General features: G+C 71.7%; 46 protein-coding genes and 2 pseudogenes (2 of these 48 running past the window's edge). 32 read left to right on the top strand and 16 right to left on the bottom strand.

Features of this window, described 5'->3' with window-relative positions:
- A pseudogene (gene nth, locus E6A26_RS10755) lies at positions 1-751 on the top strand (endonuclease III) (its annotated part extends 68 nt beyond the left edge of the window); the annotation flags it as partial.
- Between the two features lie 158 nt (positions 752-909).
- Positions 910-1,587 carry an NUDIX hydrolase gene (locus tag E6A26_RS10750; protein WP_136611198.1) on the top strand — a complete coding sequence of 226 codons (678 nt, stop codon included), beginning with the start codon at positions 910-912 and terminating at the stop codon, positions 1,585-1,587.
- 36 nt (positions 1,588-1,623) lie between these two features.
- Here E6A26_RS10750 and E6A26_RS10745 read toward each other — a convergent pair whose 3' ends face one another.
- Complete coding sequence (locus E6A26_RS10745; protein ID WP_136611197.1) at positions 1,624-3,288, bottom strand: bifunctional 3'-5' exonuclease/DNA polymerase; 1,665 nt, start codon at positions 3,286-3,288, stop codon at positions 1,624-1,626.
- Positions 3,289-3,415: 127 nt separating this feature from the next.
- Between E6A26_RS10745 and ssd the strand changes: the two genes are divergently transcribed.
- From ssd to E6A26_RS10710, 7 genes are all read left to right on the top strand, one after another.
- On the top strand, positions 3,416-4,591 hold the full coding sequence (gene ssd / locus E6A26_RS10740) for a septum site-determining protein Ssd (protein ID WP_136611196.1): 1,176 nt from the start codon (positions 3,416-3,418) through the stop codon (positions 4,589-4,591).
- Positions 4,588-5,787 (top strand): TadA family conjugal transfer-associated ATPase, encoded by a 1,200-nt coding sequence (locus E6A26_RS10735; RefSeq protein WP_136611195.1) that lies wholly within the window; start codon positions 4,588-4,590, stop codon positions 5,785-5,787. The genes ssd and E6A26_RS10735 overlap by 4 nt, the downstream gene beginning before the upstream one ends.
- The gene (locus tag E6A26_RS10730) at positions 5,784-6,542 is read left to right on the top strand and encodes a type II secretion system F family protein (protein WP_234865361.1); all 759 of its coding nucleotides are present in this window, start codon (positions 5,784-5,786) and stop codon (positions 6,540-6,542) included. Before E6A26_RS10735 ends, E6A26_RS10730 begins: the two co-directional genes overlap by 4 nt.
- Before the next feature lie 194 nt (positions 6,543-6,736).
- Positions 6,737-7,180: a type II secretion system F family protein gene (locus E6A26_RS10725; RefSeq protein ID WP_234865359.1), complete on the top strand. Its 444-nt coding sequence runs from the start codon at positions 6,737-6,739 to the stop codon at positions 7,178-7,180.
- A gap of 244 nt (positions 7,181-7,424) precedes the next feature.
- Positions 7,425-7,709 carry a DUF4244 domain-containing protein gene (locus tag E6A26_RS18145; protein ID WP_407695377.1) on the top strand — a complete coding sequence of 95 codons (285 nt, stop codon included), beginning with the start codon at positions 7,425-7,427 and terminating at the stop codon, positions 7,707-7,709.
- 92 nt (positions 7,710-7,801) lie between these two features.
- A complete protein-coding gene (locus E6A26_RS10715; protein ID WP_234865357.1) occupies positions 7,802-8,122 on the top strand; it encodes a TadE family type IV pilus minor pilin in 321 nt (106 codons plus the stop codon).
- A gap of 107 nt (positions 8,123-8,229) precedes the next feature.
- Complete coding sequence (locus E6A26_RS10710; protein ID WP_136611192.1) at positions 8,230-8,601, top strand: Rv3654c family TadE-like protein; 372 nt, start codon at positions 8,230-8,232, stop codon at positions 8,599-8,601.
- Between the two features lie 96 nt (positions 8,602-8,697).
- Here the strand turns inward: E6A26_RS10710 and E6A26_RS10705 are convergent, their stop codons facing one another.
- Complete coding sequence (locus E6A26_RS10705; RefSeq protein WP_136611191.1) at positions 8,698-11,058, bottom strand: DEAD/DEAH box helicase; 2,361 nt, start codon at positions 11,056-11,058, stop codon at positions 8,698-8,700.
- A gap of 149 nt (positions 11,059-11,207) precedes the next feature.
- Positions 11,208-11,894 carry a GNAT family N-acetyltransferase gene (locus E6A26_RS10700; protein WP_234865355.1) on the bottom strand — a complete coding sequence of 229 codons (687 nt, stop codon included), beginning with the start codon at positions 11,892-11,894 and terminating at the stop codon, positions 11,208-11,210.
- A 115-nt stretch (positions 11,895-12,009) separates the two neighbouring features.
- On the opposite strand from E6A26_RS10700, the pseudogene trhO reads away from it, so the two are divergent.
- Positions 12,010-12,900: pseudogene (trhO, locus tag E6A26_RS10695) on the top strand (oxygen-dependent tRNA uridine(34) hydroxylase TrhO); the annotation flags it as partial.
- Between the two features lie 142 nt (positions 12,901-13,042).
- On the opposite strand, the gene E6A26_RS10690 reads toward trhO, so the two are convergent.
- Both E6A26_RS10690 and E6A26_RS10685 read right to left on the bottom strand, forming a co-directional pair.
- A complete protein-coding gene (locus E6A26_RS10690; RefSeq protein WP_136611188.1) occupies positions 13,043-13,372 on the bottom strand; it encodes a hypothetical protein in 330 nt (109 codons plus the stop codon).
- A gap of 332 nt (positions 13,373-13,704) precedes the next feature.
- Complete coding sequence (locus E6A26_RS10685) at positions 13,705-14,250, bottom strand: hypothetical protein (RefSeq protein WP_136611187.1); 546 nt, start codon at positions 14,248-14,250, stop codon at positions 13,705-13,707.
- Between the two features lie 138 nt (positions 14,251-14,388).
- Between E6A26_RS10685 and E6A26_RS10680 the strand changes: the two genes are divergently transcribed.
- From E6A26_RS10680 to proC, 7 genes are all read left to right on the top strand, one after another.
- A complete protein-coding gene (locus E6A26_RS10680; RefSeq protein WP_234865353.1) occupies positions 14,389-16,128 on the top strand; it encodes a DUF7059 domain-containing protein in 1,740 nt (579 codons plus the stop codon).
- A gap of 61 nt (positions 16,129-16,189) precedes the next feature.
- Positions 16,190-16,963: an ArsR/SmtB family transcription factor gene (locus E6A26_RS10675; protein ID WP_136611186.1), complete on the top strand. Its 774-nt coding sequence runs from the start codon at positions 16,190-16,192 to the stop codon at positions 16,961-16,963.
- Between the two features lie 217 nt (positions 16,964-17,180).
- Positions 17,181-19,964: a type I DNA topoisomerase gene (gene topA, locus E6A26_RS10670; RefSeq protein ID WP_136611185.1), complete on the top strand. Its 2,784-nt coding sequence runs from the start codon at positions 17,181-17,183 to the stop codon at positions 19,962-19,964.
- A complete protein-coding gene (locus E6A26_RS10665; protein ID WP_136611184.1) occupies positions 19,961-20,464 on the top strand; it encodes an SseB family protein in 504 nt (167 codons plus the stop codon). Before topA ends, E6A26_RS10665 begins: the two co-directional genes overlap by 4 nt.
- Positions 20,465-20,471: 7 nt before the next feature.
- On the top strand, positions 20,472-21,491 hold the full coding sequence (locus tag E6A26_RS10660) for a Ppx/GppA phosphatase family protein (protein WP_136611183.1): 1,020 nt from the start codon (positions 20,472-20,474) through the stop codon (positions 21,489-21,491).
- The gene (locus E6A26_RS10655; RefSeq protein WP_136611182.1) at positions 21,488-22,375 is read left to right on the top strand and encodes a sugar phosphate isomerase/epimerase family protein; all 888 of its coding nucleotides are present in this window, start codon (positions 21,488-21,490) and stop codon (positions 22,373-22,375) included. The genes E6A26_RS10660 and E6A26_RS10655 overlap by 4 nt, the downstream gene beginning before the upstream one ends.
- Before the next feature lie 354 nt (positions 22,376-22,729).
- Positions 22,730-23,560 (top strand): pyrroline-5-carboxylate reductase, encoded by an 831-nt coding sequence (gene proC, locus E6A26_RS10650; RefSeq protein ID WP_136611181.1) that lies wholly within the window; start codon positions 22,730-22,732, stop codon positions 23,558-23,560.
- A 42-nt stretch (positions 23,561-23,602) separates the two neighbouring features.
- On the opposite strand, the gene E6A26_RS10645 is transcribed toward proC, so the two are convergent.
- Positions 23,603-25,120 carry an HD domain-containing phosphohydrolase gene (locus E6A26_RS10645; protein WP_136611180.1) on the bottom strand — a complete coding sequence of 506 codons (1,518 nt, stop codon included), beginning with the start codon at positions 25,118-25,120 and terminating at the stop codon, positions 23,603-23,605.
- A 101-nt stretch (positions 25,121-25,221) separates the two neighbouring features.
- Between E6A26_RS10645 and E6A26_RS10640 the strand changes: the two genes are divergently transcribed.
- Both E6A26_RS10640 and E6A26_RS10635 read left to right on the top strand, forming a co-directional pair.
- Entirely contained in the window at positions 25,222-26,031 is an 810-nt protein-coding gene (locus E6A26_RS10640; RefSeq protein ID WP_136611179.1) for an alpha/beta fold hydrolase, read from the top strand.
- Between the two features lie 2 nt (positions 26,032-26,033).
- The gene (locus E6A26_RS10635; protein ID WP_136611178.1) at positions 26,034-26,831 is read left to right on the top strand and encodes an alpha/beta fold hydrolase; all 798 of its coding nucleotides are present in this window, start codon (positions 26,034-26,036) and stop codon (positions 26,829-26,831) included.
- A 159-nt stretch (positions 26,832-26,990) separates the two neighbouring features.
- On the opposite strand, the gene E6A26_RS10630 is transcribed toward E6A26_RS10635, so the two are convergent.
- Together E6A26_RS10630 and E6A26_RS10625 are read right to left on the bottom strand one after the other, a co-directional pair.
- Positions 26,991-27,629, bottom strand: coding sequence for a potassium channel family protein (locus E6A26_RS10630; RefSeq protein ID WP_136611267.1), 639 nt, complete (start codon positions 27,627-27,629; stop codon positions 26,991-26,993).
- Between the two features lie 37 nt (positions 27,630-27,666).
- Positions 27,667-29,079, bottom strand: coding sequence for a TrkH family potassium uptake protein (locus E6A26_RS10625; protein WP_407695376.1), 1,413 nt, complete (start codon positions 29,077-29,079; stop codon positions 27,667-27,669).
- Positions 29,080-29,279: 200 nt separating this feature from the next.
- On the opposite strand from E6A26_RS10625, the gene E6A26_RS10620 reads away from it, so the two are divergent.
- Entirely contained in the window at positions 29,280-30,446 is a 1,167-nt protein-coding gene (locus E6A26_RS10620; protein WP_136611266.1) for an acetoin utilization protein AcuC, read from the top strand.
- A gap of 85 nt (positions 30,447-30,531) precedes the next feature.
- Positions 30,532-31,044, top strand: a complete 513-nt coding sequence (locus E6A26_RS10615) for an ArsR/SmtB family transcription factor (protein WP_136611176.1) — start codon at positions 30,532-30,534, stop codon at positions 31,042-31,044.
- Positions 31,045-31,163: 119 nt separating this feature from the next.
- On the opposite strand, the gene E6A26_RS10610 is transcribed toward E6A26_RS10615, so the two are convergent.
- The 5 genes from E6A26_RS10610 to E6A26_RS10595 form a co-directional block, all read right to left on the bottom strand.
- Complete coding sequence (locus tag E6A26_RS10610) at positions 31,164-32,210, bottom strand: LacI family DNA-binding transcriptional regulator (protein ID WP_136611175.1); 1,047 nt, start codon at positions 32,208-32,210, stop codon at positions 31,164-31,166.
- A gap of 52 nt (positions 32,211-32,262) precedes the next feature.
- Positions 32,263-32,475 carry a DUF4287 domain-containing protein gene (locus E6A26_RS10605; RefSeq protein WP_136611174.1) on the bottom strand — a complete coding sequence of 71 codons (213 nt, stop codon included), beginning with the start codon at positions 32,473-32,475 and terminating at the stop codon, positions 32,263-32,265.
- Between the two features lie 27 nt (positions 32,476-32,502).
- On the bottom strand, positions 32,503-32,646 hold the full coding sequence (locus E6A26_RS17615) for a hypothetical protein (RefSeq protein WP_168928730.1): 144 nt from the start codon (positions 32,644-32,646) through the stop codon (positions 32,503-32,505).
- Positions 32,647-32,743: 97 nt separating this feature from the next.
- Complete coding sequence (locus E6A26_RS10600; protein WP_136611173.1) at positions 32,744-36,199, bottom strand: alpha-L-rhamnosidase-related protein; 3,456 nt, start codon at positions 36,197-36,199, stop codon at positions 32,744-32,746.
- The gene (locus E6A26_RS10595) at positions 36,199-38,472 is read right to left on the bottom strand and encodes a DUF6807 family protein (RefSeq protein ID WP_136611172.1); all 2,274 of its coding nucleotides are present in this window, start codon (positions 38,470-38,472) and stop codon (positions 36,199-36,201) included. Before E6A26_RS10595 ends, E6A26_RS10600 begins: the two co-directional genes overlap by 1 nt.
- A 615-nt stretch (positions 38,473-39,087) precedes the next feature.
- Between E6A26_RS10595 and E6A26_RS10590 the strand changes: the two genes are divergently transcribed.
- The 11 genes from E6A26_RS10590 to E6A26_RS10540 all read left to right on the top strand — a co-directional run bounded on the left by E6A26_RS10590 (position 39,088) and on the right by E6A26_RS10540 (position 54,877).
- The gene (locus E6A26_RS10590) at positions 39,088-39,546 is read left to right on the top strand and encodes an L-rhamnose mutarotase (RefSeq protein WP_136611171.1); all 459 of its coding nucleotides are present in this window, start codon (positions 39,088-39,090) and stop codon (positions 39,544-39,546) included.
- The gene (gene rhaI / locus E6A26_RS10585; RefSeq protein WP_136611170.1) at positions 39,543-40,712 is read left to right on the top strand and encodes an L-rhamnose isomerase; all 1,170 of its coding nucleotides are present in this window, start codon (positions 39,543-39,545) and stop codon (positions 40,710-40,712) included. Before E6A26_RS10590 ends, rhaI begins: the two co-directional genes overlap by 4 nt.
- 142 nt (positions 40,713-40,854) lie before the next feature.
- Positions 40,855-42,900, top strand: a complete 2,046-nt coding sequence (locus E6A26_RS10580) for a bifunctional aldolase/short-chain dehydrogenase (protein ID WP_136611169.1) — start codon at positions 40,855-40,857, stop codon at positions 42,898-42,900.
- Entirely contained in the window at positions 42,897-44,432 is a 1,536-nt protein-coding gene (locus tag E6A26_RS10575) for a rhamnulokinase (protein WP_234865351.1), read from the top strand. The genes E6A26_RS10580 and E6A26_RS10575 overlap by 4 nt, the downstream gene beginning before the upstream one ends.
- A 170-nt stretch (positions 44,433-44,602) precedes the next feature.
- Positions 44,603-47,272, top strand: a complete 2,670-nt coding sequence (locus E6A26_RS10570) for a trehalase-like domain-containing protein (protein ID WP_136611168.1) — start codon at positions 44,603-44,605, stop codon at positions 47,270-47,272.
- 60 nt (positions 47,273-47,332) lie between these two features.
- Positions 47,333-48,355: an NAD(P)-dependent alcohol dehydrogenase gene (locus E6A26_RS10565; RefSeq protein WP_136611167.1), complete on the top strand. Its 1,023-nt coding sequence runs from the start codon at positions 47,333-47,335 to the stop codon at positions 48,353-48,355.
- 327 nt (positions 48,356-48,682) lie between these two features.
- Positions 48,683-50,161: a Gfo/Idh/MocA family protein gene (locus E6A26_RS10560; protein WP_136611166.1), complete on the top strand. Its 1,479-nt coding sequence runs from the start codon at positions 48,683-48,685 to the stop codon at positions 50,159-50,161.
- Positions 50,158-51,090, top strand: coding sequence for an NAD-dependent epimerase/dehydratase family protein (locus E6A26_RS10555; RefSeq protein ID WP_136611165.1), 933 nt, complete (start codon positions 50,158-50,160; stop codon positions 51,088-51,090). The genes E6A26_RS10560 and E6A26_RS10555 overlap by 4 nt, the downstream gene beginning before the upstream one ends.
- A gap of 13 nt (positions 51,091-51,103) precedes the next feature.
- Positions 51,104-52,051 (top strand): 5-dehydro-4-deoxyglucarate dehydratase, encoded by a 948-nt coding sequence (locus tag E6A26_RS10550; RefSeq protein WP_136611164.1) that lies wholly within the window; start codon positions 51,104-51,106, stop codon positions 52,049-52,051.
- Positions 52,048-53,157, top strand: a complete 1,110-nt coding sequence (locus E6A26_RS10545) for a mandelate racemase/muconate lactonizing enzyme family protein (protein ID WP_136611163.1) — start codon at positions 52,048-52,050, stop codon at positions 53,155-53,157. The genes E6A26_RS10550 and E6A26_RS10545 overlap by 4 nt, the downstream gene beginning before the upstream one ends.
- Before the next feature lie 217 nt (positions 53,158-53,374).
- A complete protein-coding gene (locus tag E6A26_RS10540) occupies positions 53,375-54,877 on the top strand; it encodes an aldehyde dehydrogenase (NADP(+)) (protein ID WP_136611162.1) in 1,503 nt (500 codons plus the stop codon).
- 207 nt (positions 54,878-55,084) lie between these two features.
- Here E6A26_RS10540 and E6A26_RS10535 read toward each other — a convergent pair whose 3' ends face one another.
- From E6A26_RS10535 to E6A26_RS10525, 3 genes are all read right to left on the bottom strand, one after another.
- On the bottom strand, positions 55,085-56,194 hold the full coding sequence (locus tag E6A26_RS10535) for a M24 family metallopeptidase (RefSeq protein ID WP_136611161.1): 1,110 nt from the start codon (positions 56,192-56,194) through the stop codon (positions 55,085-55,087).
- A gap of 183 nt (positions 56,195-56,377) precedes the next feature.
- Positions 56,378-57,556: a dienelactone hydrolase family protein gene (locus tag E6A26_RS10530; protein WP_136611160.1), complete on the bottom strand. Its 1,179-nt coding sequence runs from the start codon at positions 57,554-57,556 to the stop codon at positions 56,378-56,380.
- Positions 57,553-57,671, bottom strand: partial view of a LacI family DNA-binding transcriptional regulator gene (locus E6A26_RS10525; protein ID WP_136611159.1) — the end only. The gene runs 901 nt beyond the window's last position; 119 of the gene's 1,020 nt are visible here — the last part of the coding sequence; the start codon falls outside the window, past its right edge — the gene reads right to left on this strand; the stop codon is at positions 57,553-57,555. Before E6A26_RS10525 ends, E6A26_RS10530 begins: the two co-directional genes overlap by 4 nt.

Genomic DNA, 57,671 nt, shown 5'->3' with positions numbered 1-57,671 from the left:
CGCCCTCAAGCGACGCGCTCGCAAGATCGACCGCGTCCTCGGTGACTTCTACCCCTACGCGCATGCAGAGCTCGACTTCCGCTCGCCGTTCGAACTGCTCGTCGCGACCGTGCTCAGCGCGCAGACCACGGACGTGCGCGTCAATCAGGTCACGCCGCTCCTGTTCGCCCGGTATCCCGACGCTCGCGCCCTCAGCGAGGCCGACTCGGAGACCCTCGAGGAGCTCATCAGGCCCACGGGCTTCTTCCGCGCCAAGGCGAGGAGCCTGCAGGTCCTCTCCCAGAGAATCGTCGACGAGTTCGACGGCGTGGTCCCGGGCCGGCTCGAAGACCTCGTCACGCTGCCCGGCGTGGGCCGCAAGACGGCGAACGTGGTGCTCGGAAACGCGTTCGGCGTCCCCGGGATCACGGTCGACACGCATTTCGGCCGGCTCGCGAAGCGCTTCGGCTGGACCGCATCGGAGGATCCGGTCAAGGTCGAGCAGGACGTCATGGAGCTGTTCCCGCCGCGCGACTGGACCATGCTCTCGCACCACGTGGTCTTCCACGGCCGGCGAGTGTGCCACGCGCGCCGTCCGGCGTGCGGCGCCTGCCCGGTCGCGGCCCTGTGCCCCGCGTACGGCGACGGCGAGACGGACCCCGAGAAGGCCCGCAAGCTGCTCAAGTACGAGCTCGCCCCCGGCCAGGAGGAGCTGCGCGCCGAGATGATCGAGAACGTGCACCGCGCCGCCGAGATCCGGATGCGAACGCAGGGCCACGCCGTCGCCGGACTAGCCGACCCCACGCCGGGCGAGCCCGTCTCGGGTACAGCCATCTCGGGTACAGATGTTCCGGGTACAGGTCAGCTGTTCCCAGACCGGCCCAGCGGCGAGGCGGTCGCGGGCCTCGGAGATCCCGCGGACGGCGAAGTGTGAGCGCGAGGCGAGACCTCGAAGCCCTCGCCGACGGCATCCGTGCCGGCCGGATCGACCCGTTCGACAGCCGCTGGCATCCGAAGCTCGTGGGGAACGCGGCGCGCGAAGCGGCGGTCCTCGTGCTCTTCGGCGCTCTTGACAGCTTTTCCCCGGCCTCGGGCGAGCCGCTCTCGCCCGCCGACCTCGACGTGCTCCTGCTCAAGCGCGCCCAGACCCTTGGCTCACATCCCGGGCAGGTCGCATTTCCCGGCGGCGGGCGCGATCCGGGGGATGCGAGCCTCGTGGAGTGCGCGCTGCGCGAGGCCGTCGAGGAGACCGGGCTCGACCCGCTCGGGGTCGACGTCCTCGCCGAACTGCCGGCATTGGGCCTCGGGGCGAGCGGCTTCCTCGTGACGCCTGTCCTCGCGTGGTGGGCGTCGCCGTCGCCCGTCGACGTCGTGGACTACGCCGAGTCCGCGCAGGTCTTCCGCACGCCCGTACGCGAGCTCATCGACCCTGCCAACCGCGTGACTGGCGTGATTCGGCGGCGCGGGGTGACGTTCTCGAGCCCCGCATTCCTCGTGAGCGACGTCCTCGTGTGGGGGTTCACTGCCATGGTGCTCGACGCCCTGTTCGAGGGTCTCCGATGGTCCGTCCCGTGGGACCGCGAGCGGAAGCACTACATCTCCCCCTGAGCGGCCTGGCACTGCCGGACCGGGAAGCCGTCTGGGCTATTTGGCCTGGTCGTACGAGTCGACGATCGCGATGCTCACCGGGAACTCGACGGGTGCGTCGCCGAAGAGCAGTCGCTTGGCTGCTGCCGCGGCGTCCCGGACGGCTTCGGCGCAGGCCTGCGCAGCGCCCTCCTCGGCGTGCACCATGACTTCGTCGTGCAAGAAGTACACGAGCTCGGCGCGCAGGCCCTGCGCCGCGAGGCGACGGAGCCGGAGCCGGAGCTCGGCCATCCAGCACTCGGCCCACTCCGCGGCCGTGCCCTGAACCACGAAGTTGCGCGTGAAGCGTCCGCGATCGCGGGCCGCGGCGTCCGCGCGGCGCTGCTCCTCCGCCGTCGTCGAACGCTGGAGCCGCTGCCAGCGCTCCGACGGCGGAGGCGAGGAGCGCCCAAGGTGGGTCGTCACCGTGAGCCCGCGTTCGCCGTCGCGCGCGGCCTGTTCGACGAGGCCGACGGCGCGCGGATAGAGCCGCGTGAGCTGCGGCATGAGCCTCCCGGACTCTCCCGTGGTCGCGCCATAGAGCGCGCCGAGGAGCGCCACTTTGGCCTTCGCGCGGTCGCCTCCGAAGCCGGCCGCGGCGATGCCGGCGTAGAGGTCCGCGTCCCGGGCGGCAGCGGCCATGGCGTCGTCGCGGGCCAGTGCGGCCAGGACGCGGGGCTCGAGCTGCGACGCATCCGCGACCACCAGCTTGTGCCCCGGGAGGGCACGGGCGGCGCCGCGGACTTGCTTGGGGATCTGCAGCGCGCCGCCGCCACGCGAGGCCCAGCGTCCCGTTACGACGCCGGCCACGACGTACTCGGGCCGGAAGCGGCCCTCGCGAACCCATGCGTCGAGCCACGCCCAGCCGTTTGCCGCGAGCAGCCGGGCGAGCTTCTTGTACTCGAGGAGCGGCTGGATCGCGGGGTGGCGGAACTCGCGGAGCTCCCAGGCGCGCGTGGTCTGGGCCTCGATTCCCGCGCGGTGGAGCGCTCGCATGAGCTCCTGCGGAGAATCCGGGTTGAGCCGCGGGGCGCCGAGGTGCTCCCGCAGTTCGTTCGCCTTGCGCTCCACGAGCTCGGGGCGCTCGTGGGCCCGGGGTCGCGGGCCGAGCTGCTCGGCGAGCCGGGCTTCGTGGGTCGCAGCATCCCAAGGTATCCCCGCGGCCTGCATCTCGGCGGCGACGAGCGCGCCGGCCGAATCGGCGGCGCAGAGCAGGCGGAGGCGGCCGGGACGCTCCGAGGACGCAATGGTGCGGAGCTGGGCGACGAGATCCGCTTCGAGCTCGTCGGGCCCTGGGCCGGGGGAGTCGGCCGCCTCGAAGAGGAGGCCTTGGCCCGCCGACGGCGCCATGGCGGGAAGCGAGCCGCTTGGCTCGAGGGCGACCTCGCGCGCGGCGAACGGGCTCGCGTAGTGGGCCGAGGCGGCGAAGGCGGAGCCCTCGAGAACTGTGCCGCAGAGGGCGAGATCGTGGCAGCGTTCGACCCGGACTCCGGCCGCGAGCAGCCGCGGGTACCAGTCCGCGGCGCGGCGCCAGACCCAGCGCGGCCTCAGGGCGGATTCGAGGTCGAGGACGGTGCGGGCGAGCGCTTCGGGGCTCACCGTCTGGTCCGGCCCATCCCGCTGCGCGCGGGCGTCGAGCGGCCTGAGCACGGCCCCGCCGTCGCTCGAGGAGGCCAGGATCATATGCACACCACATTGTCGCGTGTCATCAGGACAGGAGTTGTCCTCCACAGATTTCACCCGCGGGGTGTCGCCCACATGCGCGCCGGGCCGCCTGCTGTCCGCGTCTCTCTGACGGCAGGGTGGAGGCATGGTCACGGCACAGGAACCTCTCGGCGCTGCTCCCGCATGGACCCCGGACCACGAGGTCGTCGCCTGCGTCACGGGGGATCGGACGCTGCTCGAGGACTGCGCACGCATCGCCGCCGTCGCGGGTGCGCGGCTCGAGGGATCGGGAGCATTCGGGGACGGTAGAACGGCGTGGGGCGGTGGCCCGCTCCTGCCCGGGGCCGACGTGGACGACGTACCCCCGCGCCTGCGCCGCGACCTCGTGCTCGTGGGGCGCTCCTCCGAACGCGAGCGGCTGTGGAGGCGCGCGGCCGAACTCGGCGTCGAGCACGTCGCCGAGCTGCCCGAGGCATCCGGCTGGCTCGTGGAGTTCCTCGGGAGGCGACGCGTGGGGGCTCCGGAAGGGGCGGTGCTGGGCGTGGTCGGCGGGTGCGGCGGCGCTGGAGCAAGCACGACGGCGACGCTCCTCGCCGCTGTCTCCGCTGCGCGCCGGCGTACGACCGTGCTCATCGACGGTGATCGCCTGGGCGGCGGGCTCGAACTGTGTCTCGCGCCCGAGCGTGCGCCCGGACTCGCGTGGCCCGATCTCGCAGCCGTGAGCGGAAGCACCAATCCGGACCAACTCGCGGCGTCGCTGCCGAGGGCGGGCGATCTCGCCTACCTGTCCTGGCCGGCTGGGAATGCTCCGGCCGCACCGATCGCGTCGGCGGCGTGCTCAGGTGTTGTCGACGGTGCGCGGCGGGCGTTCGAGCGCGTCATCGTGGATGTCGGGCGGGGACGCGAGGGGGTTGAGGAGTTCGGCTGGGCCTGCGAGCAGATCCTCGTCGTGGTTCCGGGGCGGCTTCGGGCAGCCCTCGCGGCGGCGCGAATCATCCACGAGCTTCCGCCTGTGCCGGTGGGAGTGGTAGTGCGTGGGCGGCTGGCCGAGGGGATCGACGCCGAGCGCCTGGCCGAGGTAGTCGGGGCGCCGATGGCCGCGCGACTCCCGGATCTTCGGCCACTTCCTGGCGCGGCGGAGTCGGGCCGTCTGCCAGACCTGGCTGGCGACCGCCGCGTGAGAAGGATGGCGGACCACGTACTGGGCGGGCTGATCGAGCCGGCCATGGGTGATGGGACGCCGCCGGTGCGCCGGACGGAACTGCGATCGCCCTCAGCACGGCGTACTCGGCGGACGCAGCCTGCGGTCGGTGCGGCATGAGATCCGCGCGGCTCGTCGACGCAGAGCTTCTCGACTCCGTCCGAACACAGGTGCTCGCGCAGCCGGGAGAGGTGACGCCCGCGCGCATCGCGGCCGCCGTCCACCAGAGCGGGAGGGTCCTCGGAACGGCCGGTGCGCTCGCCGCCGTCGAACTCATCACCGCTGAGTTGAACGGCCTCGGGCCGCTGCAGTCCCTCGCGAAGGACTCCGATGTGACCGACATCTTCGTCAACGGGCCGGGCGAGGTGTGGCTTGACCGGGGCCACGGCCTTGAGGGCTCGGGCGTGGAGTTCGCGTCAGAGGAGGCCGTGCGGTCTCTCGCAGTGAGGCTCGTGGCCGCGGGCGGCCGTCGCCTCGACGACAGCAATCCGTGCGTCGACGTGCGATTGACGGGAGGTTACCGGGTCCACGCGGTCCTTCCACCCGTCTCGGCTCGCGGAACGCTGCTCTCGGTGCGGATTCGTCGAGAGCGCGTCTTCGAACTGGGCGAGTTCGAGCATCTGGGGATGGTGTTGCCCGAGCAACGGGAGGTTCTCGAGGCATTGGTGGATCGCCGGGTCAGCTACCTCGTGAGTGGCGCGACGGGCTCGGGGAAGACGACCCTGCTGAGCACGCTCCTGGGACTTTCGCGGCCCTCCGAGCGCATCGTTCTCGTCGAGGATGCCGCGGAGCTCAATCCCGCCCACGGGCACGTGGTCGGACTCGAGGCACGGCACAGCAACGTCGAGGGGAGCGGGGCCGTTGATCTCGCGGATCTGGTGCGGCAAGCCCTCCGCATGCGGCCGGACCGGCTCGTGGTGGGCGAATGCCGCGGGGCTGAGGTCCGGGAACTCCTCGCGGCACTCAATACCGGGCACAGCGGTGCCGGGACGATTCACGCCAACTCCGCCGAGTCCGTCTCGGCGCGGCTCGCGGCGCTCGGCGCCCTCGCAGGCCTCTCGCCCGAAGCTACTGCCCTGCAGGCCGCCAGCGCCCTCGGCGCTGTCATTCATCTTGATCGTGCAGGCGGAGAGCGGAGGCTACGAACGGTCGCCGCGGTGAGCGAGCGGGGTGGGACGCTCAGAATCGAGCCGGCGCTGACTCGCTGTCCGCGGACCGACCGGCTCGAGCAGGGTCCGGGCTGGCTCTCGCTCGGACGGCAGCTCTGGGGCGTCGGCACAGACGCCATGGGGTCCCGTGCCCGGGATGCGGCATGATCGGCGCGGCCGTTGTCTTCGTGCTCGCGCTCGCAGGCGTCCTGCTGATCCAGCGGCCGGCTGCCGGCTTGGCCCGGGGGAGGGTGCGGCACCTGTGGGCGCGGCGGCGGGGGCAGCTCGTTGGGAGACGCTCATTCACCTCGGCAAATGAGGCTCTGCAGGAAGCGTCGATTATGGTCGCTCAGCTCGCAGCCCTCCTGCGCGCGGGCCGATCTCCCCACCAGATGTGGGCCCAAGCGGCCCAGACCAGTACTGAGCAGGCCGCCGCTGTCTTAGCGGCCGCCGCCCGCGCCTCGGTGGCTGGTTCGCCGGTGTCGGGTGCGATTCGCGAGGCCGCCGGGCTGGCCGATGAGCGCGACGCACGTCCGCGAGGCCCGTGGAATTCGCGTCACTCGGGTTCCGTGGAGGTCCTCCGCTCCGTGTGGAGCGACGTGGCAGTGTGCATCGAGGCCGCCGAGGCCTCGGGGTGCCCACTCGCGGGCGTCCTCGAACGACTCGCGGTGCAGCTCGAGGCGGACGCCGACGCCGCTGCGGCGAGGGCCACGGCACTCGCCGGACCGAAGGCCACCACACGCATCCTCAGCGTGCTCCCGCTCGTCGGCCTCGCGATGGGCGCCCTCCTGGGAGTCGATCCGTCGCGGGTGCTCGTGGGGACACCGTGGGGCGCTCTGTGCCTCGTGGTGGGTGTCGCCCTCACGATCGTCGGCCGAGTGTGGTCATCCCGGCTCGTTGCCTTCGCGGGAGCTGTGCGATGAGTGGCCTGTGGGGAGTAGTCGCGGCGGTGGCCCTTTTCGGGGCGTGGTGGGTGGTGGCCGCTCGCCCGGCGGGCTTGCGATGGAGCGGGGGTGGCGGTTCGCTCCACGCTCGGCGCCGGCCCGGGTCGGTTCCCGGATCTAATCGCGAACCCGCGGCGGTTCGGGGCTTTGGTCGCCAGCCATCGGGAATCCGGGTGGCGGGATCCCTCGATAGCCCATTGGCGCTCGAGCTCGTGGCCGCGATGCTCGACGCGGGGTCTCCCGTATCGAGGGCCCTGCAGGTCGTGGCCCGGGTTTCCCGAAGCGAGACCGGGCCGTTGGGACGCGCCGCGGCAGCCCTCGAGCTCGGCGCTCCTTGGGACCAGGCCTGGCCTCCAGAGCCCGTCGGCGGGGAATCCAGCGTCCGCGGCGCTGCCGAGATCCGCAGCGCCCTGACCTTCGCGGCAGTGACGGGAGCGCCGTCGGCCGAGCTCATCTCGGCGCGGGCCCGATTGCTTCGCCGCAAGCGGCATCGAGACCTCGAGCGGCGGGCCGCTGCCCTCGGCGTACGACTGGTGGTGCCGCTTGGGGCGTGCTCTCTGCCGGCGTTCCTCTGTCTAGGCGTGATCCCGGTGCTCATCTCGATGATGCCGAGGTGAACCGCCGACGCGTCGCCGGACCGTCCGGCGCCGCTACCACCAGGGCACGCCCCGGCTCCTGATCACAGGGCTGCCCACGAACCGAAAATGGGGGAAGAACATGTCCAGTGGCGAGGCCGCAGTGTCCGTCTCGAATTCGCGTCCGGAGTCCCGCGGCGCAGAGGTTGTTGAACTCTACCCGGGCGCGCTGGCCGCGAACCGGGCTCTGGAACACCCGGGTTCGGGGGCCGAGGAATCCTACGAAGTGGTGTCGCCTGCACGGGCCGCCGAGCAGGCGGGATCCTGGTCCGAGAGGAGCCCACGGGGTGCCCGCACGACGTGGGCGCACCGCCCGAAGACGGCCGTTCGCAGGCCGCCGGCTGCTCGCCTCGGGGACGGAAGGAGCGAGGCAGGGATGGCGACCGCCGAATACGCCATCGCGACGCTTGGTGCCGTGGCGTTTGCGGGCCTGTTGGTCGTCATCCTTCGTAGCGACGAGGTCCGTGGCTTCCTGCTCGGGATCATCCGTTCGGCGCTCTCGATCCCGTGAGGCGAGCTAGCGCCGTCGTCCGCCGGCCTTTGGTGCGGGGTTCGGTGGCAGCGGAGTCCGACGAGGTCCAGCGGGCCTCCTCTCGAGGTGCGGTGACAGCGGAGTTCGCTGTCGGGATCCCCGCGGTCCTGCTGTTGCTCGGCGCCATCCTGACCGCCGCGGCGGCTGGCATCGCCCAAGTGCGAGCGGAGGAGGCCGTGCGGGCGGCTGCACGCGAGGTGGCCCGCGGAGAGTCGCCGGCCGTCGTCGCCCTGACCGTCCAGCGGATGGCCGGCGACGGCGCCAAGCACGTCATCTCATCGGCCCCGCAGTCGGTCACGGTAACGGTGCGTCTCCCCGTGCCCGGCCCGCTCGCGGCGGCGGGTCTGGCCGCGACCGCGTCCGCGGTCCTGCCCGTCGAGGCGCCGTCGTGAGCGGGACAAGAGCGTACCCAGGCGCGGTCCTAGCCGCTGGGGCGCCTCATGAGGGGTCCCTGTCGCGTCTGGACTGTCGTGGCGGGCGCGCCGGGCGTGACGTCGTCATGACGAGGCCGCCGGGGCCCGGAGTGCGCGACCTGGAGCGGGGAGCTGGGACGATCCTCGCGCTCGGGCTCGCGCTGGCTGTTGTGCTTGGCGTGGGCGCCTGCGCGCTGGTAGCGGAGGGGCTTGCATCGGCGGCGAGGGCTGCCCTCGCCGCCGACCTCGCGGCGCTCATCGGGGCGGACGCGGAGCGTGGTCTCCGCGCGGGTCCGGCGTGTGGCGCCGCTGGGGAAGTCGCTCGGCTCAACGGGGCTGAGCTCGTTGCGTGTGAGATCGAGCGACCCGGACAAGGCGTGCGCGTTCGCGTGCGGGTCCCGGCGCCCCCACCGCTTGACGCGGTTGAGGGACGGGCCAGAGCCGGAGCGCCGCCCTGAGCGGACGATGCGGTGTCGTCGGGGCCCGCCCCGTTACCAGGGCGCGGTGCCGGGTTGGGGGCCGCGCAGGCGGTCGGTGTCGTCGAGGCGGCCCGACTACCAGGGCGCGGTGCCGGGGGCCGTGCGGGCGCGGTCGGCCTCGGACAGGAGTGCGCCGAGGAGGCGGACGGCCGAGCCCTTGTCGAGCGGGTTGTTCTTGTTGCCGCATTTGGGGCTCTGGACGCACGAGGGGCATCCCGACGGGCACTCGCACGCCTCGATGGCCGCCTTGGTGGCGGAAAGCCACTCGCGAGCCCGCTCGAAGCCCCGCTCTGCGAATCCGGCTCCGCCGGGGTGGCCGTCGTACACGAAGATTGTCGGCTCCTCGGTGTCCGCGTGAAGGGCCGTCGAGACGCCGCCGACGTCCCACCGGTCGCTCGACGCCACGAGCGGCAGGAGGCCGATTGCCGCGTGCTCGGCGGCGTGCAGGGCACCCGGGAACTGCGCCTCGATGAGGCCAGCCGAGAAGAGGCTCCGCGCGTCCATCGTGAACCACACCGACTTGGTGAAGAGCTCGCGAGCCCCCAAATCGAGGGGTTCCTCGCCGAGCACCTCGTTCGAGATGAGCGCCTTGCGCTGGAAGGAGACCACTTGCGTGGTGACCTTGACCTCTCCGAAGTGCACGCCCACAGGCCCCCACTTCTCCGAACGATTCTCGGAGAGGACCTCGATCTGCGTGATGTCGCGAGCAGTGGTGTAGTAGTCGGGGTTCACTCGCCTGACCACCACGCAGTGCTCGGCTTCGTTGAGGTCCTCGACGAGATAGCTCGCGCCTTGATGGACATAGATCGCACCCGCATGCGCCTGATAGTGCGTCTGCGGCGAGTCCATCGACCCGAGCACCTGACCCGTCTCGGATTCAATGATCTGCATGGGACCGCCGCCGTCGGACCGCAGGTTCACCATCCCCGCGGCGCTTTCGGGGTGCGTCCAATACCAGCCGGAGGGACGCTTGCGGAGCATGCCCTGGCGCTCGAGCTGCACGAGGATCCCCTCCGCCGCAGGGCCGAAGAGCGCCAGATCGGCCTGCGTGAGCGGCTTCTCGGCCGCCGCGGCGCACAGATGCGGGCCCAGGACGTACGGGTTCGACGGGTCGAAGACGGTTGCCTCGACCGGCACGTCGAAGATGGCCTCCGGGTGGTTCACGAGGTAGGTGTCGAGGGGATCGTCGCTCGCGACAAAGGCGGCAAGCGCGTCCTGGCCGGAGCGCCCCGCCCGCCCGATCTGCTGGAACAACGACGCGCGGGTCCCCGGCCACCCGGCGACGAGCACCGCGTCGAGGCCCGAGACATCGATGCCCAGCTCGAGCGCGGACGTGCTCGCGACGCCAAGCAGCTCACCGGTCCGCAGCCTGCGCTCCAGCTCCCGCCGCTCTTCGGGCAGATAGCCGGACCGGTACGCCGCGACCCTGCTGGGCAGGCTCGGGTCGACCTCGTCGAGGTGGCGCTGGGCGATCGAGGAGATCGCCTCCGCGCCACGTCGCGACTTGATGAACGCGATCGTCCGGACGTGCGCCGAGACGAGGTTGGCGAGGAGGTCGGAGGCTTCGGCCACGGCTGTGCGCCGCTGAGGGGCGCCGTTCTCGCCGCGGGTCTCCGTGAGGGAGGGCTCCCAGAAGGCGACCTCCGTCGCGCCGTGGGGAGAGCCGTCGTCGGTCACTGCCGCGACGGGCCCGCCGATGAGTCGCGCTACGGACGTCTCGGGCTCGGCGGTCGTGGCGGACGCCGCGATGAAAACGGGCTCGGAGCCGTAATAGGCGCAGACGCGGCGCAGCCGCCTGAGCAGGTTCGCCACGTGCGAGCCGAACACGCCCCGGTAGCTGTGCGCCTCGTCGATCACCACGTAGCGCAGCCTCCGGAAGAATGCCGACCACGAGGCGTGGTTCGGCAGGATGCCGAAGTGCAGCATGTCCGGGTTCGCGAGGATCACGTTTGCGTGGTCCCGGATCCACCGCCGCGCGGCCTGATCGGTATCGCCGTCGTACGTCTCGGCTCGCACGCTCTTGAGTCCGAGCGATCGGATCGCGGAGAGCTGATCCGCGGCCAACGCCTTCGTGGGGGAGAGGTACAGCACCACCGCGCCGTCGTCGTGGATCCGTCCCGGCTCGGCGAGGACCCGAAGCTCGGAGCGATGCACGGCGTCGAGCGCCGGGAGCTGGTACGCGAGCGACTTGCCGGAGGCGGTCCCGGTCGCGATGACGACGTGCTGGCCGCTGTGGGCGAGGTTCGCGGCCTCGGCCTGATGGAGGTAGGGCTCTCGGACGCCGAGGCGCTCGTACGCGGCGACGAGATCCGGATGGACCCACGCGGGCCAGGGCGCGGTGCGCGCGCTCCGGGCGGGAATGAGGTGGACGTGGCGGAGCTGCTCAGGCTGGGGGCTGCGCCCCAAGAGCGGGATGAGGGAATCGTGCTGCGCCACTCAAGCATTCTGCCAGTTCAGGAATCCTGCCAGTTCAGGCACCCTGCCAGTTCAGGCAGCCCACCATTTCAAGCAGCCCGCCAGTTCAGGGGTGCCGCCAGTTCAAGCTCTCGGCAGTGCGCCGCGATCACGAACGGGCGGAACGGGCGTCAGTCGCTGAGGGACGGGCCGTCCGGGTTGGCCGGGTTCTTGAGCATAAGGACGCCGGAGACGTCGCTCCACCCGAGGTGGTGGTAGAGGTGCTGCCCGTCGATCGACGCGATGAGGAGGCCCTGGTCGGCGCCGTGCTCGCTCACGGCCGCCGTGAGAGCCCGCATGATGAACGAGCCGAGGCCGCGGCGGCGGAAGTTGGGCTCCGTGACAATGCGGTCGAACACTGCGTAGCCGTCAGCGACGGCCACGTGCCCGCTCGCGGCGAGTTCGCCGTCCTCCGTTGCCACGGTGACGGTCGCGGAGCGCTCTTCGATGTTCGTCTTCAGCTTGAGTTCGTCGTCGTTGAGCCACGGCTCCTCGACGTCCTTGCCCTCGAAGTCCATGACCATGAGCTCTTGGTCGGCGCCCAGCACGCCGAGGCCGTGCCGCTCCGCGAGGGTACGGAATCGGAGGTGGTCGTCGGTCAGGATAGTGAGAATGCGTTCTTGGCTCGCCGCTGTGAATTCGGCAAGGCGAGCAAATTCGTCGTCGCTGGGGTCAGCCGCGAAGGCTACCCACTCGCTTGTCCGGTCGGTAAGCTGGGCCGCCGAGAAGCCGCCAACCCGCTGCGTCGGGTAGTGGCGCGATGAGGCCCAGCCCTCCACCCAGATGGCCAAAAGTTCCTTGAGCTCTGCCTCTGCCATAGCCATGACCATACCGGTACCCGTGGTTTCTGATAACCCTTGTGACTGAACTGTCACCCCTCAGCAATCCGGCCCCGAGCGTCGGGCCACAACGCCTTCTCAGTACCCTAGAGGGGTGGCTCTGCACCGAATCGTCCTTTTCTACTGCTTCACTCCGCTGGCCGATCCCGAGGCCGTCCGGTTGTGGCAGCGCGCGCTGTGCGAGGGCCTCGGGCTGCGCGGGCGGATCATCGTCTCGGAGCACGGCATCAACGCGACCGTGGGCGGCGAGCTCGACGCCGTCAAGCGCTATGTCCGGACCACGAAGGAGTACCCGGGATTCCACGGTCTCGACGTCAAGTGGTCTGAGGGCGGCGCCGACGATTTCCCGCGGCTGAGCGTCAAGGTCCGCCCGGAGCTCGTCTCCTTCGGCGCACCGGAGGAACTCACGGTCGACGGCGGCGGCGTCGTGGGCGGCGGAACCCACCTGAGTCCGCACGAACTTCATGAACTGGTCGACTCCCGGCGCGAGGAAGGGCGAGAGGTCGTCTTCTTCGACGGAAGGAATGGCTTCGAGGCCCAGATCGGACGCTTCAGGGGCGCGATCGTGCCGGACGTCGAGACGACGCGAGACTTCGTGCGCGAGCTTGATTCCGGCGTCTACGACGAACTCAAGGACAAGCCGATCGTCACGTACTGCACGGGCGGAGTGCGGTGTGAGGTGCTGTCGGCCCTCATGCGCAAGCGCGGGTTCCAAGAGGTCTACCAGCTCGACGGCGGGATCGTGCGCTATGGCGAGGAGTTCCGGGACGAGGGCCTGTGGGAGGGCTCGCTCTACGTCTTCGACCGCCGCATGCGCGTCGAGTTCAGCGAGGACGCGGCGACTCTAGGCCGCTGCGCGCGCTGCGACAGCCCCACGAGTGACTTCCACAACTGCGCCAACCCGGAGTGCCGCCAGCTGACGCTGTTCTGCGCCGACTGCGCGGCAGGACCCGAGGATCTGCGCTGCCCCGGCGGTTGTGCGGCGGCCCCGGACACGGCGGGCCCGGACACGTCGGGCGCCGGGAACGAGGGGACTGTGCCCGAGGGGACTGTGCGCGAGCGGACAGCGCATGAGGGTCTCGGCGCCGAGAGCCGTGGCGCCGAGACGGCCCGTGCGGCCGAACGGCTCAACGCTTGACGATTCTGAACGCGTAGGCGGACGGAGCGCCGTGAGCCGCCGTGGCCCGGATCTCGGCGACGGCGCCGTCCTCGACCACGATCGTGTGCACCCACACTCGGCCGCAGTCGTACTCGGAGTCCACGAGGTCCGCCCCGCCCACCGAGAGCATCAGGTGGCCCGTGCTGGCCCCGCGGCACGAGTATTCGAGCACGAGGGTTCCGTCCGGAATCGCTGCCGTGGCGAGGACCGGGCCGTTCGGGAGTGCGACGCCGTAGCCGAAGGAGTACGAGACCCCGTTCGAGTCGGGAATCGTCGCGAGGGCCCACGAAGTGACCATGTCCGGAGTCCAGTCTTGGATTGGCGGGTCCGTCGCGGCGTTAGAGGGACCTGGCACGAAGCGCTCCTGCGGCGGGGAAGACGGCGTTGCGCGCTCGCCGAGGGGCGGCAGGCCGTCGTCGTACGAGTACGTGCACGAGGCAAGGATTGGGGCAGTGGCGAGCAGCGCTGCGCAGAGGAGTGCCGCTCCCGACCCGAGGGATCGGGACCGCGGGCGCGGGCGCCGTCCCGGCATGCTCCACCTCCTCGTGGCCCACTTCTGATCATGCGCCGCAAGGGTGAGGCGCGCCAGACACCGCTGCTAGACACGGCGCCAGACGCTGAAGGGCGACGTCAGGACTGTCCGCGGAATTCCCGGTCGAGGCGGTACGCGAAGTTGGCCGGGAGCTGCGAATTAAGGCTCACGCGGAGCTCGTAGTCGCGATCCGGCGAGAGATTCAGCGAGGTTTCGTGGGGGAGCCCGCACGTCCAGCTCGTCGAGAATTCGGTCTTGCCGTCCGCCGAGACGGCGACGTCGACCGTGCCGGCCACGCGGCACACGATGGTGAGCTGATAGGTCCCGCGCGGCGGATCGAGCCGAATCTGAGTCTGGTGCCGGTCCGACAGCGGCGTGAGGGTTCCGACGCCTTGGAGGACGGCGGAGGCGCCCGCGACCCCGGGCGCCCGGGAGAGTGCCGATGTGCCCCAGGACTGCGCGTCCGAGCCGTCCAAGAGAGGCGGGACGACGGGGGAGGGAGGCTCGGCGCTCGCGATTGTGGACGCGGAGGGTCTCGGGGTTCCTTTGCCTTCGTACGTGTAAGCGCATCCAGCGACGGAGAGCACGGTCGCGGCTGCCGCGCACGCCGCGATGACCGAGCTGCGGAAAGTTGGTTCCCCCACGCGGCCATTCAAGCACCGGTAGTCCTCCACAGCTGCTCGCCACGGTTGGTTATCCACATCGCCGCTTGTGGCCGTCCTTGTGGCTGTGCTCGCGCGATAGCGTGGTGGGACACCAACGATCCATTGAAGGAGACCCCTGTGGGCCAGCATGACGAGGGGCATGACGCGCCAGTTAAAGACGTGGCGCCGGGCAGCGTCGCCGATGCGCCGCGAGCGGACGATTTCGGTCTCCTCCATGCGCTCGCCGTCGACTGCGCGGACCTCGGCTACACGGTCGACGGCGTCGGGGGGCTCCTGGGGGCGGCGGCCCACGAGGCGCTGGCGCGAGACCAGATTGTGCCGGCGCTCGTCGCAACCGAGCGTGTCATCCACGCCGGGGCGCGCGGAGGGCGTGGCCGTTTTGCCGGCGCCCCCGAGTTCGAAGACGGTGCGCCCGACGGCGGGCAGTCAGAGGGCGTCGCGATGGACGACGGCGGTGAGGCGGGGTCGAGGGCGGCGCTCGCCATCGTGGTGCGCTTCTTCCTCCTGGGCTGCGTCGAAGATTCCTCCGCCCTCGATAGGGCGCTCCCCTCCGTCGGTGCACGCGGACTAGTTTCGCTTGGGCTCGCCGAGCCGGCCGGGCGCGGCCAGCTTCGAGCCGCAGCCGACCTCCGTCCATACGCGTGGGAGGAGGACGGGGCAGAGGTACGCCTGTGGGTCGCCTCGGACCTCGCGGCGCATCAGCGTCCGGGGGTGCTCCGCAAGGATCACGTCCTGGGCATCGGCCATGCCTCGGCCACGCTCGTCCAATCCACGGCGCGGCGTCCGGTTGAGACCGCACTCGATCTCGGGACGGGATGCGGAATCCAGACGTTCCATCTGCTGCGCCATGCGCGGCGAGTCGTCGCGACGGACATCTCGGCCCGGGCCCTCGCGTTCACGCGCTTCAATCTGCTTCTCAACGCCGAGGTGCTCGCGCTCGATCCGGCGCGCCTCGAGGATCGCGTCGAGCTCCGGCTCGGCTCGTTGCTCGAGCCTGTGCGAGGCGAGCGCTTCGACCTCGTGGTCTCCAACCCTCCCTTCGTCATCACGCCGCGACAGTCAGGGGAGACCGCCGCGGACCAGTACACGTACCGAGATGGCGGGCTGCCGGGGGACCAGCTCGTATCTGGCCTGGTCTCGAGCCTCGGGGATGTTCTCGCCGAGGGCGGGACCGCTCAGCTGCTCGGCAACTGGGAGGTGCACGGCGAGGAACCGTGGCACACGCGGGTCCGGCGGTGGGTCCCGGGCGACCTCGACGCCTGGATCCTGCAGAGGGAGCTCATCGGCCCCGAGCAGTACGCCGAGACGTGGCTGCACGACGCGTCCGAGAACCGCGACGACGCCGAATACGCCCGTAGGTATGGGGCGTATCTCGACGACTTCGCGTCGCGGGAGACGAGCGGCATCGGCTTTGGCCTCATGTGGTTCCGCCGTCCGAGTGGGGAGCAGGCACGGCTCGACCGGTTCGAGGAGCTCACGCATCCGATTGAGCAGCCGATCGGGCCCCACTGGCAGAGCGCCGTTGAGCGGGCAGACTGGCTCGCGGGTCTCGGGGACTCCGGCTTTGCTGACGCACATCTCACCGTGGCGGAGGACGTCACGGAGGAGCGGCATCAGCGACCGGGCGCAGAGCATCCGGGGGTGATACTCCTTCGGCAGGGGGCGGGCTTCCGGCGGACCGCGCTCCTCAGTACGGAGCAGGCAGGGTTCGTCTCGGCGTGTGACGGCGAGCTCGCGGCGGGGCAGATCGCCGCCGCCCTCGCGGCACTTCTGGACCGCGACGAACCCGAATTCAGGGAGACGCTTCTCCGCGAGATCCGCGAATTGACTGCCGACGGGTTCCTTGTGAAGGCATAGTTTGACATCCTTGAAGAGATGTGGCGTAAATAACAGCCACACCCCACGAAGTAAGAAGCACATGACCGACAAGAAGCGCAGTCCCCGCACCGAGAATCCCGTGCGGATCACGGACCCCAAGGCCATTCGCGCCCTCGCTCACGGAGCCCGTCTCGCGGCGATCAACGAGCTGTACTCAAGCCAGAAGAGCTGGACCGCCACCGAGCTCGCGTCGTTCACCGGGCTGACGCCGAGCGCCATGAGCTATCACCTCCGCGCACTCAAGAAGTGGGGCATCGTGGTCGACGCGCCGAACGACGGCGACGGTCGCGAGCGCCGTTGGAAGGCGGCGGGGACGGACCTCAACCTCGATACGTCGACGACCGGCCAGACGCCCGGTCTCGCGATCGTGGACATGGAACTCGACTCGCTGCGGAAGCGGATTGCGAGCCACGCAAAGCACCGTGAATCGGCGCGACGCCGGGGCGAGCCCGATGAATCTCCGGTCATGATGGTCTCCGGAAACGTGCTCAAGCTCAGCCTTGCGCAGCGCGACGAGTTCAAGCGCCGCATGTCGGAGCTCCTCGACGAGTTCGACCGCGCCACGGAGGAGGCCGACGAGGTGGGCGGCACTGTGCCGGAGACCGAGCGCATGTATGTCCTGTGGTCGATGCTCCCGGAGGTGCGCGAGGCGGCCGAGAGCGCCCGCAAGGCGGCCCCGCGCCGATCCGGTGCGAAGGCTCCCTCCACGCCAAGCGTCGAGAACGCTTCGACCGTGAGTGCCGCTCTCGACGCGCCGGAAGCAGTCGGCGGTCAGGACGCGGGCGACGTCAGCGCGCTCGAATCGACCGCCTAGCGCGGCCTGAGGGCCATCGGACTGGGCCTGCCTTTGCGGGGACCTGTGGTGGGTCGGACGCGTCCGCAATCGACCCGCGGCACTTGCGCATCCCGCGCCATCGTATGGTGAACTAGGGACTTGCGCGTCGGCACCAGGGTGGTGCGGCGTCGCGGCGTCGTCGTCGATCGGCTTGGCATGCCGATTGCCTGCACCCACCTTTGTCTTGAGGAGTAGCGTGGCCACGAAGGCTAAAACCGGCAAGAAGCTCGTGATCGTGGAGTCGCCGGCCAAGAGCAAGACCATCGCCCAGTACTTGGGCGCGGGCTTCGAGGTCGACGCGTCAATGGGCCACATCCGAGACCTGCCGCAGCCGTCGGACCTGCCGACGGAGCTGAAGAAGACCTCCGTGGGCAAGTTCGCGGTGGACATCGACAACGGATTCGAGCCGTATTACGTCGTGTCCCCGGAGAAGCGGAAGAAGGTCGCCGAACTCAAGGCCAAGCTCAAGGAAGCCGACGAGCTCTACCTGGCTACCGATGGTGATCGCGAGGGCGAGGCCATCGCGTGGCACCTCCTCGAGGTCCTCAAGCCCAAGGTCCCGGTGCACCGCCTCACGTTCCCGGAGATCACGAAGGAAGCGATCCAGCGGGCCATGGCTGAGCTTCGCGACGTCGACGAATCCCTCGTCGACGCGCAGGAGACGCGCCGCGTACTCGACCGCCTCTACGGCTACGAGATTTCCCCGGTCCTGTGGCGCAAGATCGCCAGCGGCCTCTCCGCGGGCCGCGTGCAGTCCGTCGCGACGCGCCTCGTCGTCGAGCGCGAGCGCGAACGCATGGCGTTCCGCACCGCGGACTATTGGGATCTCCTCGCGACCTTGGCGCCGCAGGCGCAGGGCGCAGCAGCGGACGACGGCGGCGCGGGCCAGAGCTTCCAAGCCCGCCTCGCGCTCGTGGATGGCAAGAAGGTCGCTTCGGGGCGCGACTTCGACGATCGCGGCCGCCTGACCGCCAAGAACGCCGTGCTCCTCGACGAGGCCACCGCCCGCGCCCTCGCGGCTGGCCTCGAGAACGCCGCCTTCTCGGTCCGCTCAGTCGAGGAGAAGCCGTACACTCGGCGCCCGGCCGCCCCCTTCACCACGTCGACGCTCCAGCAGGAGGCGGCCCGCAAGCTGCGCTTCTCGGCTCGCGTGACCATGCAGGTGGCCCAGCGGCTGTATGAGAACGGCTACATCACGTATATGCGTACCGACTCGACGGCGCTGAGCGACCAGGCCGTCGGCGCGGCCCGCCGCCAGGCATCGGAGCTGTATGGGCCGGACTTCATCCCGTCCCGCTCGCGCGTCTACGCCTCGAAGGCCAAGAACGCGCAGGAAGCCCACGAGGCCATCCGCCCCGCCGGCGACTCGTTCCGAACGCCGGCGCAGGTCGCGAAGGAGCTCCGTGGCGACGAGTTCCGGCTCTACGAGCTCATCTGGAAGCGCACCGTCGCGTCGCAGATGGAGGACGCCAAGGGCTCGACCGCGACGGTGCGCCTCGGCGCGGTCGCCACGACCGGCGAGGCTCAGGGCCGCGACGCCGAGTTCACCGCGTCGGGCACGGTCATCACGTTCCGCGGCTTCCTCGCCGCGTACGAGGAGGGCCGCGACGAGGTCCGCGAAGACACCGAGTCCGGTTCGGCCGGTCGAGGCGGCGAGGGCGGTCGCCTGCCGGCGCTCGCCAAGGGCCAGGCGCTGGATGCCCTCGAGCTCGCCGCCAACGGCCACCAGACGTCGCCGCCCCCGCGGTACACCGAGGCGTCGCTCGTCAAGACCCTCGAGGAGCGCGGGATCGGCCGCCCGTCCACGTACGCGGCGACGATCTCCACGATCATGGATCGCGGTTACGTCCGCACGCGAGGAAACGCCCTCGTGCCGAGCTGGATCGCGTTCTCGGTGGTCCGCCTCCTCGAGGAGTACTTCCACGACTACGTGGACTACGACTTCACGGCGGAGATGGAAGAGGATCTCGACCGCATCGCCGCTGGCGAGCAGGCCGGCTCGGACTGGCTCAGCGCGTTCTACTTCGGGGCCGAGGGCAAGCCTGGGCTCACGACGATCGTCAATGGCCTCGGCGAGATCGACGCGCGTGAGGTCAACTCGGTCGAGATCGCGCCCGGCATCGTGCTGCGCGTGGGCAAGTACGGCCCGTACCTCGAGAAGCCCCTTCCCCCCGACGCCCCCGAGGGCACGGCCCCTGAGAGGGCGAACGTCCCCGAGGACCTCGCGCCGGACGAGCTCACGGCGGAGAAGGCCCTTGAGCTCATGGAGAGCGCTGGCCCCGAGGAGCACGTGCTCGGAACCGATCCGCTCACCGGCCACACCGTGGTCGCGAAGAACGGCCGCTACGGCGCGTACGTCACGGAGCTCATCGCCGAGCCGACCCCCGAGCAGCTCGCCGCTCAGCCCGTCGAGTACTACAAGAACGGCAAGCCGAAGCCCCCGAAGAAGCCCGTCAAGGTCAAGCCGCGAACGGCGTCGCTGTTCAAGTCGATGAGCATCGAGACCGTCACGCTCGACGACGCGCTCAAGCTCATGAGCCTCCCGCGTGCCCTGGGCAAGGACGAGGAGGGCAACGTGATCACCGTCCAGAACGGGCGCTTCGGGCCGTACCTCAAGAAGGGCACGGATTCACGCTCGATCGGCAGCGAGGAGGAGATCTTCACGATCACCCTCGAGGAAGCCCTCAAGATCTACGCTCAGCCCAAGACCCGGGGCGGCCGTACGGCCGCAGCGCCGCTCGCCGAGTTCGGCGACGACCCCGAGTCCGGAAAGCCGATCGTGGTGAAGGAAGGCCGCTTCGGCCCCTACATCACGGACGGCGTCACGAACATCACTGTGCCGCGCGCCACCCCGATCGAGGAGCTCACGCGTGAACGCGCGGTCGAGCTGCTCGCCGAGAAGCGTGCAAAGGGTCCTGTGAAGCGGCCCGCGCGCCGGTCGGGCGGCGGCGGCACCCGAGCGAAAGCGAGTGCCAAGTGACCGAAGACCTTAACCCCCAAGCGGACGTGAACCCCCAAGGCGAGAACGCGCCGTCGTCCGATGAGCACCTGGACCCGACGCCGCTCAATCCGCTCGAGGAAGCCCTTCGGGCGGCGACCGAATCCGGCACGGAGGGCGACGGGCGCAGCTCGGTGCTCGCGTTCCTCAACAGCGTCGTGTGCCTCGTGGTGCCGGAGCCGGTTCCGGGCCAGACGGAGTACGTGGAGCCGCTCGTGCTCACGAACGCCGACGGGAAGCCGCTCGTCGCGGCGTTCACGGACCGCGCGCGGATCCGGCCGGACTTCCTCGAGCACGCGCCGAACGTCGTCACGACGCAGGGGGCCGTGCTCCTCCAAAACCTCGGCGACGAACTCGGGCTCGTGCTCAATCCGGGCGCTGCCTTCGGCTTCGAGCTCAGCCAGGAGCACGTCGCGGCCGTCCTCAGGGATTTCAGGCCCGCCTCGCCCGAGGAACTTGCCAACGGGGAGACCGGGGAATAATGGGCTCATGCGTCTAGGCGTCCTCGACATTGGTTCGAACACCGTGCACCTGCTCTTGGTGGACGCCCATCCCGGCGCACAGCCTGTCGCCTTCGCCTCGCACAAGCGCCCGCTTTCGCTCGTCAAGCACCTCGAGCGGGACGGCAGCATCAGCGAGCAGGGCCAGCGCGAACTCCTCGACTTCGTCCTTGAGGCGTGGGCCTTCGCGGGCCGGCACGACGCCGAGGACCTCTTGGCCTTCTGCACCTCCGCCATTCGGGAGGCGGCAAACGGCGAGGAAGTGATCGAGCGCATCCAGCGCGAGGCGAACGTGACGCTCCAGGAGCTCACGGGCAGCGAAGAAGCGGCGATGACATTCTTTGCGGTCCGCCGCTGGTACGGCTGGGGCGCGGGGACGCTGCTCTCGCTGGACATCGGCGGCGGATCCTTCGAGATGGCCATGGGGAACGATTCGCTCCCCGACATCGCGCAGTCCGTTCCCCTCGGGGCCCAGCGCCTCACGCGCGACTGGCTGCCCGAAGATCCGCCCACCGCGAAGAGCGTCAAGGAGCTGCGGCGCTACATCCGCGCGACGCTCAAGCCGGTGGTGCGGGGCTTCCGCGAGGTCGGCAGGCCGCGGCTCGTCACGGGCACTTCGAAGACGTTCCGATCGCTCGCCCGCATCGCGGGCTCGGCGCCGAGCGGGGCCGGACCGTACGTGCGGCGGGTGCTCGAACGCACCGACCTTGGGCTGTGGGCCCAGCGCATCTCGGCGATGTCGGCCGGCGACCGGGTCCATCTGCCCGGCGTCTCGGAAGCCCGCGCCCCGCAGCTGCTCGCGGGTGCCCTCGTGGCCGAGGCCGCCATGGAGCTGTTCGAAACCCCGGAGCTCGAGATCTGCCCCTGGGCCCTCCGCGAGGGGCTCATCCTGCGCCGGCTCGATCAGCTCATCTTCGACGGGCCGCTCGCGCCGCCCGAACATATACGGCCCATCGAGAGCGAGCGGAGGCGGAGCGTGAAGGAGCACCCCGTGGGGAGCCGGCCATGATCGGGCCGTTCCCGGAGTGGCGCCAGTCCGCCGACGTGCCCGAGGTGCCCGTCGGGCTCTCGAGCGCTTCCGTGTACCCGCTCAGCGTCCACGACGCGTTCGCGTGCGCGGCGGACCTCGGCTATGACGGCGTCGAGGTCATGGTCACGAACAACTCGACGAGCCAGGAGCCGGATGCCCTCATCCAGCTCTCCGAGCGCTACGACCAGCCGATCGTGTCCATCCATGCGCCGACTCTCCTGCTCACGCAGCAGGTCTGGGGCGGCGCGTGGACAAAGATCCGACGCTCCTGCGAGATGGCGCGCGAGGTGGGCTGCGACACCGTGGTGGTGCACCCGCCGTTCCGTTGGCAGGCCGGCTACGCGGATGGCTTCGCGATCGGCATCCGTGATCTCGCCGAGGAGTACGAGGTCCACATCGCGGTGGAGAACATGTACCCGTGGCGGGTCCGCGGGCGCGAGACCCGCGCGTACCTCCCGCACTGGGACCCGGTAGGCCAGGGCTATCAGGACGTGACGTGGGACTTCTCCCACGCGGCGACGGCCCGCGAGGACAGCCTCGAGGCGTTCAAATCGCTCGGCGACTCCCTGCGCCACATCCACCTGACGGATGGATCCGGGGCATCGTTCCGCGACGAGCATCTCCTGCCCGGCCAAGGCACGCAGCGGGTCGCCGAGTGCCTCCAGTACCTCGCGGACTCGGCGTTCGACGGCGTGGTGGTCACCGAGGTCAGCACGCGCAAGGCGCGGGTGGCGGGGGAGCGCGAGGAGATGCTCGCGACCGCGCTCGACTTCGCGCGCCTGCACCTTGGGCAGTTCGCCCGGCCCGAGCGCTCCGCCGAGCGCTCTGCCGAGCGCAGCGCCGCGGAGCAGCGCACGCTGTAGCCAGAGCTCCGGTTCTTGGGGTGAGCGTCAGGCCAGCCTTGGCGCGCCGCCGCAGACCGAGTGCTGCCGCGGCAAGGCACGCTGCGACATGCCTTAACGAGCAAGGCCCTGGCTTCTTAAAACGAAGGCGCTGGCTCTTTTAAACGAGTAAGGCGCTGGCAGCCGCGGGGAAGGTGGGGGACCATGATCCGCAACTGCCAGCGCCGTGCGACTGCTTGGGGGAAGCAGTCGCTCCATCACTCGCACCCTGTGAGGTACCACCAACTCTAGGGAGGCTAGTTGGGAGGAACCCCAGCCGAACATGGGAAGAAGCTGGGAATGCACGCCCAAGCCCTCGGCTGGCAGGATGGACACATGAGCAACAAGATCGCCTTCCTCGGCTGCGGGTCCATGAATGAAGCCATCATGGCGGGGCTCCTAGCGGCCGGCGTGGCCAAGACCGACATCACCGCGACGGTGCGTCGCCGGGAGCGCGCCGAGGAGCTCGCCAAGCGATACGGCGTGACCGTCATGGCGACGAACGAAGAGGACGACGCCAACCAGCAGGCCGTGCGCGGATCCTCGCTCGTGATCATCGGCGTCAAGCCGGTGGGGGTCACCGCCCTCGCGGCGGAGATCGCCGCGAGCCTTCCGCCGCAGTCTGTGGTGGTGAGCGTGGCGGCCGCGGTCTCCATCGAACAGCTCGAGCGCTCGCTGCCCGCGGGGCAGCCGGTGATCCGCACGATGCCGAACACCCCCGCCCGTCTGGGCCGCGGCGTCGTCTCCGTCTCGGGAGGGACGAACGCCACGCGCGATCAGCTCGAGTGGGTCAAGGGCCTCTTCGAAGGCCTGGGCCTCGTGGTCGAGGTCCCCGAGGAACAGGTCGACGCGGTGAGCGCTGTGAGCGGCTCCGGGCCGGCCTACGCGTTCTACCTCGCCGAAGCGATGGCCGACGCCGGCGCTCGCCTGGGCCTGGACCCGGAGCTGTCGCTCAGGCTGGCCCGCGAGACGGTGGTCGGAGCGGGCTTCATGCTCGCCGAGCCGGGCGCGGATCCCGCGGCCCTTCGCCGCGCCGTGACCAGCCCCAACGGCACGACGGAGCGCGCCATCGCGACGTTCGACGAGCGCGGCCTCCCCGGCATCATCGCCGACGGCGCGCGGGCCGCCGCCGAGCGTTCGAAGGACATCACGCACGAGCTCGGCTGACCGGGCGGCTGGGCTGACCGGGCGGCTGGGCTGGGCGCGGGTCTACAGGAGGTCGCGTTCGACGGCGAAGAGGGTCGCCGCAGCGCGGGAAGAGACGCCGATCTTGGCGTAGATGTGGCGGATGTGGTGGTCGGCCGTGCTGGGCGAGATGGTCAGGGCCACCGCGACGTCCTTCTTGGTGGCTCCCCGGCAGATGAGCCGCAGCACTTCAACCTCGCGCTCGGTGAGGCCCGCGGGCCACGCGGGCCGGGTCCGGCGGTCGCGGACACCCGCGGCGGCGAGCACGGCGTCGACTGCGTCGCGATCGAGCCGCCCGGGGACGAGGGAGGCGAGCACGTCGGCCGCCTGGGCCAGCGTGCGGGCGGGGCGGCCGGGTACCTCGAGGAGGAGCTCGCGGAACGCGTCGGCCGCAGCGAGCACGCGCGCTTCCCAGGGGAGCTCCGGGCCCGCGGAACCCCGGTAGTAGCCCGAGCCGTCCAGGCGCTCGTGGTGAAGGCTGGCAAGCTTGGCGAGCGGCGCCGTCGTCCGCACGCGGGAGAGGATCCGCTCGCTGTAGTAGGGATGGAGCCGTAGCCGCTCGTAGTGCGCGGGCGAGCCGAGCCGCCCGCCGTCGAACCTGCTCGGGACGGCTACGCGCCCGAGGTCCTCGGCGAGCCCCGTGCGGGCGAGCAACGGGCCCTCGTCGGGATGCGCTCCGGCCGCGAGGAGGGCTACGTCTCGTGAGAAACCGGCGCGGACTGGGTCCTTGAGGTCGGCGAAGTCGGCGAAGACCGCGAGGACGGTGTCGAGCCGGTCGGCGCGGATCTCGGCGACGGGCAGCGGCTCGCGCGCGAGCACGGCGTCCCAAGGCTGCTCGGCCTGCGCGGCCTCAAGCAGCCCATCGAGGTGCGCGAGGGCGGCGGCAGCGAGCCTGGGGTCGTAGGCGTGCCCCGCCCGCTGCCGGAGGGCGTCGGCGACCGCGTCCCGCCCGCCGAGGCGTGCGATCACTTCGACGTCACGGGCGACGGCGACGATCCTCGCCGGGAGCGGGATGGCCTCCGAACGCAGGCCATCCGGGAAGCCGCGTCCGTCCCATTGTTCGAACGCTGCGGCGAGGGCCGCACGCGTGCCCTGCGCGATCTCGAGGCGAAGGGCGAGCATTTCCGCGGCCTCGCAGTGCGCGCGCACGCCCGCTCGCATTCTCGACGGGCCGGTCGCGAGGAAGCCTGCCCGGAGCGCCGCCCGACGCCCCGCCGGGAACTCCGCTCCCACGGCGGGGAGGACCGTGCGGAGCAGCCGGACCGGGGAGGCGCCGAGCACCGGGGCAATCGCGGCCCGGAGCGCGATGTCGTCGCCGCTCAGCTCGGCCGACTCGTGCGCGTCAGCGGTGCAGCCGAGGAAGCGCAGGAGCGCGGTGTAGTAGACCTCGGCGTGGGTCTCAGGCGACGCCCCTGTGGAGTCCGCGAGTTCGAGGGCCACGAGGCACGTCCGGAGGCCCTGCTCGAGCGGCTGTCCCATGCCGAGATCCGTCGCGAGCGAAATGGCTGCGATGAACTCGGCGAGGCGCAGCGGCGGTGTCATGCAACGATCATGGACCGCGCCGCGCGCAGGGCACAGACCACCGCACAAGATAGCGCGTTTGCGCGATGCCCCCGGCCTGGCGGCGCGCGCACGCTGGAGCCATGGACATCGAGCAGCCAAGGCACCGCGTCATCCTCCTGCCAGGGAGCGTGCTTCCCGCAGGCCTCGCCTACGGGGCCCTCATCGCGGCCATGGGCGCCGCCGCCCAGGGCGACCACAGCGTCGAGGCAGTCGCGAAGGACCTCGAGGTCTACGCGCGCCCCACGCCGCCCTCGGACTACAGCCTCGACACCGAGATCCATGGGGTGCTCCGCGAGGTTGAGTCGCGGGGCTGGGACACGTTCCACCTCGTGGGGTACTCCGGCGGTGGAGCCTCGGCGCTCGCCTTCGCCGCGAAGCATCCGGAACGGCTCGCGAGCCTCGCCCTGCTCGAGCCGCCCTGGGCGGGGAACTGGGGCTGGAGCGAGGCCCATCGCGCGCTCTGGGCACAGTATCGGGAGCTTGACGGGCTGCCGCCGGACGAGTTCATGGCGCGGTTCGTACGGCTCGGCGTGCGGCCCGGCGTGACGACTGGCCTGCCGACGGGCGGCGGCGAGCAACCGGCCTGGATGGCCCTGCGGCCCGCCGGTATCCGGGCGTTCATCCGCACGTTCGAGACCTACGACCTCGACCGCGCGTCGCTTGCGAGGTTCCAGAAGCCCGTGTATTTCGCGCTCTGCGCGCTGTCCAATCCCGACGACTACGGCGAGGTCGCCGAGCGGCTCTCCGCCGTCTTCCCGGACTTCCGCCTCGAGGTCTTCGCGGGCCGCCACCACTTCGACCCGCCGCATCGGGTCGAGCCGGACCGCGTTGCGGCGTCGCTGCTGGCGCTGTGGAACGACGCGCACACTCACACCGAAAGGGTGGCCTAGCCATGGAACGGGTCCTTCTCATCGCCGGCGGCGGACTGCCCGCCGAACTCGAGTTCTCCGCCCTGCTCGCCGCACTCGAGGCCAGTGGCCCGCCCGTGGAAGCCGCCGTGAAAGACCTCGAGGTCTTCTCCGGCGCGACTCCGCCGCCGGGCTACGACCTCGGCACCGAGATCGACGGAGTGCTTCGCGCGGCCGATACGCGCGGCTGGGATACGTTCCACCTCGTGGGGTACTCGGGCGGCGGCGCGTCCGCGCTCGCGTTCGCGGCTGCACGCCCCGAGCGGCTCGAGAGCTTGGCCCTCGTGGAGCCCGCCTGGGCCGGGAACTGGGGCTGGACCGACGCCCATCGCGCCCACTGGGAGCGGCTGAGGGCGCTCGAGTCCCTGCCGCCGTTCGAGTTCCTGCCGGCCTTCCTCGGTCTGCACGTCGGGCCGGGGGCCGAGGTCAGCCCGCCGTTCGATCCGTCCGCGCCGCCGCCCCCGTGGGTGGCCAATCGTCCGGCCGGAATCCACGCGATCGTCGGGGCCTGCCTGGCTCACGACCTCGACCGGTCCGCGCTCGCTGCTTTCGGCAAGCCGGTGTATTACGCCCTGGGCGGCCTCTCGAACCAGGACGAATTCGGCGAGATCGCGACCAAACTCGCTGGCGTCTTCCCGGATTTCCGCAGGGAGGAGTTTCCCGATCGGCACCACCTCGATCCGCCGCACCTAGCTGAACCGGAGCGAGTCGCCGAGTCGCTCCGTGCCCTCTGGAATAGGGCGTCGGAGCGGCGGGAGACGCAGCGGCTTCCCCAGCTTTAGGCGTCAACCGGCGGCGCATTGACCGGTTGAGGTTGGGCACCGAATCACCGGTGTGTCGCGCCGTCGTACGCCTGAAAGCTGGGGAGGTCGGCACGCCCGGTGGAAGGTGACGGCCACGCGGAGCCGCGCGGCGCCGTCGTTCGTCCTTCGGGCGGAGTGCTACGGACGCGCGGCGAAGCGCTCGAGGAGGTCCACGTGCCCCGAGACGATGAGCATGTCGCGGCTGCTGACCTTCGTGTGCGGCTGGGCGTAGGTGAAGTCCTCGCCCGGGCTCTTCACGCCGACCACGGTGACGCCGTACTTCGCCCGCACCTGCGACTCGGCGAGGGTGAAGCCCTGCGTCTCCTTGGGCGGGTACATCTTGACGATCGCGAAGTCGTCGTCGAACTCGATGAAGTCGAGCATGCGCCCGCTCACGAGGTGGGCGGTGCGGACGCCGGCGTCGGCCTCGGGGTAGATGACGTGGTTCGCGCCGATGCGGGACAGGATCTTCCCGTGCGACGGCGTGATGGCCTTGGCCCACACATGGTCGATCCCGAGGTCCACGAGATTCGCCGTGATCAGCACCGAGGACTCGATCGACGTCCCGACGCCGACCACCGCCGACTGGAACTCCTGCGCGCCGAGCTGCCGCAGCACCTCGACGTTCGTCGCGTCGGCCTGAACCGCGTGCGTGAGCACGGGCGCCCACGTCTCGACGAGCTCCTGGTCCCGCTCGATCGCGAGCACCTCGCGGCCCTGCTTCACGAGCTGCTGGGCGGTCGCCGAGCCGAACCGGCCGAGGCCGATCACGAGCACCGGCGCGTTCGGATTCGGCCGGCCCGGGGGGTTCTTGTCAGCCAATGATCGGCCTTTCTTCCGGATAGTGGAACAGGGTGCTGCGCTGGCGGAGGGCCAGGGCGGTGGCCATCGTGATCGTGCCGACGCGGCCGAAGAACATGAGCGCGGTGAGGACGTACACACCGGCGGGCGGCAGTTCAGACGTGAGGCCGGTGCTGAGACCGACCGTGGCGAACGCGGAGATCGAGTCGAAGAGTACGCGGTCTAGGCTCTCGCCCGAGATCGCCAGGAGGATCGAGCACGCGATCATGATGAGCGTGGCCGCAAGGACGATGACGCTGATGGCGACTCGCATGACGCCCTGGGGGATGGTGCGGCCGTAGGCGCGGACGTCGCGGTCGCCGCGCGCCTCGGCGACGATCGCAAGGAACATGACGGCGACCGTGGTCACCTTGATGCCGCCCGCGGTCGACGCCGAGCCGCCGCCCGCGAACATGAGTGCGTCGGAGAGCAGGAGCGTGGACGGCGTGAGGTGGTTCATGTCCACGAGGTTGAACCCGAGAGATCGGGTCATGACGGAGGCGAACACCGCCTGGACCATCTTCTCGCCCGGGGCCATGCCGCCGATCGTCCTCGTGTTGTTCCACTCCATGGCTCCCCACAGGAACGCGCCGACCACCACGAGGATGAGCGAGACGACCACCGTGAGCTTCGCGTGGAGCGTCCACAGCCGCACGCGCCCCTTGAATCGGAGGAACACCATGAGGACCGGGAAGCCGAGGCTGCCCACGAAGCCGCCGACCATGAGGGGCACGAGGATCCAGAGGTCGTTCTGGTACGGCACTACGCCGTCGCTGTGGGGCGTGAAGCCGGCATTGTTGAAGGACGAGATGGCGTAGAAGACGCCGTGCCACAGGGCCTCGCCGAAGTTCTCGCCCCGGGCCATGAACGCTGGCGCGAGGAACAGGGTCAGGACCGCCTCCACCACGGCGGACGTCGCGACGACCACGCGCAGGAGCCCGCCGACTTCGCCGAGGCGGCCCGCGTTGTTCATGGCCTCGCGCGCGATCAGCTTGCCGCGGACGCCGAGCCGCCGGCTCACCGCGAGCGAGAGCACGGACGCGAGGGTCAGGATGCCCAAGCCGCCCACCTGGATCGCGATGAGGATCATCACGTGCCCGAACGCCGACCAATGCGCGGCCGTCGAGACCACCGTGAGGCCCGTGACGCACACGGCCGAGGTGGCCGTGAAGAGCGCCTCATGCAGGGGAGTGAACTGCCCTTCCGCGGACGAGAACGGGAGCGACAGGATGAGCGTGAAGACCAGAATGACGCCGGAGAACGAGAGGAGCGCGAGCCGGGCCGGCGACGAGGCCGCGAGCCGGTCGACGAAGTCGCGCAGACCGGTCAGGGGGCCGAGGCTGTCCCGCTGCGGCGTGGGTCGCCACGACGACTGCGTCTGTGCCACACTCAACCGTCCCTCATGCCGGGTTTGCCTAAGCGGCCGATGGCCGCACCGGACCAGTAAACCACGCACCGTTCGGGTAGCCTGACCTTATGTCCGACGCCGCACAGACGCCCCCCTCCCCGGAGGCGCCGAGCGGCAGCGGGACAAGCTCCGGCCTCCGCCGCGTCGACTACGCGACCCGCGTCGCGTGGGGCGAGGCGATGCTTGCCTACGATTTCGGCCCCAGTCACCCCATGCACCCGAGCCGGCTCGACCTCACGGCGCGCCTGTGCGAAGCGCTCGGGCTGTTCTCCCTCCCGCGCGTCGCGGTGGAGGAGCCGCACGTCGCAAGCGACGACGAACTCGCGTCGGTCCACACGCGCGACTACATCGCCGCGGTCCGCAGCGTGAGCGATGACCCGTCGTCGACCCTCCCCGAGCGCGGCCTCGGCACCGAGGACGATCCGGCCTTCGCCGGAATGCACGAGGCGAGCGCGCGGATCGCGGGCGGCTCGCTCGAGGCCGCGGACGCGATCCTCGCCGGCCGCGCCCAGCACGCGGTCAACTTCGCGGGCGGCATGCACCATGCCGCGGCTGATCGGGCGAGCGGCTTCTGCATCTACAACGACGCCGCGCTCGCCGTCCAGCGCCTCCTCGACGGCGGGCTGAGCCGCGTTGCGTACGTCGACACGGACGCACACCACGGCGACGGCACCCAGTCGATCTTCTGGAACGATCCGCGCGTCCTCACCATCTCCGTCCACGAGAGCGGCCTCACGCTGTTCCCCGGCACGGGCTTCCCGAGCGAGACCGGCGGCCCCGACGCGCTCGGCACCGCGGTCAACGTGGCGCTCCCCGCGGGGACGGGGGACGCTGGGTGGCTGCGCGCGTTCCACGCGATCGTGCCGCCGCTCGTCGAGGCGTTCCGGCCCGAGGCGATCGTGAGCCAGCACGGCTGCGACTCGCACGCGCTCGACCCGCTCGCGGACCTGCGGACCAGCGTCGACGCGCAGCGCGAGGCCGCCCTGTCCGTCTCTCGCCTCGCGAACCGCTTCTGCGACGATCGGTGGATCGCAACGGGCGGCGGCGGGTACGACGTCCTGCGCGTCGTGCCCCGTGCGTGGGCGCACCTTGTAGGCGTCGCGGCGGGACACCCTGTGCCGCTGCGCACTGAGACCCCGGCAGCGTGGCGCGAATACGCCCTCGCCACGTATCCGGAGCGGCTCGGCCCGGGCGAGACGTTGCCCGAGACCATGGGCGAGGACGCGGATCTGTGGTGGCGCTCGTGGGACATCGGCTTCAATCCGCACGACGCCGTGGACCGCGCCGTCATGGCCACCCGGAAGGAAATCTTCCCCCTCCACGGACTCGACCCGTGGTTCGACTGAGAGCCGACCGGAAGCCCGACCGTCACGCCGCGTCCGTGTGGACGCAGCAGAACCAGACTGGGCGCCGGATCGGTAGGCTGGAGGCATGGTGACAGACATCTTCGCCGTCATCGCGGACCACACCCGCAGGGACATCCTGCGGGAGCTCCGCGCCGGCGACAAGGCGGTGGGCGAGCTCGTCGAGGCGCTCGATGCGAGCCAGCCCACGGTGTCCAAGCACCTCAAGGTCCTCCGCGACGCGGGCCTCGTGACCACGCGCGCCCAGGGCCAGAAGCGCTATTACGCCCTGAGGCTCGAACCCCTCGCCGAGGTGGGCGGCTGGCTCACCTCACTGCGTACGACGGCGGGGTCCCAACTTGAGGGGGCCGCCGCACCAGCCGCCGCGGGGGACTCGCTGCCCGCCGCGCAGGTGCCTGCCGCCGCCGGGGTGGGCGCGCCGTCGTCCGCTCTCGCCGGCGTCGACGCCGCGTCGGGGACGCGCCCTCAGCAGATCCAGCGCTCGGTCGAACGGACCGTCGAGCGCGCCGCTAAGGGCGCCGCCGAGATCATCGCGAACCTCCCGAAGTGGCGCCGGAAGGAGCCCGGCCGCCAGGGGTAGCCCGCGGCACGACTGCTGAGAGCGGACCTTTCCCACGACACCGCACGTTTTCCCGTGGGGATGCCTCCGGTGTCGTAGGGAATGTCCGCTTTCGGTACCGGCCACCGCCATGTCGGCGGCTAGGCGCGACCCGCCGTCGATGCGCGGACCACGAGCTCGGGCTCGAAGACCAGATTCCGCGGAGCGAGCGAGGGGTCTTCCGCCTCTTCGCGCAGGATTCGAACGGCGGTCTGCCCAATGAGCTCGCGCGGCTGCCGCACCGAAGAAAGAGGGACGACGGCGGCACTCGCGAAGTCGATATCGTCGTAGCCCACGATCGCGATGTCTTCGGGGACGCGCAGCCCGCCCTCGCCCATGAGGACCTGGAGCGCGCCGATCGCCGTGAGGTCGTTGCCGGCGAGGATCGCGTCCGGGCGGTCGCCCGGAACCCGTGCGAGGAGCGCCCGTGCGGCCCGGCGGCCGTCGTCGAAGCCGAGTCCCGCCGTCTCGATCGCCTCGACGCGGGCGCCCTCGACCGCGCTCGCGGCCTCCCGTGCGCCCGAAAGACGGTCATGCATCTGGGCGAGATCGGCGGGGCCGCCCACGAATGCGAGACGCCGCCGCCCGAGGCTCAGGACGTGCTCGGCGGCGAGGCGGCCGCCGGCCACGTCGTCGACCGCGACCGAGCTGAGACTCCGCGATCCGGCGACACGGTCCACGAGAACCGCTGGGGTGCCGGCGATGCGCAGCCGCTCGAGGCGCTCGCCGAGATCCCCGATGGGAGAGATGAGTAGCCCGAGAACGCGCTGCGTCTCGAAATAGTCGACGTGCGCGGCCTCGCGGTCCGGCGACTCGTCGCTGTTGGCCATCACCACGGAGAGGCCGTCCCTGCCCGCCTCGTCCTCGGCGCCGCGAGCCACGTCGGTGAAGAACGGGTTCCGGACGTCCAGCACCACGAGCCCGATGGTCGTGGAGCGGCCCGCCCGGAGCTGCCGCGCCGCGTCGTTGCGCACGAAGCCCAGCTCCTTGATCGCAGCGTGCACCCGCTCGACCGTCGCCGCGCGGACGATGTCCGGCCGGTTGAGCACGTTCGAGACCGTGCCGACGGAGACGCCGGCGCGTTCCGCGACGTCGCGGATGCTTGCCGTGGCGCGGGACGGCGCGGACAGGCTGTTAGCGCGGCTCATGCTCGGAGACTACAGCGTTCGAGCCGGGGCATCGCGCACGTTCGTTGCGGCGCTAGTCGCCCTGCTTCTGGCGGAACCAGCCCACGAGGGCATTGGCGTGACCGTGGCCCAAGCCGAAGTTCTTCTTCAGGAACTCGACTTGTTCCATGTGCTTGAGATCGGCGACGGACTCAAGCTGGGTCAGCCAATGGCTGATCGGCTGCCCGTACTTCTTCTCGATCGAGGGGAAGTAGGACGCGGGCCCGGTCACCTTCTCTTCAGACATGACGCCATTATGCTGCGTGGTCGTGGACTAGGCGTTGGACTCGGCGTCCCCGGCGGAGCACGTGGCTGCCGCGCGCTCCGCGCGGCGGTCGGCCGAGAGGACCTCCCACGCGACCGGGATGACCATCATGGCTCCGACCATGAGGACGGCGAGGATAGTGAACAGGGACATGGCGTTCCTCCTTCGGGCAGGGATGGCACTGCCTGAGGAATGGCCGCACCGGTGCTTTCACTCTCTCCAACGAAGCTGTTCGCGAGGTTATTCCGGACTATGTCTCCGGATATTTTTCGGACGTTCCGAGCCCGTGGTGACCCAGCCGATGGTGGCCGGCCCCGAGAAGGCGCCGCCCGCCGTCGTTCGCGCCGCCCGGGGCGCTCGGCATCTCGGCCCACGCCTCCGTGCCCGGGGGAAGCTCGCACTCGAGTTCGACGCCCGTGGCGGTGCGCCGCCAGGCGACGCGCAGCGTGCCCTGGTCGATCGGCAGCTCGGCCCGGGCCCAGTCGAGGCGGCACTCGGGCACGCGGAGCTCGAAGAGTCCAGGGGAGACGCGCCGCAGTCCGAGGATCCCGTCCACGAGGACGGGCCACGCCGCCGACGACCATGCGTGCGACTGGCTGTGGTCCGAGCCGGGCTCGAGCTCCCAGGATTCCCAGGCGAACGTCGCTCCGCGGGCGAGCCACGCGAGCGGCCCGCGGTCCGGGTTGTCGAGCACCACGCCGAGCGCCTGGTCCGCGAGGCTCTCGCTGATGAGCGCGCCGAGCAGCCGGTGCCACGTCAGCGGCCCCATGCGGAGGCCGGACCGGGCGGCGCGGTGGGCGTCGGCGGCGCGGAAGTCCGGCGCGGTCGCGCCGACCGCGAGCGGGAAGACGGTCGCGTGCTGGGACGCGTGCGGGCTCGGTGAGCCGTCCTCGCGAAGGCCGTCGACGAACACGCCGTCCACGCGGAGCTTGCGGTGCATCGCGTCGGCGAGGGCCGCAGCGCGCTCGCCGAGGAGGGCAGCGTGCCGGTCCCGGCCGAGGAGCGCGCTGAGTCGGGCCGTCGCGGTGAGCGCCGCGAATGCCTGCGCGTTGACGGTGGTCCGCGCGGCCGTGTCCATGTCGTAGCCGAAGCGGTTCGGGGCCGGCCAGTCGACGATGCCGTGCAGGTAAGGCCCGCCGCCGCCCTCGAGGTTCGTCACGAGGCCCGCGCACGGTCCCGAATCCGCGCGCGAGCGGAGGGCATAGCCGCACGTCGCCTCGAGCGTGGGGAGCAGCTCGGCGACGAACGCGTCGTCGCCGGTCGCGTCCCAGTACGCCTCGGCCCACTCGGGCAGCATGAGGCTGAAGTCGGGGATGTCCCGCTTGCCGTCGCCGTTGGGGTAGACGGCGTTGACGCGGCCCCGCTCGTGCGGGGCATCCCAGTACCGACGCCCGGACCACGCGAACTCGCGCAGGGCTTGACGCGTGAACTCGCGCTCGCCGAACGCGGCCATGGTCGCGTAGGAGATGTTCGCCGCGTCGGCGAGGAACTGGCCCTTCTCCCGGGTGGGGGTGTCCACGAAGCGCTCTTGGACGCCGTGGAGCGCCGAGTCCTGCAGGAGCCGGAGCACGTCCGTGAGCCGCGGATCCGAGCACTCGAAGGTCGCCTCCGCGGGGTGCGCCCCGCGGACGACGGCGGCGTCCAGCCGGGCGGGAGCGGCGCCGCCGAACTCGAGGTAGCGGAAGCCGAGGTGGACGCGCGCGTCGAAGCTCGTGGCCGCGGCCCGGGCGGCGCCCGCCGCGGGGTCGGCGCTGGCGGTTGCAGCAACGCCGCCCACGAGGAACGTCATGTCGGTGTTCTGGCTCGGCAGCGTCGCGTCGTCGACGCGGCCGTCCGGCTTGAGCTCGTAACCGGCGCGGAGGCGGACGGGAGCGTCCGCGGAATGCTGTTCGTCCGAGGAGCGCGGTGCATCCCAGGAGCGCGGATCGTCCTCGGAGCGCAGCGCGTCCGAGGAGTGCCGCGCGTCCCAGCTCGCGCGCGGGCGGCGCGCGCGGACCGTGCCGAAGTCGGCGACGGGCGTGCCGTCGTCGGCCACGAGCCAGCGCACGGGCTCGTCGCGAGCCTCCGCGGTGTGCGCGCGGCGCGGATGGACGGCGGGGAACTCGGGGCACGGATTCGCGCCGAGGACCCGGGCCGGCTCCCAGCCGGAATCGTCGAAGCCAGGCGCGTCCCAGCCTGCGGGCAGGGCGCCGAGGACATGCTCGATCGGATCGCCCTCGTCGTTGCGGTAGCCGGCCTGCGCGTACGGCGCCTCGGCGACGCGCCAGCCGGGACCCGTCGCGAACACGGCGCGCGACCCGTCGTCGTACTCGACGCGGAGCTCGGCGAGCACGCCGGGCACCGTGGAGGCGCGGCCCTGCCCGGGCCCGTACCAGTGCGAGAGGATCGCGAGGGTGACCCGCGGATCCGTGTTCCTTTGGCCCGCTGACCCCGTCCAGACGGCGCGGAGCGCCGCGGTGACGTCGGCGGCGTCGTAATAGTCCTCGCCCGGATAGCCGAACGAGGAGAGCTCGAGGACCTCCCGCCCGCCCACCGAGACCCACGCCTGGTGGCGGGCGGCCGCGTAGACGACGGCCCGGCGCACCGGGCCCGCAAGCACAGCCTCGGTGCGCAGGAGCGTCCACTCGTCCGGCTGGCGGAACGCCGTGGTCGCGGGCCAGCCGGCGAGTCCGTCCGAGGAGCGGTAGCGGAACCTCTCCGTGCCCGCTCCGGTGCCCGCGCCGTCGCTGATCGTGAGGGATTGAAGCGCCCCCTCGGCACGCGGCGCCGCGTGGAGCGCGATCAGGGTCCCCGCAGGGGCGGGCACGGCAAGCTCCGCGAGCCGCAGGCCGTCGACGGCGACCGATAGCCTCCCGCCGCGGGCCTCCGCCCGGAGCCGGTGGAGCCGACCGCTGCCCGGGTGCGGGGGCCGGCCCGCCTCGGCACGCTCGGGCGCGAAGACGGCCTCGACGAGAGGCTCCGTGGCCCAGTCTTCGGGTTCGCACGGCTGCTCCCAGCGCGGCGCTGGCCGCAGGACGACGCGGCTTCGCTCGAGTTCGAGCAGTAGGCCGGTGCCGGGACCCGCGCTCCAGAGGACGACTCCCGCGGCGCCGAGCACGGGGCGCAGCTCGGCGTCGAGGACGAAGTCCGCCCCCGCCTTGACCGGAGCGGGCAGGAACGGGGTGCCGTGCCAGCGCAGCTCGCCGTCCGCGATCCGCAGCGGCGCGCGGCCACCGGCGGGCCGGGCGATCCACTGAGCGGTCCAGCCGCCCCGGCCCCGGTCGTCCAGCAGCCCGTCGTCCAGCAGCCCGTCGTCCAGCCCGTTGTCGTCCAGCCCTGTGCTGAACAGCGCCGTGCCGAACGCGTGGTCCTCGCTCCAGGGGCCCCACGCGCCGTCGTCGGTTTGGAGGCGCACCCGCCAACGGCATGCGGTGTCCGGTGGCAGCGCGGCGCCGTCGGGGACGACGACGCGCGTCGTGGCGTGGCGGGGGAGAGGGATGCGGCCGGGGGCCCAGAGGAGGCGGCCGTCGGCGGCGCGCACCTCGGGCTCGGCGGCGACAGGATGGGCGGCGGTGGGTCCCGCGGACGACGCCGGGGCGGCGCCGAGCGCGTCCAGCGGCGCCGCCGGTTCGGCCTGCCACGCGAGACGGGGCGTGGGGCCCGCCGTGAGGCAGGCCTCCGCACCCTCGACGCGCAGCCGGACGGGACGTAGGCCCGCCCCAGCCATCACTCGCCGACCGCCGCGCTCGCCACGAGGCACGCGGCCCGGTCGGCGTCGAGCGGGCCGTCGACGAACCACATGCGGAACGTCCGCGCGAGCGAACCGCCGGTGCCGAGCTCGACGGCGCGCTCCCACGCGAGCGCCGAGCCGATCCCCGGATAGCCTGCGAGGCGCACGAACCACGGATCGTCCGGGGCTTCTGGCGCGGCGGCGATCACGACGCCGGCCTCGGCCTCGCCGAACCGGGCGCTCCAGCCGATCCACGGGGCGGCGTGGCCGTGCACGGCCTCCTCGCCCGCGGCGACCGGCGTGAACACCTGCGCGTCCACGCACGGCGCGAGCCGCAGGAAGAGCCCGCCGTACCCGCCGCCGGCGTTCCCGTTCGAGCCGGGGCCGCCCAGGCTCACGGGCTGCGCCGCCGTGAGCCGGGACGAGAGGTCGAGCCGCCACGCGCCGTCGCCCGCTGGCTCCGCGCTCGCGGTGCGTTCCTCGGTGAGGAGGGCCTCGCCGTCGTGCGCCTCCCAGCGCAGGGCGAGGTCGAGCCGGCCCGCAGCGGAAGCCGCGTGCCCGATCGCGATGCGCCCGTGATCGGGGCGCCAGACGTAGCGGCCGGCCTCGCGCGTGTAGGTTCGGCCGCCCCAGAGGTTCGTGCCGGACACGTCCTGGAGCGCCCATCCGAGGCCGAGGTGCCACGCGTGGTCGAGGGGGAGCTGGTCCGTGATGACGGTTCCAGCGAGCGTGCGCACGGGGTGCAGGTACGGGCGCGGCGAGAGCGTCGGGGCGAGGCCCGCGCCGCTGCGGAGCTCGGCGACCGCGCGGCCGTCCGGGAGGGTGAGCTCCGCGCTCGCCGTCTGGGGCGCGGCCCACGGGAGTCCGAGCTCGGAGAACGTCGCCTGTCCCCGCACCGCGCGCTCGAGCGCCTCCTCGATACCGCGGACGACGGGCCGCGCGGCCTGCCCCTCGCCGACCCAGTCCACGAAATCGCTCGGGATCTGGCGCGGCGCGGGAGCCGTGCGCACGGCCTCGAGGACCCGCATGAACGCGCCGGCATCACCGAGGGAGCTGAGGAGCGGCGCACCCGTGGTGAGGTGATCCAGCAGGTTCTCGGTCAGGTCCGTGCGGCCGTAGCTCTCCTCGCGCTCGCCCGCCTGGGTGCGGACCACGAGCCGATCCTCCGTGTAGAAGAACTGCGCCTCGCCCTCCGTGCCGTAGACAGTGACCCACGGCTCGGCGGACTCGGCCGCGCAGAGCGTGAGGGCGCACGTGATGGGCAGGCCGTTCGCGGTGAGGATGCGGACGGCGGACGTATCGTCCGCCTCGATGTCGTGGGCGTGGTAGAGGTCGACGTCGATGCTCGCGACGTCCTCCTCGCGGTGGGCGCGGGCGATGCGCAGCGCCGTCGCGACGGCGTGCGCGAGCGGGTTCGTGACGACGCCGTCCACCACCTCGACGCCGTCGAGGGTGCGTCTGCCTGCCCAGCGCGAGCGGGCGTAGTAGGCGAGGTCGCGGGTCCAGACGCCGATCGCGCCGACCGCTCGCAGTGTGCCGATCTCGCCCGACGCGAGGAGCGCCTCGATCGCCGGCAACGCGTGCGAGCCGAGGCTCTGGAAGCCGACCTGGACCGCGGCGTGGCGGCGCTCCGCGTGAGCCAGCAGCTCGCGGTACGCGCCAAGAGACGGGACCGGCGGCTTCTCGAGGTAGAGCTGTGCCCCGGCGTCGAGGGCGGCCGCGCCCAGCGGGCCGTGGGTCTGCAGCGGCGTCGCGACGATCGCGACGTCCGGGGCCGGGCGGGCGGCGAGCAGCTCATCGAACGACGCGAACTGCGCCGCGCCCTCGGGCATCGTTTCGGCGTCCGGCGGGCGCGGATCAGCCACAGCATCGAGGACGACGGCGCCCCCGCGGCCCAGGCGGTCCAGGTTCCGCAGGTGCACGAGGCCGAAGCCGTGGGCGCCGACGAGGGCGACGCGGGACGGCGTGGTTCGGGGGGTTGGGGCGGTTGGGGGCTGGGCGCTGCTGGGGGTTGGGGCGGTTGGGGGCTGGGCGCTGCTGGGGGTTGGGGCGGTTCGGGGCTGGGCGCTGCCGGGGGTTGGGGCGGTTGGGGGCTGGGCGCTGCTGGGGGTTGGGGCGGTTGGGGGCTGGGCGCTGCTGGGGGTTGGGGCAGTTGGGGGCTGGGCGCTGCCGGGGGTTGGGGTTTCAGTGGTCGGGACCCCGGGGGTTGGGCCCCCGGGCTGGCGGGCGGCGTCGTTCGATGGGGCGGTCGGAGATGCGGGGGTGCTCATGGAGCTCCTTTGCGCCGTGGCCCGCGTGGCGGGAAGCTGGAAAGCGTTTTCCCACAGTTTGGCATGGCCGTGGCGTGTTCGTCCAGAGCGGTCAGGGCTGGCGGAAAAACGATTCACCAGGGAACCGCGAGTCCGCCCCAGCAGTTCCTCGCCGGCGGTAACGAGGCACCGGGTTGGCGGGGGCTGCATCATCGCGGTGGGCCGGCGCCCCACCGACGACGGCGCGCTCTCCCCTCCCGGGAGGGAGGGTCCACCCGTATCTCCTTGCCTCAGCCGCATCTCCTTGCCTGAGCCGCTTCTCCTTGTGGGGTCCGGCAAGGAGAAGCGGTCAAGGGCAGCAGATGCCGACGCCGCAGCCGGCTGGGGTCCGGCAAGGAGAAGCGGTCGAGGGCAGCAGACGCCGCCGCCGCCGGCGGGGTCCGGCAAGCAGAAGCGGTCAAGGGCAGGAGACGCCGACGCCGCAGCCGGCTGCGCTCCTGGTGGACAGACCCAAAGTCGGTGAGGCCTGTTGACCCCCGCGACCGCTGGCCCTAATCTAAGGATGAAACTACTTTGAATCGATTCAGAATCGAACAAATCGGCGGCACGCACGCCAACCCAACCCACAGGAGCCCGATGAGCGAGACCGCGACGCGGCGGATCTGCTTCCAGCAGTGGATCCACCCGGACCGCATCGAGGAGTACAAGCGCCGGCACGCCGCCGTGTGGCCCGAGATGCTCGAGGCCTTGGAGGCAGCGGGCTGGCGCAACTACTCCCTCTTCCTCCGCCCCGACGGGCTCCTGATCGGCTACGTCGAGACGGACAGCCTCGACGCCGCGACCGCCCGCATGGCCGCCTACGAGGTCAACGCCCGCTGGCAGGCCGAGATGGCCGGCCTCTTCGACGGCATCGATTCACCGCCGGACGAATCCTTCATCGCTCTCGAGGAGGTCTTCTACCTCGAGGACCAGCTCGCCGCGGCCCGCCGCGACGCCCGGAAGCCTCAGGGCACAGCATCCGAAACGACCCGAACCGCCGAATCGGACGCGGCCCCCATTTCAGAGCCAGAACAGACCACAGGAGACCACGCATGAGCACCACCGAAATCCGCATCCCTGAGGCTCTGGACGGCCTCGCGATCGAGGTCCCCTCGTGGGCCTACGGCAACTCGGGCACGCGCTTCAAGGTGTTCGGCACACCGGGCACACCGCGCACCGTCGAGGAGAAGATCCAGGACGCGGCGAAGGTCAACGAGCTCACGGGCCTCGCACCGAGCGTCGCGCTGCACATCCCGTGGGACAAGGTCGAGGACTACGCGGCGCTCCGCGATTACGCCGAGGGCCTGGGCGTAAGGCTCGGGACGGTCAACTCGAACACGTTCCAGGACGACGTCTACAAGTTCGGCTCGCTCACCCACTCGGAAGAGGCCGTGCGCCGCAAGGCGATCGAGCACCACCTCGAGTGCATCGACATCATGGACGCGACCGGTTCGCGCGACCTCAAGATCTGGCTCGCGGACGGCACCAACTATCCCGGCCAAGACGACATCCGCGCCCGTCAGGACCGGCTCGCCGAGTCGCTTGCGGAAATCTACGCGCGTCTCGGAGAGAGCCAGCGCCTCGTGCTCGAGTACAAGTTCTTCGAGCCGGCGTTCTATCACACCGACGTCCCGGACTGGGGTACCTCCTACGCCCAGACCCTCGCCCTCGGCGAGAAGGCGTTCGTGTGCCTCGACACGGGCCACCATGCCCCCGGCACGAACATCGAGTTCATCGTGGCCCAGCTCCTGCGCCTCGGGAAGCTCGGATCCTTCGACTTCAACTCGCGCTTCTACGCCGACGACGACCTCATCGTCGGCGCGGCGGACCCGTTCCAGCTCTTCCGCATCATGGTCGAGGTGGTCCGCGGCGGCGGCCTCGAGCCGAACTCGCCCGTGGCCCTCATGCTCGACCAGTGCCACAACCTCGAGGAGAAGATCCCGGGCCAGATCCGCTCCGTGCTCAACGTCCAGGAGATGGCCCTGCGCGCCCTGCTCCTCGACCGCGAGGCCCTCGGAGAGGCCCAGGCCAACCACGATGTCCTCGCCGCGAACGCCGTCTTCATGGATGCGTTCTACACGGACGTCCGCCCGGCCCTGGCCGCGTGGCGCGAGGAGCGCGGCCTCCCCGCCGATCCGATGGCCGCCTACGCCGCCTCGGGCTACCAGAAGCTCATCAACGACACCCGCGTGGGCGGCACCCAGGCCGGCTGGGGCGCCTGAGCGAGGGACGGACGACGGCGACCGCGCGCCGTCGTCCGTCCACCCGCCACGCTGCCCTCCGCCGTCGTCCGTCGCCTTCGACGCAGTGCCACTCAACCGCCCTCCCTCCCCAAAACCGCCCTCCCGAACCCACGAGGACACCATGAACCAGACCCAGAATCCGGCTGTCGCCGAGCTGATCGCCCGCTCGAACCGGCTGGGCGCCGACAAGCGCAACACCAACTACGCCGGCGGGAACACGTCCGCCAAGGGCACCGAGACCGATCCCGTCACGGGCGAGCCGGTCGAGCTCCTGTGGGTCAAGGGCTCCGGGGGCGACCTCGAGACTCTGGCCGAGAAGAACCTCGCGGTGCTGCGCCTGGACCGACTGCGCGCGCTCAAGGGCGTGTACCCGGGTGTCGAGCGCGAGGACGAGATGGTCGCAGCGTTCGACTACTGCCTGCACGGCAAGGGCGGCGCCGCGCCGTCGATCGACACCGCGATGCACGGGCTCGTCGACGCCGCGCACGTGGACCACCTCCACCCGGACTCGGGCATCGCGATCGCGACCGCGGCCGACGGCGAGGCGCTCACCGAGAAGATCTTCGGCGGCCGCGTCGTCTGGGTGCCGTGGCGCCGTCCCGGCTTCCAGCTGGGCCTCGACATCGCCGCGATCAAGGAAGCCCACCCCGAGGCGATCGGCACGATCCTCGGCGGCCACGGCATCACGGCGTGGGGCGCCACGAGCGAGGAGGCCGAGGCCAACTCGCTCTGGATCATCGCCGAGGCGGAGAAGTACCTCGCGGAGAACGGCCGCCCCGAACCGTTCGGCCCGGCCCTGCCCGGCTACGGCGCGCTGCCCGAGGCAGAGCGCCGCGCCAAGGCGGCGGCCCTCGCCCCGGTGATCCGCGGCCTCGCCTCGGCGGACAAGCCGCAGGTGGGCCACTTCACCGACGACGAGCGTGTCCTCGACTTCCTCGCCTCCGCCGAGCACCAGCGGCTCGCGGCTCTGGGCACGTCGTGCCCGGACCACTTCCTGCGCACCAAGGTCAAGCCCCTGGTCCTCGACCTACCCGCGGACGCCGGGATCGAGGAGAGCGTGGCCCGGCTCAAGGAGCTCCACGAGGCGTACCGGGAGGACTACGCGGCGTACTACGAGCGGCACGCCGAAGAGGATTCTCCCGCGATGCGCGGGGCCGACCCGGCCATCGTGCTGATCCCGGGCGTGGGCATGTTCTCCTACGGCAAGGACAAGCAGACCGCCCGGGTCGCGGGGGAGTTCTACCTCAACGCGATCAACGTCATGCGCGGGGCCGAGGCCGTCTCGACGTACGCCCCGATCGACGAGCGCGAGAAGTTCCGCATCGAGTACTGGGCGCTCGAGGAGGCCAAGCTCGCCCGCATGCCGAAGCCCAAGTCGCACGCGACGCGCATCGCGCTCGTCACGGGCGCGGCTTCCGGCATCGGCAAGGCCATCGCGACGCGCCTCGCGGCTGAGGGCGCGTGCGTCGTCATCGCGGACCTCGACCTCGAGAAGGCCCAGGCCGCCGCGGCGGAGCTCGGTAGCGCCGACGTAGCCGTGGGCGTCCGCGCGAACGTCACCGACGCCGCCGCCGTCGCGGCTGCGATCGACGCGACGGTCCTCGCGTTCGGCGGGATCGACCTCGTGGTCAACAACGCGGGCCTGTCCATCTCGAAGCCGCTCCTCGAGACGTCCGAGAAGGACTGGGACCTCCAGCACGACGTCATGGCCAAGGGCTCGTTCCTCGTCTCCCAGGCCGCGGCGAAGGCCATGATCGCGCAAGGCCTGGGCGGGGACATCGTGTACATCTCCTCGAAGAACTCGGTCTTCGCGGGCCCGAACAACATCGCGTACTCGGCGGTCAAGGCCGACCAGGCCCACCAGGTGCGCCTGCTCGCGGCCGAGCTCGGCGAGCACGGCATCCGCGTCAACGGCATCAACCCCGACGGCGTGGTGCGCGGCTCCGGGATCTTCGCCGGCGGCTGGGGCGCCAAGCGCGCCGCGGTCTACGGCGTGCCGGAGGAGAAGCTCGGCGAGTACTACGCCCAGCGCACCCTGCTCAAGCGCGAGGTCCTCCCGGAGCACGTCGCGAACGCCGCCGCCGTCCTGACCAGCAACGAGCTCTCGCACACCACGGGGCTCCACATCCCGGTCGACGCGGGCGTCGCCGCCGCCTTCCTGCGGTGAACGGGCGTATCTCCCCGGCGCGGACCGGCCTTCGCTGCTTCGCGGCGGTCGACGTCGGAGCCTCCTCGGGGCGCGTCATCCTCGCCACTGTTTTTTCTCACGAGGGCGCGGACGACGGCGCCGGGCTGCCTGTCGGAGTTGGAACGGCCGACGGCGCGCCCCGGGTCTCGCTCGAAATCGTCCACCGCTTCCCGAACGGCGTGCTCGACGACGGGGCCAGGGGCGACGGGACCACGGTGCTGCGCTGGGACGTGTGCGGCATCTTCGCCGAGGTCCAGACGGGCCTCGCGAAAGCACACGAGCTTGCGGCGTCGCGCGGACAGCGGATGGAGAGCATCGGCATCGACACGTGGGCGGTGGACTACGGCCTCGTGGACGCGGCGGGCCGGCTGCGGCTGCCGGTCCACGCGTACCGCGACTCCCGCACGGAGTCTACGGTCCCGGTCGTGCACCAGAAGGTCTCGCCTGAGCGGCTCTACGAGGTGACCGGCCTGCAGTTCCTGCCGTTCACCACGCTGTACCAGCTCGCGGCCGAACCGGATCTCGACGGCGTGCACGCGCTCCTCATCCCGGACCTCCTCGCGTTCTGGCTCACGGGCGCGCGCCGCACGGAGGAGACGAACGCGTCCACGACCGGCCTCCTCGATGCGAAGACCGGCACATGGTCCGCCGAGCTGTTCGAGGCCCTCGGCCTTCCGGAGGGCCTGTTCCCCCAGCTCATCGCGCCTGGCGAGGCGTACGGCACCCTGCTGCCCGCCGTCGTCGGACGCACCGGCCTGCCGGCAGACACGCCCGTGGTCGCCGTCGGCTCGCACGACACCGCTTCGGCCGTCGCGGCGGTGCCGGCGGCGCCGGGGGAGGACGTCGCGTACATCTCCTCGGGGACGTGGTCGCTCGTCGGCGTCGAGCTCGACGCCCCCGTGCTCACGGAGGCGAGCCGGGCCGCGAACTTCACGAACGAACGCGGCGTGGACGGCACCATCCGGTATCTGCGAAACGTCGGCGGCCTGTGGCTCCTGAGTGAGTCGCAGCGTGAGTGGGCGGCCCAGGGCCTCGACCTCCCGCTCGAGCAGCTGCTCGCCGACGCCGCCGCGCTTCCGGCTGACGGCCCGCAAATCGACGCCGACTCGGACGAGTTCATCGCGCCCGGTGACATGCCCGCCCGGATCAGGGCCGCCGTCGAACGCCGCGGGGCAACGCTCCCGGGCGACCCGGCCGCGATCGTCCGTTGCATCCTCGACAGCCTCGCCGCGGCGTACGCGCGGACGCTCGCGCAGGCCGAGGAGCTCTCGGGGCGGCGCCCGAAGGCCGTGCACGTGGTCGGCGGGGGCTCGCAGAACGAGCTGCTGTGCCGGCTCACGGCCGCCGCGACCGGACTCCCCGTCCTCGCGGGGCCCGTCGAGGCGACCGCGCTCGGCAACGTGCTTGTCCAGGCCCGCGCCGCCGGCGCTCTCGACGGCGGCCTACCCGCCCTCCGCACAGCCGTCCGGGCGAGCGTCGAGCTCCGCGAGTACACCGCTCTGACCGCCTAGCCCTCCGCATGCGTTCCGGGATGACAAAGGGAACAACGCAGCGACTCGTGAGCCCCTGAGGCCCAGCACTACTTCCAGGCCCCTTTTACGCCCGCGCAACACCTCCGCCGTCGTCCGGAAACGGCGCCCCGCCACACTGGTGCGCAAACCGTGGCGAGCGGAGGCGCAGCATGGCAACACCCCTGAACCAGACAGTCGCGGATTCGGCGCTCCTGGGCGGCTCGCTGCCGCTCGGGCTCCTGCGTCCCTATCTGCAAGGCCAGGACGACGCGGACGGGATCGGCCCGGGGCTCATGGCCGAGCTCAAGATGCTCGCGCGGCAGCCGTCGCTGCTCGTCGCCTGCAATTACGGAGGGACGCTCACTCCGGTGGACGGGCAGACCACGGAGACGCTCCCGCTCGGCAGCGCTGCCGTGGCGCTCCGTGCCATCGCAGCCCTCCCGAACACGTACGCCGCCGTGATCTCGGGCCGGTCCCTGCGCGATCTCGCGGCGATCTCGCGCCTGCCCGCGGAGATCCATCTCGTGGGTTCCCACGGCCACGAGTTCGACATGGCGTTCGCGTACTCGATGCCGAGGGCCACCGATGGCGTGCTTCAGCTCGCGGGCAACACCTTCATGGAGCGCCTCACGGCCCGGCTCGGTGAAGGTCCGGGGGAGCGGCTCGTCACGGACCGGGGCCTGGCCTTCGAGCGCAAGCCCGCCGCGTTCGCGGTCCACCGCCGCGAGGCCGATCCGGACGCCGCCGAGGCCGCGACATCCCTCGCCCGCGAGATCGCGGCGGCGTACGGGCTGTTCTTCATCGAGGACGGGACGGTCCTGGACCTCTCCGCGCTCCCGCCGGCCAAGGGCGCGGCGCTCGACCGCCTGCGCGCCCAGCTCGGCGTGAGCGCGGCGCTCTTCGCGGGCGACGCCTCGAGCGACGAGGACGCGCTCGCGACGCTGCGCGGCCCGGACCTCGGCCTTCACATCGGGCTGCGGGAGACGACGGCGCGGCACCAGCTCCGCGACCCCGAGGCCTTCGCGCGCGTACTCGCCGTCCTGTTCGAGCTGCGCCGCGCTTGGCTCTTCGGCGAGGAGGCCGTCGCGCTCGAACGTCACTCGATGCTCGGCGACGGGAGCTCGACGGCGCTCGTCACCCCTGACGGCAAGATCTGCTGGATGACGCACCCACTGCCGGATTCGGGTTCGCTCTTTGCGCATGTGCTGGGCGGCGATCCGGCGGGGCATTTCTCGGTCGGCCCGCTCGTGGCGTCCCGCCTCCTCGGCCAGCGGTACGTCGACAACACGATGATCGTCGAGACGCGCTGGGCCGACGTCGCGGTCACGGATTACCTTGAGCCGTCGCCAGAGGGCATCACCCAGCTCGTGAGGGTTCTCACGGGCACGGGGCCCGCGCGGATCGTGTTCGCCCCGCGGCCTGATTATGCCGGGGCGCCGTGCGCGATCGAGGCGCGCGGGGACTCGCTCCACGTAGTAGGCACGTCCGAGCCGATCGTCCTCCATGCGCCCGGCGTCCGCTTCGCGATCGAGGGCGATGGCCGCCACGCGACCGCGACGGGCCACGCCGACCTGGCCCATGGGCCGGTCGTCCTCACGCTGCGCTGCGGCGATCCCGAAGCACACGAGCCCGACCCCGCGGAGGAGCCCGCGCGGCGCGCGGCCGTAGCGCTGGCTGCCCGCGCGTGGGTGCGGAGCCTCGACATCCCGGCGGTCAAGCCATCCCTCGTGGTCCGGTCCGCCCTCACCCTGCGGCACCTCGTGCACGAGCCAACCGGCGCCGTTCTCGCGGCCCCGACCACGTCCCTCCCGGAGGGGATCGGAGGCACACGCAACTGGGACTACCGCTACTGCTGGCTCCGCGATGCCTCGCTCACGGTCATGGCCCTTGTTGAGCTTGGCTCGACAGACGAGGCCGACGGCTTCCTCGCGTGGCTCGGCCGGATCCTCGCGACGGCGCCGGGGCCCGAATGGCTGCACCCGCTCTATTCTGTGACGGGCGCGCCGCTCTCCACCGAGGCTTCGATCGAGCACCTTCCGGGCTACGCGGGCTCGCGGCCCGTGCGGATCGGCAACGCCGCCGACCACCAAGTGCAGCTCGACGTGTTCGGCCCGGTCGCGCAGCTCATCGATGTGCTGTCGGAGCGCACGAGGGAGCTGCCGGACGAGCATTGGCGGCTCCTCGTCCAGATGGCGACGGCGGTCAGCGCGCGCTGGCACGAGCCCGACCACGGCATCTGGGAGGCCCGCCGCGCCCCGCGGCACCACGTCTACACGAAGACGATGTGCTGGGTCACGCTCGACCGCGCACTCCGGGTCGCCCGCCGCCACGGACGAACGGCCGACGACGGCTGGGAGCCGCTCGCCGCCGTCGTCCGTTCGGAGGTGCTCGCCGAGGGGTGGGACGACGGCGCTCACGCGTTCACCGTCGCGTACAACAGCCCCGATCTCGACGCGGCCGTCCTCCACGTGGGGCTCTCGGGGCTCATCGACCCACTCGACCCGCGCTTCCTCGCGACGGTCGCCGCGGTCGAGCGGGAGCTCCGCGTCGGCCCGACGGTGTTCCGCTACACGTACGACGACGGCCTCCCGGGCCTCGAGGGCGGGTTCCACTTGTGCACGGCGTGGCTCATCGAGGCTTTCCTGGCCGTGGGCCGCGTCGATGATGCCGAGGAGCTGTTCGCGCGGTTGGTCGCGCTCATGGGCCCGACCGGCCTGCTGCCAGAGGAGTACGACCCGTCGACGGAGACCCACTTGGGCAATCATCCGCAGGCGTACTCCCACCTCGGGTTCATCCGGTGTGCGCGGCTGCTTGACGAGGTGCACCGCCGCGGGAGGTGAGCACTTGCGGGCTGACGAGCACCAATTGACAGGCCGCAGCCGCCTGCTCAGACTCGACTCATGAGCGGGGCCAGCGCACAGCCCGTGGGCCGCTCGTCTGAACGGATGAAGGCGGTCGTCTACGACCGCTACGGCCCGCCGGACGTGTTGCGCATCGAAGAGGTGCCCAAGCCCGAGCCGGCGAGCGACGAGCTCCTCGTCAAGGTCCGCGCGGCCGCCGTCAACCGCCTGGACGTCCACAGCCGCGAGGCGAACGCGAGCAACGGGCCTGTGATCAGCCTGATCAGCAGGCTGATCTTCGGCGTGCGGGGGCCGCGCCATCGCATCATCGGCAGCGAATACTCGGGCGAGGTGGAACGAGTCGGGGCCGCGGTCCGCCGCTTCAAGCCAGGCGATCAGGTCTTCGGCGTCACCGGCCTCCGCTTCGGCGCGAACGCCGAGTACGTGACGGTGGGGGAGCGGTCGCGCGTCTCGCTCAAACCCGTCAATGCGAGCTTCGACGAGGCGGCGGGCATCGCGGACGGCTTTCTGAATGCGGCGGGATGCCTTCAGCAGGTCCGCCTGCGGCCCGGATCGAGCGTGCTCGTCTATGGTGCCTCTGGCTCGATCGGCACGGCGGGAGTGCAGCTGGCCCGATATCGCGGAGCCACCGTCACCGCGGTGTGCCAGACCAAGGACTTCGAACTCCTGCGATCCCTCGGGGCTAGCGAGCTGATCGACTACACGCAGGACGACTTCACCCGCAACGGCAAGACCTACGACGTGGTCTTCGATGCCGTGGGCAAGCTCTCCTTCTCGCGCTGCAGGGCCTCCCTGAACCCGCACGGCTGGTATCTGCCGACTGACGGCGCCGCGAACCTTTTTCTCTTTCCCGTCACGAGGCTGGCTGGGGGCAAGAAGGTGGCCATCGCCGTCGGATCGACCAATCCGCAGCGGGATCTCGCGTTCCTGAGGCAGCTCGTCGAGGCGGGCCACTATCGGCCAGTCATTGATCGCGTCTACGAGATGCACGAAGCGGTCGAGGCCGCGCGCTACGTCGAGAGCCAGCAGAAGGTCGGCAACGTGGTGCTCCGGATCCCTTGAGCCGGCGGTTCCGGTTGGCCTGCGGTGGCGAGCCGCCTGGACGTTCCTTCCCGACCTTGTTTTGACGGTGAACTCGGCTTGAACCGGCGCGTCGCGGGCGACACGCCGCGGCTGCCGCGGAAACAAGGTCGGGACGGCACAGGGCGAGCGGACGACGGCGGGTGGCCGACCGCCGTCGTCCGCCCCGCCGGCCGCGTAATGAGCGCCGGCCGCCGTCCGGCACGCGCTTTCCCGCCGACCCTTGGCAGTCGGGGCTGGGTGGAGTACGGTGGTGAGAAACCGGTTACTCAGCCTTCTGAGGACACTCACCGAGGAGAAAACCGCCCCATGGCTTCCCCCGAAACCGTTCCCGAAACCGCTCCCGTCGCGTCCGGCACGCCCCGAAAGTACGCCCTCGCTGGCACCGGCTCGCGCGCAGAGATGTACGTCGACGCCCTGCTCGGCCCGCACTCCGACCTCGGCTCAGTGGTGGCGTTCGTCGACACGAACGAGCACCGCATGCGGTACCACGACGCGCGCATCAGCGCCCGCGGCGCCGACTGGCAGCCCACGCGCCACTACGGCCCCGACCAGCTGGCCGAGATGTTCGAGACCGAACGCCCCGACGCGCTCATCGTCACCACCCCGGACTTCACCCACGCGCGCTACGTGGCCGCGGCGCTCGACCGCGGCGTCGACGTCATCTGCGAGAAGCCGATGACGACGTCGGTGCAGGGCATTGCGGACATCGTCCGCTCGGCGCGCGCCGCCGCGGAGACGTCCGGTGCGAAGCTCGTGGTGACGTTCAACTACCGCTACTCGCCACGCAACTCGGTGATCAAGGAGATCATCCAGTCCGGCCAGATCGGCAAGGTCACCTCCGTCCACTTCGAATGGTGCCTCGACACCGTCCACGGCGCCGACTACTTCCGCCGCTGGCACCGCAACAAGGCCAACTCCGGCGGCCTGCTCGTGCACAAGTCCACGCACCACTTCGACCTCGTCAACTGGTGGCTCGGCGACGTGCCGGAGACCGTCTACGCGCAGGGCGGCCTGCGCTTCTACGGCGCGGACAACGCCGCCGCGCGCGGCCTCGGGGAGCGCCCCGCGCTGAGCCGCGACAACCCGGACCGCGACGACCCGTTCAACCTGGACCTCGAAGCGGACCCGAAGCTGCGCGGCCTCTACCTCGAGGGTGAAGCGGACGACGGCTACCACCGCGACCAGGACGTCTTCGCCGACGGCATCGACATCGAGGACAACATGAGCCTCGTGGTCGGCTACCGTGGCGGCGCTTCCATGGCGTACACGCTCGTGGCGCATTCCCCGTGGGAGGGCTACCGCGTGGCGTTCAACGGCACGGAGGGCCGCGTCGAGATCGAGGTCGTGGAGCGCGGCTCGGTGGCCCCGGACAAGCACACGCTGGACCCGTCCGTCGCCGAGGACCCCGCCCACCCGGGAGGAAGTGCCCGCCCCGCCGGCCAGCGCGTCCTCCTCCAGCGCCTGTGGGAGCCCGCACGCGAGATCCCGATCCCCGAGGGCGAGGGCGGCCACGGCGGCGGCGACGCGATGCTGCTCTCCGACGTCTTCCGCGGTCCCGGCGACGATCCGCTGCACCACCAGGCCGGCTACATCGACGGCATCCGCAGCGTGCTCGTGGGGGTGGGCGCGAACGAATCGCTGCGCACCGGTCAGGCCGTCCGGCTCGCGGACTTCGGCGTGCCGCTCGACGACGACGCTCCGCTCACCTTCGACGGTTCGGCGGACGACGGCGCGCCCGTCACCGAGGCGGATCGCGTCGACGGCGCTGCGGCGGCCCGAGCATGAGGATCGCAGTCACCGGAGGTTCCGGCCGCTTGGGCGTGAGCGTCGTCAACCACCTCGCGTCGCGCGGCCACGAGGTCCACTCGCTCGACCGCGCGGCGTCGGGTCTCATTTCGAGCGCCGACGACGCCGTGCACCAGCACACGCTCGACCTCGCCGACTCGGCCGCCGCGAAGGACGCCCTCGGAGCGATCCAGCCCGAGGGCGTGGTCCACCTCGCCGCCATCGCGGTGCCGTTCAGCGCGCCGGAGGACGTGATCCTCCGCACGAACGTCCAGCTGTGCTTCTCCGTCCTGAGCGCCGCGGTCGACGCCGGCGCGAGCCGCGTGCTCGTCGCGTCGAGCCCCACGGTGCTCGGCTATGGGACGCCGCAGGGCTGGTCCCCGCAGTACCTCCCCATCGACGAGGAGCATCCGATCGCGCCGTGGAACGCGTACGCGCTCTCGAAGGCGACCCTGGAGGCGACGGTCCGGATGTTCGTCGCCCAGCTCGGGGACTCGGCCCGGTTCGGCGCGTTCCGCCCCTGCTTCGTCATCTCGCCGGAGGAGTGGCGCGGCGCGCCGACGCAGCAGGGCCACACGGTCGCCGAGCGGCTCGCGCGGCCCGAGCTCGCCTCGGTGTCGCTGTTCAACTACGTCGACGCGCGCGACGCCGCGGGCTTCGTCGAGCGGTGGCTCGAGGCCGCGGAGCAGATCCCGAACGGCGAGGTGTTCTTCGTCGGGGCCGACGACGCGATGGCCCGCGGTCCGCTCTCCGAGCTCGTCCCGCAGTACTTTCCGGGCACGGAAGGGATCTCGGCCCACCTCACCGGCACCCAGGCGGCGTTCACGTCGGCGAAGGCGCTCCGCCTCCTGGGCTGGCGCCCGCAGCGCTCGTGGCGCACCGAACTCGAGGGCGAGCCGCTCGCGGCCACGTCAGTCCACCTCAGCTAGCCCAAGGAGCCCCATGAAATTCGACGGCATTCTCTTCTTCCCCGTCACGCCGTTCGACGCCGCGGGCCGCGTGGACGAGGGCCTCGCGCGCGAACACGTCGCTTCCCGGCTCCCGTATGGCCCGGGCGGCGTCTTCGCGGCCTGCGGAACCGGCGAATACCACGCGCTGACCGCCCAGGAGGCGGGCGCCGTCGTCCGTTCGGCAGTGGAGGCCGTGCGCGAGGCAGGCGCCGACGTCCCGGTCCTCGGCGGCGCCGGCGGCCCGCTCGGCCACGCGCTCGAGGCGGCCCGCGCCGCCGAGGAGGCCGGCGCGGAGGGGCTGCTCGTGCTCCCGCCGTACCTCGTGAACGCGCCCGCCGACGGCCTGGTCCGCTATGTCGAGGCCATTGCCGCCGCGGCCGACCTAGAGCTTGTCATCTACCACCGCGCGAACGCGCGCTTCACGCCGGAGGCCGTCGCGGGCCTCGCCGCGAACCCGCAGATCGTCGGGTTCAAGGACGGGGTCGGGGACGTCGCGCTTACGCAGGAGGTCGTCCTCGCGGTCGAGGCGACCGGCCGTACCGACTTCCAGTTCTTCAACGGCCTCCTCACGGCCGAGCTCAGCCAGGGCGCGTACCGCGGGATCGGCGTCCCGCTGTATTCGTCGGCCGCGTTCGCGATGGCCCCCGAGGTGGCCCTCGCGACGTACCGCGCCACGGAGGAGGGCGACGAGACGCGCCGCCGCGAGCTCCTCGACCGCTTCTACAGGCCGCTCGTGCACCTGCGCGACGCGGTGCCTGGCTACGGCGTCTCGCTCGTCAAGGCCGGCGTGCGGCTCGGCGGCCTCGAGGTGGGCGGCGTCCGCCCGCCGCTCACCGACCCGCGGCCCGAGCACCTTGCGGAGCTCGAGCGAATCCTCGCCGTGGGCCGCGAGCTGGCCGTCGGGGTTTCGGCGAACGACGGCGCCGTGGTGGTCTCGTGACCCCCGCGCCAAGGAGCGCAGCACCCGAGCCGGTGCTCGCCTCGCTGCGCACGCGTCTTCTCGTTCCGCCGCTGCCCCGCCCCTGGGGACCGGACGTTCCGGAGGTGCACTTCGTCGTCGTCGACGTCGAGGACTCCGCGGGCCATCGCGGGACCGGGTTCAGCTGGACGCCCACGGTGGGCGCCGGCGCGGTGGTCAGTCTGCTCAACGAGGACATTGCCGCGGCCGCGATCGGCGGGCCGACGCATCCCGAGGCCGTGTGGGACGCCCTGTGGGTGCGCCTGCACGAGGCCGGCGGGGGTGGGCTCACGACCATCGCGCTCGCGGGACTCGACCTCGCGCTGTGGGATCTGCTCGGCAAGCGCCTCGGCGTGCCGGTCGCGGACCTCCTCGGCCGCCGTCGGACGTCAATGCCCGCCTACGGCAGCGGGGTGAACCTGCACTACTCGCTCGACGAGCTCCTCGACCAGGTCCGCCGCTGGATCGAGGCCGGGTACGGCGCCGTCAAGATCAAGGTGGGCAAGCCCGAGCTCGCGGAGGACGTCGAGCGGGTGGCCGCGGTCCGCGAGCTGCTCGGCCCGAGGCGCCGCCTCATGATCGACGCGAACCAGCGCTGGGACCTGCCGACGGCCCGCCGTGCCGTCGTCGCCCTCGAGCGCTTCGGACTGCACTGGCTCGAGGAGCCGCTGCGCGCCGAGGACCTCGAGGGACATGCGCAGCTGCGGCGCAGCATCGGTGTGCCGATCGCGACCGGCGAGAACCTGCACACGCTCCAGCGATTCCGCGAGTACGTCGCGGCCGGCGCGTGCGACATCATCCAGCCGAATATCGTGCGCGTTGGCGGCATCACGCCGTTCCGCCGCATCGCGGCGCTCGCCCGGACGGGCTCCGTGGCGCTAGCGCCGCATCTGCTCACCGACCTCTCGGCCCAGCTCGTCGCGACCCTGCCGGGCGAGGTCGAGGTCGAGGAGGTCGAGGACACCGCGTTCGAGTCCCTCGGCGTGCTGGCCTCGCCGTCACCGGTCCGCCGCAAGGGCGCCGAGGTCACGCTCGAGCCCGCACCCGGGCTCGGCCTCGACTTCGTGGAGCGGCTCGCCGGGCCCTAACCCGCCACGGGTGCTCGGGTTGCGGGGTCCCGTCCCGCGGGTTGTGGGGTCCCGTCCGGCGGGTTGTGGGGTCCCGTCCGGCGGGTTGTGGGGTCCCGTCCGGCGGGTTGTGGGGTCCCGTCCGGCGGGTTGTGGGGTCCCGTCACCCTTTCAGCCGCCCACCCGCCCAGCCGCCCCTAACCCCGCCCTTATCCAAATCCGCCCAAAGGAGTGACCTATGACCGCCCTCCCAACCGAAGCCCTGATCCCCGCGGCACCCGAGGACAGCACGCCCGAGCGCGTCGCCGCCGTCGTCGGTGCCGCCGTCCGCGCGGCCCGCCCCGCCGCCTCGGCGTCCGATGCCGAGCGCGCCTCGTGGCTCGAAGCGGCAGCCGACGCCCTCGACGCCGCGCGCGACGAGCTCGTGGCCATCGCCCACCGCGAATCGCACCTCCCGGTGCCCCGCCTGACGGGCGAGGTCGCGAGGACCACGGGCCAGCTCAGGCTCTTCGCCGCCGTCGTCCGCGACGGCGCGTACCTCGAGGCCGTCATCGACCGCGCGAACCCCGCGGCGACGCCGCCGCAGCCCGACCTCCGGCGCGTGCTCCGCCCCATCGGGCCGGTCGCGGTCTTCTCGGCGAGCAACTTCCCGTTCGCGTTCTCCGTCGCGGGCGGCGACACGGCGAGCACGCTCGCGGTGGGCTGCCCCGTCGTCGTGAAGGGGCATTCGGGGCACCCCGAGCTCTCGGTCCGTACCGCGCGGATCGTCGCCGATGCGCTTGCGGCGGCCGGCGCGCCGGACGGCATCTTCGGCCTCGTGCTCGGCCGCGATGCGGGGCGGGCGCTCGTGCAGGCGCCGGGGATCAAGGCGGTCGGCTTCACGGGCTCGCTCTCAGGTGGCCGCGCGCTGTTCGACCTCGCGAGCTCGCGCCCCGAGCCCATCCCGTTCTACGGCGAGCTCGGCTCGATCAATCCAGTGGTCATCACGCCCGCCGCGGCGTCGGCCCGGACCGCCGAGCTCGCCGCAGGGCTCGCGGCGTCCTTCACGCTCGGCGTCGGGCAGTTCTGCACGAAGCCCGGTCTCGTCCTGGTGCCCGCTCGCGTGGGCTTCGAGTCCGCCCTGGCCACCGAGGCGTCGGCCCACGACGGCGGCCCCATGCTGACCGCGCGCATCGCCGAGGCGTTCCCCGAGGGCATGCGGAGGCTCGTCGCGGAGGGCGGCGCCGAGATCGTTCTGGGCGACGCGGCGCAGGATTCGTCCGCGGGGACGGCGCGTCCCGTAGTCCTCGCGGTCGACGCCGCGCGCGTCCTTGAGCGGCCCGACATCCTCCTCGAGGAGTGCTTCGGCCCCGTCACGCTCCTGGTGCGCTACGCGGGCGACGACGATCGGAACGCCGTCCTCGCCGCCGTCGGCGGTTCGCTGACGGCGACCGTGCACGCGGAGCCGGGGGAGGATCTCGCCGACCTTGCCGGGCGGCTTTCGGAGGGCGCCGGCCGCGTGCTCTTCGGCGGCTGGCCCACCGGCGTCGCCGTGACGTGGTCGCAGCACCACGGCGGACCCTGGCCAGCGACGACCTCGGCGCTGCACACGTCCGTCGGCGCGACGGCGGCGCGCCGCTTCCAGCGGCCGGTGACGTTCCAGGACGCGCCGCCGGCCGTCCTGCCCGAGGCGCTGCGCGACGAGAACCCCCTCGGCATTCAGCGCCGCGTCGACGGGGTGCTCACGCGCGACGCCCTCTGACCGGCGACCGAAAGGCCCCACCGCCTGGGGGCCGTCTCGCCGAGGCCAAACTCCCCAACGCCTCATCCGATTTCCCCAACTCTTTCGCCGTCCTCCCCAACTTCAGGGCGGACGACGGCGGCCCCGGCCCGCGATCCCGGGCGTCGCCTTTCGCCTGGGTCGCGGAAGTTGGGGAGGTCGGTTGAGAAAGTGGGGAGGTTGGTCGAGTTAGAGCTCGAGGACATCCGGCCGCGCGAGCGCCTGGCCGGCCACGTGGACCGTGACGGCAGGCCACGCCGGATCGGCCGAGAGTACCTCGAAGCCTGCATCGGTGCTCAGGATCGTGTCCTCGACCTTGCAGCCCGGTCCCGTCGGGTTCCACGCGAACGCGACGTTCGAGCCGAGCGCCACGTCGACGCCCGGAGCGGCGCGCGGGTCGCGCCCCGCGTAGCCGGCCACGCCGCCCTGGTGGTGGCGCGTCCACTCGTCGGCCCGGAAGCCGTTGAGCGCGTACGCAGCCGTCCCGGCCGCGAACGCCCCCGCGAGCGTCGCGCCGGGACGCGATGCGGCGAGGTACGCGGCCTCGACCCCGAGGATCCGGCGGTCAGCATCGCGCTCCTCGGGGCCGCGCGGCCCGAACCGCACCCAGCGCGTGGCGTTGAGGATGAGCCCGTGCCGCCGCGCACACACGACCACCATCGCGCGGTCGCCGAGCGGCGCCGTCGTCGGCAGAGGGTGACGGTCCGAGACGCGGGACGCCCCGCCCACGAGCACGACCGTCGGTTCCGCGCCCAGCTCGACGATCCCCGCGGTGACCCGAGCGGCGAGCTCGAACTCGCTCAGGTCCGGGGAGGCCGCGGCAAGGGTGCGCGTGAGGAGGCGGGCGACGTCGGCCCCCAGCTCGCGGTATCGCCCCACCTCGGCGGGGGTCAGCTGCTGGCGGGCCGCGCGGAGGCCGGCCTCGAGGCGGACCTCCGCGGCGCCGCCGGCGGACAGCGCCTCGGCCTCGGCGGCGGCGACCACGCTCGCGTGCCAAGGATGCTCCACGAGCTCGGCCCACGCCGGGAGCTCCTCGGCACCCAGGCGGTGCGCCTCGTTCGACGTGACGTGCACCCGATCTCCCTCGCGCGAGACCACGGCGGCGACGATCGGCGGCGCCGCAAGGTTCACGTGCGTCCGCGCCCCGCCGAAGTACCACGCGAGCGCGGGCTGGGATGTGAGCGCGACGGCGCCGAGGTTCTCCGCGTCCAGCAGCGCCACGACGCGACGGCGCTTCTCGAGATGCTCGTCGCGGGGATCGAGGGCCTCGGGGCGGGCAGTCTGCAGGTCGGAGGTCATGGCGTCCTTATGGCTGAATGACTAGTGAGAAAGCGGTTTCCCACCACCGTAGACGGACGCCGAGAGCAGGTCAACGGTGTTCGCCACGCGAACCCGGAGCATCGCACCCGAGGCCGGACGGAAGACCCTCCGGTCTCGTCGAATTCCTCCGGTTTCGCCGCGCAGCCTCCGCGGAGCCGAGCCTCAGAACCCCAGCACGCGGCCCAGCCACGCCCACGCGGCGTCCTGCATCTCGACCGTGAAGACGTGGCCCACCGGCAGGAGCGAGCCCGTGTAGTTCGCGCCGTGCCCGTGCGCGGCGAAGCGGCGCCGCAGCTGCGCGTCGGCGGCCTCCATGCCGTCGCGGGGGAAGAGCGGGTCGTCGAGGCCGTACTGCACGAGGAGCGGGTTCTCGGTCCACGAGCCCACCACCGAAGGCCAGTCGCCCGCGCTCCCGATCCCAGGGCTGAGCCACGTCCACGCGTGCGTGTCGGTGTGGTCCGGGATGAGGGCCCCGAGCGTGCTCATCATCGCGACGATGACGGCGGCCCGCAGCTCGGGCGCAAGGACGCGGAGGGCGCCGGCCCGCGCGCCACCGCCGGACATGCCCACGGCGGCGACGCGGCCGCCGTCGACCGCGGGAAGCGAGCGCAGCACCGACAGCGCGAGGAGATCCTCGCCCGCGATGAGCCCGGCCCACGACGCGCCCAGCAGCCCCGCGACCTTCGCGGCCTGCGCCTCGGTGAGGCGCTGCGGCGGGTTGTCCTCGGGGAGCCGGCGCGAGCCGAAGCCGAACACGTCGTGCACGAGCACGGCGGCGCCGCGGCGCGCCAGATCCTCGGCCCACGCGCGGCCCCCATAGGCCGAGCCGCGGCTTGCGCGGACCAGCGCGGCCACCTCGCCTGGGAATCCGTGCGGGCCGTCGGCGAGCTTCTCGCGGCCCGCGAGCTTGACTCCTCCGTGCTCGAACATCGCGAGCACGCCCGGGAGCACGCCGGCCTCCCCGGCGGGCCGCAGGAGCCAGGCCCGTGTGCGCGGCCCGTAGCCGCAGTCCCAGCTCAGCTCGGTGCCGTCCACGCCGTCGCGCGTCCACTCGCCGTCCGTGCGCGCCGCGGTTTCGCGCACGGCGGGCATCGTCCCGAGCGCCGCGAGCAGGCGCTCGCGGAGCACCCCGGCGGGCGCTTCGGGCTGCTCCGCGAACGGCTCCGCCCCGCGCTTACGGACGACGGCGGCCGCGAGGTCCGTCCGCCAGCTCGCCCAGGCTTCGCTCGCCGAAGCATCGACGGCCGGGAGGTCGCGCGCCGGGGCGTCCTCCGATGGAGCGCCGCCGTCGCGCGAGCCGGTGCTCTGCGCCGTCTCCGCTCCCAGGCCCAACTCGTTCACGCGTGGACCTGGTGCGCCGGCCCGACGCTCGCGCGGATCTCGAGCCGGGGCGTGACGGTCAGGTCGTCCGCTGGCTCCGCGTCGCTCAGCACGGACCACAGCCGCGCCCAGGCCT

The organism is Sinomonas albida, assembly GCF_004919045.1.
GTDB lineage: Bacteria > Actinomycetota > Actinomycetes > Actinomycetales > Micrococcaceae > Sinomonas > Sinomonas albida.
The sequence above is the reverse complement of the archived record's forward strand: the minus strand, read 5'-3'. Positions and strand labels throughout refer to the sequence as shown.

Excerpts from the sequence above, each read along its gene's own strand:
- ssd (WP_136611196.1), top strand. The coding sequence starts at position 3,416 with ATGGTCACGGCACAGGAACCTCTCGGCGCTGCTCCCGCATGGACCCCG.
- E6A26_RS10615 (WP_136611176.1), top strand. The coding sequence starts at position 30,532 with ATGGTGACAGACATCTTCGCCGTCATCGCGGACCACACCCGCAGGGAC.
- E6A26_RS10580 (WP_136611169.1), top strand. The coding sequence starts at position 40,855 with ATGAACCAGACCCAGAATCCGGCTGTCGCCGAGCTGATCGCCCGCTCG.
- E6A26_RS10645 (WP_136611180.1), bottom strand. The coding sequence starts at position 25,120 with ATGACACCGCCGCTGCGCCTCGCCGAGTTCATCGCAGCCATTTCGCTC.
- rhaI (WP_136611170.1), top strand. The coding sequence starts at position 39,543 with ATGAGCACCACCGAAATCCGCATCCCTGAGGCTCTGGACGGCCTCGCG.
- E6A26_RS10640 (WP_136611179.1), top strand. The coding sequence starts at position 25,222 with ATGGACATCGAGCAGCCAAGGCACCGCGTCATCCTCCTGCCAGGGAGC.
- E6A26_RS10700 (WP_234865355.1), bottom strand. The coding sequence starts at position 11,894 with ATGGCAGAGGCAGAGCTCAAGGAACTTTTGGCCATCTGGGTGGAGGGC.
- E6A26_RS10610 (WP_136611175.1), bottom strand. The coding sequence starts at position 32,210 with ATGAGCCGCGCTAACAGCCTGTCCGCGCCGTCCCGCGCCACGGCAAGC.
- E6A26_RS10690 (WP_136611188.1), bottom strand. The coding sequence starts at position 13,372 with ATGGTCACTTCGTGGGCCCTCGCGACGATTCCCGACTCGAACGGGGTC.
- E6A26_RS10540 (WP_136611162.1), top strand. The coding sequence starts at position 53,375 with ATGACCGCCCTCCCAACCGAAGCCCTGATCCCCGCGGCACCCGAGGAC.
- E6A26_RS10635 (WP_136611178.1), top strand. The coding sequence starts at position 26,034 with ATGGAACGGGTCCTTCTCATCGCCGGCGGCGGACTGCCCGCCGAACTC.
- E6A26_RS10550 (WP_136611164.1), top strand. The coding sequence starts at position 51,104 with ATGAAATTCGACGGCATTCTCTTCTTCCCCGTCACGCCGTTCGACGCC.
- E6A26_RS10620 (WP_136611266.1), top strand. The coding sequence starts at position 29,280 with ATGCTTGCCTACGATTTCGGCCCCAGTCACCCCATGCACCCGAGCCGG.
- E6A26_RS10745 (WP_136611197.1), bottom strand. The coding sequence starts at position 3,288 with ATGATCCTGGCCTCCTCGAGCGACGGCGGGGCCGTGCTCAGGCCGCTC.
- E6A26_RS10590 (WP_136611171.1), top strand. The coding sequence starts at position 39,088 with ATGAGCGAGACCGCGACGCGGCGGATCTGCTTCCAGCAGTGGATCCAC.
- E6A26_RS10735 (WP_136611195.1), top strand. The coding sequence starts at position 4,588 with ATGAGATCCGCGCGGCTCGTCGACGCAGAGCTTCTCGACTCCGTCCGA.
- E6A26_RS10565 (WP_136611167.1), top strand. The coding sequence starts at position 47,333 with ATGAGCGGGGCCAGCGCACAGCCCGTGGGCCGCTCGTCTGAACGGATG.
- E6A26_RS10535 (WP_136611161.1), bottom strand. The coding sequence starts at position 56,194 with ATGACCTCCGACCTGCAGACTGCCCGCCCCGAGGCCCTCGATCCCCGC.
- E6A26_RS10600 (WP_136611173.1), bottom strand. The coding sequence starts at position 36,199 with ATGGCTGGGGCGGGCCTACGTCCCGTCCGGCTGCGCGTCGAGGGTGCG.
- E6A26_RS10560 (WP_136611166.1), top strand. The coding sequence starts at position 48,683 with ATGGCTTCCCCCGAAACCGTTCCCGAAACCGCTCCCGTCGCGTCCGGC.
- proC (WP_136611181.1), top strand. The coding sequence starts at position 22,730 with ATGAGCAACAAGATCGCCTTCCTCGGCTGCGGGTCCATGAATGAAGCC.
- E6A26_RS10570 (WP_136611168.1), top strand. The coding sequence starts at position 44,603 with ATGGCAACACCCCTGAACCAGACAGTCGCGGATTCGGCGCTCCTGGGC.
- E6A26_RS17615 (WP_168928730.1), bottom strand. The coding sequence starts at position 32,646 with ATGTCCCTGTTCACTATCCTCGCCGTCCTCATGGTCGGAGCCATGATG.
- E6A26_RS10555 (WP_136611165.1), top strand. The coding sequence starts at position 50,158 with ATGAGGATCGCAGTCACCGGAGGTTCCGGCCGCTTGGGCGTGAGCGTC.
- E6A26_RS10710 (WP_136611192.1), top strand. The coding sequence starts at position 8,230 with ATGACGAGGCCGCCGGGGCCCGGAGTGCGCGACCTGGAGCGGGGAGCT.
- E6A26_RS10675 (WP_136611186.1), top strand. The coding sequence starts at position 16,190 with ATGACCGACAAGAAGCGCAGTCCCCGCACCGAGAATCCCGTGCGGATC.
- E6A26_RS10730 (WP_234865361.1), top strand. The coding sequence starts at position 5,784 with ATGATCGGCGCGGCCGTTGTCTTCGTGCTCGCGCTCGCAGGCGTCCTG.
- E6A26_RS10605 (WP_136611174.1), bottom strand. The coding sequence starts at position 32,475 with ATGTCTGAAGAGAAGGTGACCGGGCCCGCGTCCTACTTCCCCTCGATC.
- E6A26_RS10595 (WP_136611172.1), bottom strand. The coding sequence starts at position 38,472 with ATGAGCACCCCCGCATCTCCGACCGCCCCATCGAACGACGCCGCCCGC.
- E6A26_RS10660 (WP_136611183.1), top strand. The coding sequence starts at position 20,472 with ATGCGTCTAGGCGTCCTCGACATTGGTTCGAACACCGTGCACCTGCTC.
- E6A26_RS10655 (WP_136611182.1), top strand. The coding sequence starts at position 21,488 with ATGATCGGGCCGTTCCCGGAGTGGCGCCAGTCCGCCGACGTGCCCGAG.